We start from the raw sequence: 57,077 nt of genomic DNA, 5'->3' as shown, positions 1-57,077 counted from the left end.
GGTGAGGGCGATCTCGGGCCGCTCGTCCAGGCCCGGCCAGACGCCCATCAGCCGTTCCTCCCCCGAGGAGGGACTGGCGATCCAGCGCTGTCCGCGCAGGTCGGCGACGTCGACGTACTCGCCGCGGGCCAGCGGGTGGGCGGTCGGCACCGCGAGGTACAGGGGGCGTTCGGTCAGGGTCTGAAGGGCGAGCGGGGGCGACTCGGTGTCCGGTGCGCGAAACGGCGGCCCGGAGGCGAGCAGGGCCAGGTCGATGCTGCCGGCGCGCAGGGCCCGGGCCAGTGCGGGGGTGCTGCCCTCACGCCCGACGACGTTCAGGTCGGGGTCGGTGCGGCGCAGCTCGGCCAGGGCGCGGGCAACCAGCACGGCGCCCGCGCTGGGCATCCATCCCAGCCGTACCGTCCCGCCCTGCGCCGGCAGGCCGGACAGCTCACGCGCGGTGGCCTCGATCTCGTCGAGTACGGTCGTGGCGCGGCGCATGACGATGCGCCCGGCGTCGGTGAGCCGGACGCCGTCGCGGCGCCGCTCCAGCAGTTCCGCGCCCGCGGCCCGCTCGATCGCGGCGATCTGCCGGGAGACCGCGGACTGGGTGTACCCGAGCGACGCGGCGGCCGCGGTGAAGGTGCCCTGCTCGGCCACGGCGCGGAAGACCCGCAGCGCGGTGAGCGACACTTCGGTGAAGTCCATGACGTCTACGCATACCACCAGTGCGGAACTCTCGTTGGACTCATGGATGCGGGGTTCCTAGCGTGGAGGCATGAACACTTCGCGCATCGCCCTCGTCACGGGCGCCAACCAAGGGCTCGGCCGGGCCCTCGTCGAGGGGCTCGCGGCCCGCATGGACCAGGACGACCTGGTCCTGCTCACCGGCCGCAACCGGCAGCGGGTGACGGACGCGGCACAGGAGGTCGCGCAGGCGCCCTCGACCCGGGCGCGCGTCGAGGGCGAGGTCCTGGACGTCACGGACGCCGCCGCCGTCTCCCGCCTCGCCGAGGACCTGCGGGCCCGCCACGGCGGGGTCGACATCGTCGTCTCCAACGCGGTCGCCCGCCTGCTGCCCGGCGAGTCGCAGGCTGAGCGGGCCGACGAGTTCATCGACGTGTCCAACTCCGCCACCCACGCGGTCCTGCGCGCCTTCGGCCCCGTTCTGCGCCCCGGCGGCCGGCTGCTCGTCGTGGCCAGCAGCCTGGGCACCCTCGGCCACCTCGCGCCGCGGCTGCACCGCCTCTTCGACGGCGCGTCCCTGGACCAGGTCGAGTACGCCGTCGAGTCCTGGCGCAGCGCCGTCCACCACAGGACGGCCACGGAGGACGGCTGGCCGCTGTGGCTGAACGTGCCCTCGAAGGTGGCCCAGGTCGCCGCCGTGCGCGCGGTCGCCGCCGACCGCCGCGCCCGCGACCTGGCCGACGGCACCCTGGTCGCCGCCGTCTGCCCCGGCATGGTCGACACCCCCACCTCGCGCCCGTGGTTCGGCGACTTCAGCCAGGCCCAGTCGCCCGCGCAGGCCGCCGAAGCAGTGCTCGACCTGATCCTCGCCGACCGCGTCGACCCCGCCCTCTACGGCGAACTGGTCCGCTTCGGCAAGGCGCTGGACTGGCACGCGGGCACGCCGCCGACGGAGCAGGACCGCCTGCTCACCCCCTGACCGCACCGCGGCCATGTCGTGCCGCACAGCTGAGGAGCAGCCCCCGCTGACAGCACCGCCCGCACGAGTGGTGCGGGTGCGTTCCGGCCCGCCGGACCGGATCTCCGCTCACGCGGGTCCGGCGTGGAACGCTCCGCCCGGGCCGAACACCAGCCGGGCGAAGTTGTCGCCGATCCGCCGGTGGGCCTCGGGGGAGGGGTGCACCTCGTCGGGCAGCGGCAACTCCGCGTAGTCCGCCGCTCCGTAGAGCTCGCGACCGTCGAGGTAGTGCAGATGGGGGTCGTCGGCGGCGCGCTGCTCGACGATCCGGGCGAGTTCGTCGCGGATGACGTTGAGCGTGAGCCGCCCGGCGGCGCGTTCGGCCGGGTCGCCGGTGGCCTTGAACCGGAAGACCCCGTCGCCGAAGTCGGGCGCGAGCGGACCGGGGGTGTCCTCCTGCACGGGGCACAGGATGGACGACACCACCAGCAGCGGCGTGCCCGGGTGCCCCTCGCGGATGGTGTCGAGGAACCCGTGCACGGCGGGGCCGAACGCGCGCAGCCGCATCAGGTCGGCGTTCACGATGTTGATGCCGAGCTTGACGCTGATCAGGTCCGCGGGGATGTCCCGCATCGCGCGCGCGGTGAAGGGGTCGAGCAGCGCGCTGCCGCTGAACCCGAGGTTGACCAGGTCGACTTCGCCCCGGGACGCGGCCAGCGCCGGCCAGATCCCCGTCGGATGGGCGGCGTTCGAGCCGTGGCTGATCGAACTGCCGTGGTGCAGCCACACCTTGCGCCCGCTCTCCGGTGCCGGTTCGACCGGCGCGTCGGTGCGCAGCGCGACCAGCTCGGTGCCTTCGGTGTGCGGCAGCCAGATCTCGACGTCCTTGTCGTACGGCGGCAGGTCCGCGAAGTGGGCGGTGCCGGCGGGCCCTTCGCGCACCTCGGCGGCCTGGGTGGCCATGTCGATCATGCGGAGCCGCCCGCCGGGCACGGTGGCCTGGCCGGCGAGGACCCCGTCGACCAGCAGGTCGTACACGCCGTCCGGGGGGAGCGGCGCGCCGACGTACGCCCGCTTGGTGGGCAGCGCGTCCAGTTCGACGGTGGTCGCCCGGGTGCGGAAGACCAGCCGCACCCCGGACGGCTGCGCCTCGGCCATGGCCAGTTGGTCGTCGGGGAACTGGCGGCGCGCGGAGGCGGGCAGCCGGTGCGGGAGCAGGCCGTGCGGCGTGCGCTCCACCTCGACGGCGCCGCGCAGCATGCCGGCGGTGAGGGGGGTGGTGGTCCAGTCGTGCTCGGTGTTCATGGTCCTTGCCTGTCGATCACGGTCCCGGTGGCGGTCCCGGTGGCGGTTGCGGTCGTGGTCCCGGTCCCGGTGGCGGTCGTGGGCACGGGGGCGGCGCTCACGGGGACGACGGTCGCGGGTGGGCGGGGAAGGTCCGGTTGCGCAGCAGGGCGTCGAGGGAGTCCACCATCCAGTCCCAGGATTCCCGGGGATCGACGGCGGTGTGGCTGAAGCCTCCGCTCATCTCCAGGCTGATGTAGCCGTGGAAGACGCTGCCCAGCATCCGGACCGCGTGGGTCTGGTCCGGCTCGGTCAGGTCGTACCCGCGCAGGAGCGCCCGCGTCATCTGGGCGTGCCGGACGCCCGCGCTGGAGGCCGCGGTCTGCGGGTCGAGCCGGAGCCGGGCGGCGTCGTACCGGCCCGGGTGCTCCCGGGCGTAGTCGCGGTACGCGTCGGCGAACGCGGCCAGCGCGTCCTTGCCCGCGCGGCCCGCCAGCGCGGCGGCGACCCGGTCCGCGAGTTCCGCGAGAGCGAGCAGCGCGATCCTGGTCTTGAGGTCCTGCGAACTCTTCACGTGCGAGTACAGGCTCGCGACCTTGACGTCGAACCGCCGGGCGAGTGCCGAGACGGTCACCTGGTCGAAGCCGACCTCGTCGGCCAGCTCCGCACCCGCCCGGGTCAGCCGCTCAGCCGTCAACCCTGCGCGCACCATAAGCTTCCTCCCGTTTTCCGATACCCATCATGCGCATACCTAAGACCTTTAGGCAAGCGCCTGAGTATTGCGGGCGGCGATGGGCAGGCGAGGCGGTCAGTGCGCGGGTGCCCACGGTCGGCGGGCGGGCGCAGGCCCGGGCGGAGGCCCGGGCGGAGGGAGGGGCCGCGGGCCGGGAGCACGAGCAGGGTGTGCGGTGAGCCGGCCCGGGGCGAAGAGCGGGGCGGCGGGCGGCTCGGCGGTTCGCCGGTCCCGGCGGGAGAGCGCGAGGCGCCGGGCGCGCCACCCGTTGAAGGCAGCGGGAGAGCGTGCGGAGCACCCCGCCCCGGTCACGGCACTAGAAGGAGTCGCCGTACCAGTGGAAGGCGCCTGGCGCGGTGACGGTGGCGAGGACCTCGGCCGCGGGGGCGAGCACCGGGCGGGCCATCCCGTAGTGGGTGGCCTCGGGAACGGACTCGGCGAGGAGGTGGGGGAGCGCGCCGACGACGGCGGGCTCGGCGGGCAGCCGTACGGTCGCGGACGTCGCGCCCGCCGCGCGCGCCCGGACCGCGGCGGCCGACAGCAGGGCGCCGGCCGCGTCCTCCTCCCGGCCGGGGGCGAGGGCGATCTCCGCGAGCTCGACCTGATCGGGGGTGGGTCGGCGGAGCACGGCGAAGCCGAGCGGGCGGCCGGACGGCGCGAAGGGAGCGGTGAGGGAGGGGAGTCGGCCGGCCCGGTCGAGTTGGCCGGCCCGGTCGAGTCCACCGGGTCGGCCGGGTCCACCGGGTCCGCCGGGTTCGCCGGGTTCGCCGGGGAAGAGGGGCGCCCCGGGCTCCGGGTTCCTGCCGCTTCCCCCATGTCCGCTGTCCTCCGCAACCAGGATCTGCGCCGGGGCCGCGTACCAGACGGGCACCCGGTGCTCCCAGTCGTCCGCGCCGCGCACCGTGGTCAGCGGGCGGACCGCGTCGAAGCCGTCCCGCAGCGCTCGCAGGGCCGGCAGGTCGGCGCGGGTCGAGGGGCGTACGGCGGCGGCGCCGGGGTGCGGCGCGCGGTCGGTGAGCGGGCCCGACCAGCCGGGGGCGGCGAAGGACCGCCACCCCGCGCCCTCGTAGACCCGCGGGGTGGCGGTGAACAGCAGCGACCAGGCGCACCCGTCGGCCGTCATGGCGGCCACCGCCGCCGCGAGCAGGTGCCGGACGTGGCCCTGGCCGCGCGCGTCGGGGTGGGTGGCGACGCTGCCGAGGCAGCCGACCCGCTGCGGGCGGCCGGTGGCCGAGCGGATCGGCCGCGGCAGGTAGTGGAGCACCGAGACCAGCCGCCCGCCGTCGTCCTCGGCGACGAACGTGCGGCTGTGGCGGCCCGGGTCGCGGCCCCACAGCGCGACGACCGTCGCCGCGTCGGGGAAGGCCGCCGCCCACAGGGCGTGCAGCGCCGGCTCGTCCGCCGGCGCGGCGGTGCGATAGCGCATGGCGACGGCCTTCCCTCTCCTACGGTCACGGTCACGGTCACGGTCGCAGGGCCCCGCGGCCCTGCGGCTCCCTACGGTCTTGCGGTTCCTCTCGGACTCGCGGTCCTTACGGTGAAGCGTGGCGGTGGGCGCACGACGCACGACCGGCTCAGCGAGGCCCAACCGGCCGCGCCCACCGCCACGTTCGCTCGGCCGCAGGCCGCCGCGCACCCAGCACCCGCCGAGCACGCCGCGAACTCAGAGGATGAGGTTGCCGGTTGTCGCGCTGATCCTCTTCCCGTCCGCGGGCAGCCCCTTCCGGGCGACACCGTCCTCGGTGCACGCGGTGTGCAGGAGCGACGACGTGTCGCCGAACGCGTCCTCCGCCAGCGCGAGTTGGCCCCCGGTGAGCCGGGCGCCGACCGCCGTGTAGCGGTTGTGGCCGTCCGCGACGCGCACATGCGCGGTGTCCGCGTCGGCGGCGCTGCTGCGCAGGTCGGCCAGGTCCCAGGTGACGGTGGCACCCGTTCCGGCGTCGCGGGAGAGCAGCGCCTTGGCGGTGTTGGTCCCGGACAGGGCGGTGCCGCCGCCGACGCTGATCCGCTGGTCGCGTACGGCGCTCAGCGCGATGCCGGTGTCGGTGAGGCTGCCGCCGTCCACGGTGACCTCGGACGCCCCGACCGCGAGCGGCGCAGCCTTGGGGCTGCCGACCAGCCGGCAGTCGGTGAAGTGGACCGGGCCGCTGCCGCGCAGCACGTTGCCGTCGAGCCCGGTGAACGTGGTGCGGACGAAGTGCACCGGCGCGGTGACCGGGGTCTGCACGAGCACGGACGCCTTCGGCAGGTCGAAGGTGCAGTCGGTGACGGTGGTCGGCCGGGTGGAGCGCGCCGACTGCTGGGCGACGGCGAAGAAGGAGGCGGTGCAGCCGCGCAGTTGGGCGCCGTCGGCGTTGACCACCAGGGTGCCGGCCGGGTCGAAGGTCGGCCGGGCGATGACCTTGACGTTCTCCAGCGTCAGGTCGGTGATCTTGGTGTTGGCGGTGAACCAGGAGCAGACGTGGTTGCGCACGGTGATCCGCTTGGCGGAATCGCCCCACTGGGCACCGGAGTTGGCGATGTCCATCAGGCCGGAGTTGCCGTCGAAGAGCAGGTCGTGTTCGTACTGCCCGTGGGTGGTGAAGGGGTTGCCGCCCTCGTCGTCGCCGTCGCCGTGGCAGTTGACGACCTGGCAGTAGGCCGACGCCGTCAGGTCGTTGAGGTGGCGGACGTTGCTGCTGGTGCAGTCCGCGACGTGGCCGTACAGGCAGTAGATCTGCTGGGTGAGGTAGCCGGCGCCGCCGTACATCACGGTGGGCGGGTTCTTCAGCCCGCACTGGATCGTGCGGTAACGGGTGCACCAGCGCCGCATGATGACCGGCCAGAACGTGCCGGTGGCCTGGATGCCGGAGACGTCGCAGTCCACCGCGTACTCGTACGCCACCGGGTGCGATCCGGTGTACTCGTCGTCGACCGCGCCGGTGTCCTGGCCGGCGCCGAGGAAGACGAGGTGGTCCACCCGGACGCCGACCACCGGTTCGACCCGGCGCCAGGTCAGCTTGCGGCCGGCCGCCAGCGGCCAGCCGTTGAGGTAGTCGACGCGGATGTGGGTGCCGTCGATGATCTCGGTGACCTCGACCATCTTCTGCAGTTCGCGCTCGTCGCTGCCGCCGCCGGCCACCTCGTTGCTCTGCACCGCCCACCACTGGCCGACCTTGAAGGCGCCGGAGTCCGGCACCGGGAAGGCGTCGGTGAGTTCGATGACCTCGGCGGACAGCGCGTGGCTGACGGTGTCGCCGGTGACGGTGCCCTGGAAGAACAGCACGGCGCCGAAGGGGTTGTCGTGGGTGTTGCGCTCGATGCCGCCGGTGTGGACGGTGTGGCCGCCGAAGTCCAGCGCGAGCCGGGAGCGGTGGTAGGTGTGGCGGCGCTGGAAGAGCAGGTCGGTGTGGGCCTCCACCCGGTGCACCGACGGGTCGTCGACCATGGCGTCGAGCGCGTCGTCGGCCGGGGCGGAGGCGTCGAACAGGCCGAAGCCGCGGAAGTCCAGCACCCCGTCGTGCAGTCGGCGCCAACGGCCGTGCGCGGGGCGGTCGTTCGGGCGCAGCACGGTGCCGCCGTTGGGCGCGCGGGTGCTGCCGGCGTCCCACCGTACGGTCATGCCGCCGCCGTCGCCGGGGGCGCGGTAGCCGGCGACCACCGTCACCGTCCCGTCCCGCAGCGACTTCGACGGGGTGGCGAGCAGGTCGGCGACGGTGGCGGCGGTGGTGGCGGGCCGCCCCGCCGTGCCGCCGCCCTTGGCGCCGCTCTTCCCGTCGTCGCCGGTGCCCTTGGCGCTGCCGGCGGGTGCGGCCGCCTGCGCCGGAACGGTGGTCAGCGCGCCGGCCGCGACGGCGGCCGCACCGATACCGCCGGAACGGAGCAGGTGTCTGCGGGTGGTGGTCATGGAGTGGTGCCGTCCTTCCGCTGGGGGCCGAGCGACGTGCGGTACGGGGGCATGAACGCGGTGCGCGGCATCTGGTCGGCCAGGACCCCGCCGTCCACCACGATCCGGGTGCCGGTCAGGTAGGCGCCGTCGTCGCCGGCGAGCAGCAGCAGCGCGCCGGTGCACTCCTCGGGCCGCGCGTAGCGGCCCAGCGGGATGCGCTGACGGTACGCCGCCTCGAACGCCTCGCGGTCGAACGGGAATTCGCCGTCGATCGGGGTGTCCACCATGCCGGGGGCGAGGCTGTTGACGGTGATGCCGTGCGGGGCCAGCTCGACCGCGAGGGTCTGGGTGAGCAGGTCCACCGCGGCCTTGGAGGCGTTGTAGTGCGCCAGCCCGGCCTCGGCGACCAGCGCGTTCTTGGAGGTGATGTTGACGATCCGGCCGGGCAGGCCGTCGGCGACCATGTGCTCGGCGACGCGCTGGGTCAGGAAGAACACCGCGTCGAGGTTGACCCGCATCACGCGGTACCAGCTGTCCGGGGTGATCTCGTTGAACCGCTCCAGGGCCGCGGTGCCGGCGTTGTTGACCAGGATGCGGATCGGTCCGGCCTGCGCGCGCACCCGGTCGGCGAAGTCGTGCAGCGCCGCGGTGTCGGACAGGTCCTGCTCGACGACGAGCGCGCCGCGCCCCGCCGCGCGGACCAGCGCGGCGGTCTCGGCCAGCCCTTCGGCGCCGGGCAGGTCGGTGAGGACCAGGTCGGCGCCGGCCTCGGCCAGCGCCACCGCGAAGGCCCGGCCCAGGCCGCGGGCGGCCCCGGTGACCAGCGCGGTGCGACCGGTCAGGTCGAAGCGCGCCGCGGCGGGGCCGCCGGCGGAGGTCACGACTGCCCCAGCCCGAGCAGGTCCAGCGACGGGCGGTGGATCAGCGCCTCCACGGCGTCCTGGTCCAGCGGGTCCAGACCCGGGATGCCGGGGATGCGGGCGATCCGGCGCAGCCCTTCCACCGAGTCGTTCACCGTGGTGAAGGGGTAGTCGCTGCCGAACAGCAGCTTGTCCCACACGCCGTAGTCCTGCACCAGGCGCAGGCTGTGCCACAGCTGGAACGGCCGGTAGTGCAGCGCGCTGATGTCGGCGTAGACGTGCCGGTGCTTGCGGATCACCGCGATGCACTCGCCCTCGAAGGGGTGGCTGAGGTGGGCCAGCACCATCCGCAGCTCCGGGTGGCGCATGGCCACCCAGTCCAGGTGCCGCGGCATGGCGTACTCCAGCGGCGCCTGCGAGACGAAGGTGGTGCCGGTGTGCACCAGCAGCGGCAGGCCGTGCCGCTCGGCGTAGGCGTAGAGCGGTTCGTACGCCTCGTCGGCGGGGTCGAACCCGGCGTACATCGGCATCAGTTTGATGCCGCGCAGCCCCAACTCCTCATGTCCGTAGCGCAGTTCGTCCTGCCAGCCGGGCTGGGTCGGGTCGAGCGAGAGGTAGCCGATCAGCCGGTCGGGGTGGTGCGCGACGTAGGCGGCGACGGCCGCGTCCTCCACCCACAGCCCGCTGCGGCGGGCCTTGCCGCCGACCACCACGGTGCGGGTGTTTTCCGGCGCGCTCGCCGCGTAGTCCTCGTACCGGACGGTGAGGTCCACCTCGCCGGCGTGCGCACGGGCGGACTCGGCGCGGAAGGCGTCGTCGAAGTCGTGGCTGTGCCGGAAGAGATGGGAGTGCACGTCGACGATCATGTGCGGTTCCTCTTCTCCCAGCCGTCCGCGAACATGTTCCAGAAGCGGTGGGTGGGCGGGTGCTCCGCGAAGACCTCGTCGACCAGTTCGATGCCGAGCCCGGGTGCGGTCGGCAGCTCGATGTGGCCGTCGGTGATCGGGAGCGCGCCGCGGACCGCCTCGAAGACATACGGTTCGAGCAGCCCGTCGAAGGTCTCCAGGATCTTGAGGTTGCTGATCCCGAGCGTGGCGTGCACCGAAGCGGTGGTGCACAGCGGCGAGTTGGAGTTGTGCGGGGCGACCAGCATGCCGTGCGCGTCGGCCTGCGCGGCGATCTTCCGCAGCTCGGTGAAGCCGCCGGCCATCGACAGGTCGGGCTGCACGATGTCCACGGCGTTGGTCGCGAAGAGCTGCTTGTACTCGTAGCGGTTGTGGAAGTGCTCGCCGCCGGAGATCGGGAAGGCCGCGATCTGCCGCAGCTCGGCGTAGCGCTCGATGTGCGTCCACGGCAGCGGCTCCTCGAACCAGCCGATGTCGTACGGCGCCAGCTCGTGCACCAGCCGCCGTGCGGTGGCCATCGCGAACCGGGCGTGCCCCTCGACGAAAAGGTCCACCTCGGGGCCGACCGCCTCGCGCACCGCGGCGACCAGCGCCAGCGAGCGGCGCAGCTCGCTGCGTTCCAGCTCGTGCAGGCCCGCGCCGAACGGGTCGAACTTCAGCGCGGTGAAGCCCTTGGCGACGGTCTCCTTCGCCTTGGCGGCGAACTCGGCCGGCTCGCGCTCGCCGGTGTACCAGCCGTTGGCGTAGACCCGGACCCGGTCGCGGGTGGCGCCGCCGGTGAGCCGGTAGGCGGGCACGCCCAGCGCCTTGCCCATCAGGTCGTACAGCGCCTGGTCCACGCCGGAGACGACGACGCCGCCGATGTCGCCGCCGCGCAGGAAGTCGCCCTGGTACATGCGCAGCCAGAGCTCTTCGACGTCGAACGGGTCGGCGCCCAGCAGGTGCCGGTGGCCCATCGCCTCGGTGAGCCGGCAGGTCTCGTCCACCCGGTAGGGGTGGGTGATCTCGCCGACGCCGGTCAGGCCCTGGTCGGTGTGAATCCGGACGTAGCCGAAGTCGCGCCAGGCGGTGCCGAGTTGCAGCGTCTCGACCTTGCTGATCCGGCCCGCCGGGCCGGCCGGCCGGGTGGTGTTCACGGTCAGCATCAGCGGGCCCCCGTCGCGGTGCCGGCGCCGCCCATGGTGGAGACGTGCGCGAGGTCGCTGGGGCCGCCCTCGGCCAGGGTGCGGGTGACGGCCGCCTCGGTCGCCTCCAGCAGGCGGTCCACGTCGGCGTCGGTGTGCGCGTAGGACAGGTGGCTGCGCTTGAGGTTCAGCGGCAGCTCGAAGACGCCGTGCTCGATGAGGTGGCGGCGGTAGCCGACGAAGAGCGCGGTGTCGTTGGCGAGCAGGTCGTCGTAGCTGAGCGGCGCCGGGCCGGGCATGAAGTAGCTGACGAAGACCGAGCCGTAGCCGGTCACCACGGCGGGCACGCCGATCCGCTGGTAGAGCGCGGTGAGTTCGGTGCGCACCCGATCGCCGAGCCGGAAGACGTGCTCGTGCACCGGCTGTTCGCGCAGCTTGCCGATGGTGGCCAGGGCGGCGGCGACCGGCAGCGGGTGGCCGTTGTAGGTGCCGGCGAAGAACACCGGGCCGCCGGGACGGCTGCTGAACTGCTCCATCAGGTCGGCGCGCCCGCCGAGCGCGCCGATCGGGGCGCCGTTGGCGATGGCCTTGCCGAGGGTGGTCAGGTCCGGGGTGATGCCGGAGATCGCCTGGTAGCCGCCGAGGGCGTGCCGGAAGCCGGTGATCACCTCGTCGAAGACCAGCACACTGCCGGCCGCGGTGCACTCCTCGCGCAGCGTGCGCAGGAACTCCTCGGTGGGCAGCAGCGCGCCCACGTTGTGCGGGATGGGCTCCACGATCACCGCGGCGATGTCGGTGCCGTGCTCGGCGAACGCCTGGCGGACGGCGGCGACGTCGTTGAAGCGCAACACCAGGGTGGCGTCGAGGACTTCGGGCAGGATGCCGGTGGAGGTCGGGTCGTGCCGGCCGACCCGGTCCGGGGCCGAGATGACGTTGAGGCTGACCGCGTCGTGCCAACCGTGGTAGCAGCCCTGGAACTTCACCACCAGGCGGCGCCCGGTGGCCGCGCGGGCCACCCGCAGCGCGTGGAAGGTCGCCTCGCTGCCGGTGCTGGTGAGCAGCACCTGCTCGATCGACGGGATCAGTTCGGCCAGTTGCTCCGCGAGGACCACCTCGGCCTCGGTGACCGCCACCCCGGTGAGACCGAGCCGGCCGGACGCGTCCGCGACCGCGGCGGCCACGTCCGGGTCGTTGTGGCCGAGCAGCGGCGGCCCGAACGCGGCGTGGTAGTCGGTGAATTCCCTGCCGTCGCTGTCCCAGAACCGGGACCCCGCGGTGCGGGCGATCACCAAGTCGGTGAGGCCGGGAATGCTGCGCTGGCCGCTGTTGACACCGCCCGGTATCACCCGGCGGGCCCGCTCGGCGAGCGTCATGTGGTGCTCCTCGCGTCGATGCTGTGGGTGACGGTCCCGGCCCTGCCCGGCCGGGACCGCAGGACGCCATCCGCCCGGCAAGTCGTCGCAGGATTCGTTCGCTGCACTGAAGGAACGATTTTCAAGAACACTGTTCTGAATATCCGAACAGTGGGCTGATCTTAGATCCGGTTTAACCCTCGGTCAAGGGGGGTCCGGTGGTAACCTGTTTTGCTATGCAGAACAGTGTTGAGCGCGGCGCGGATGACGAGCGGGGCCGCGCGGCGGGGGCCGAGCCGAAATACCTGGTGAAGACCGTGGCGAGGGCCGCGGAGCTGCTGGAGGTGCTCGCCGCCGGAGGACCCGGAGCGGGACTCAGCGTGACCGAGGTCGCCCAGCGCAGCGGTGTCTCGAAGAGCGCCGCCTTCGGCCTGCTGCAGACCCTGCGGCACTACGGCCTGGTGGCCGACGAGGGCGAGGGGATGAACCGCCGCTACCGGCTGGGGATGTCGCTGGCCCGGCTCGGCGACCGGGCGCAGGCGCAGATCTCGCTGCGGGACGTGGCCCGCCCGCTGCTGCGCGAGCTGACCGCCGCCACCGGCATGGCCTCGCGGGTCGCGGTGCCGCAGGAGGGCCAGGCGGTGATCGTCGACCAGGTCGACGCCGGCGGCGGCCTGCGGCTCGACCTGCGGATGGGCGCCCGCGAACTGCCGCACTGCACCGGGATCGGCAAGGCGCTGCTGGCCGCGATGCCCGAGCAGGAGGCCAGGGAACTCGTCGCCCGCACCGGGCTGCCCCGCCGCACCTCGCGCACCATCACCGACGAGGCGACGCTCTTCGCCCACCTGTCCGACGTCCGCGCCACCGGCTACGCGCTGGACGACGAGGAGGACGCCGACGGGATCTTCTGCATCGGCAGCGTGGTCCGCGACCACCGGGACCGATGCGTCGGCGCGATCAGCATCACCGGCCTCAAGCTCGATCTGCCCGGCTGGCGGTTCCGCGAACTCGGCCTCCAGGTAAGGGACTTCGCCGATCGGATCAGTCAGAGCCTGGGGCACGGCAACGCCCCGGCGACGTCCGGCGGCCGCACAACGGCCACCGCGGGGTCTTGACCGATTCACCGGCGGCGGGCTAGCGTCTCGCCCCGTCGGACGGTGCCGCGCAAGCACCCTGCCCCTGGTCTGCGCTTTTCCCGCACCGGTCCGCACCGCCATCCGCACATCCGGCAAGCGTCACGGTTTCGTCCTCACCCCAGGCCCATCGAAGGCTGAGGCACATCGTGAACGTTCCCCCTGGCCCCGTGCCGGGTTCCACCACCGACCAGAGCCCCGAGTCGAGCCCCGAGCAGAGCCGTACCGACACCTCCCGCCGCAGGCTGCTGCGGGCCGGCGGTATCGGCGGGCTGCTGCTCGCGGCCACCACCACGGCGGTTGCCGCCGGCACCGGCACCGCGTCCGCGGCCGGTTCCGGCTCCGGTGCCGCGAAGCCGGCCGGCCACCCGGTCGCGCCGCTCACCGCCGACTCCGTCGCCCGGCTGCTCGCGCTCGACACCAGGTCGCTCGCGAACGGCACGGTCGCGCTGGTCTCCGGCTACCGCGCACCCGGCGACGGCGGCGGCCTGGTCGCCCGCTGGGACGCGACCGCGACCACCGCGCCCAACGGCGGCACCGTGCTGCGCCCGGCCGGCCAGACCGGCAAGGGCCGCTGGCGCATGGTCCACGACGGCCTGCTGGACTTCCGCCAGTTCGGCGTCTTCGACGCCTCCACCCCGGCCGACGCCGCGCTGGACGCCATGGTCGGCGACCCGGCCGTGTACCGGATCGAGGCGCACACCGACCTCAACTTCACCAAGCGCCACACCTTCACCCGCTCCCGGCTCGAACTCGACTTCGGCGGCAACAAGGTCACCACCACCGGGATCGAGAAGAACGCGTACAACAACCCGTTCGGCGCGGTGCTGTACTTCCTCGGCAAGGTGACCAGCACCACCGTCAAGTCCCAGCTGTCCGCCGCGATGCCCGACCTCGCCGACATCTTCGAGGTGCCGTCGAGCAAGTCCTTCACCGTCGGCCAGTGGTGGAGCGTGGAGATCGACGCGGCCGCCGGCACCGGGCTGTACGAGAAGGAGGTGCAGAAGCTCGTCCAGGTCACCGAGATCGTGGACGGCACGCACATCCGCGTCAACTACAAGATCGGCTGGGAGCTGGCCGCCGGGCGCACCTTCACCTGGACCCGGGTCGAGCCGGTCGAGCGCGTCCACGTGCGCAACATGGTCTTCGAGGGCGTGCCGGACGTCGCCGACGACGACACCGAGACCGGCTCGCACCCGCTCGCCTACGAGTACGCCGTCTCCTGCGACGTCTCCGGCATCGACGCCACCGGCACCTTCTGGCCGGTGATCATCCGCCGCTGGTGTACGTACTTCCGCACCTCCGAGTGCCAGTTGAAGAACCCGGCCTCGGTCACCTACGGCGGCGCCGGCTACCTCACCCAGCAGATCTACTGCCTGTACGGCCACGTCGAGGACTGCCACGTCGCCAACGCCCGGCACCTCAACGACTGGACGGCCTCCGCCTACGGCTACGTCACCAACTGCCACGGCGACGGCGACGACCAGGGCCCCTTCGTCACCCACGGCCAGTTCGAGCACGACCTCACCTACACCGGCAACTCCGGGCTGATGACCTTCGCCAACTCCGGTGCGGCCTGGGGCGGCGCGGCCAAGCGGATCACCGTCCGCAAGCACGCCTGCTCGTGGTTCGTGGCCAGGACCAACATCACCGACCTGACGCTGGAGGACATGCTGGTCATCGGCAACGCCCAGCCGAACTCGGGGATGATCTGGGTGAACTCCGACGGCGCCCAGCTGCGCGGCTGCGTCGCCTCGGGCCCGCTGGTGATCTCCCAGTCCTCCGCCAAGTCGAAGCGCCCCACCGTGATCGCCGACTCGGCCTTCACCCAGGGCAAGGCGTCCGAGGTCACCGCGGCCACCGTCAGCTCCGACGTGCACCTGCTGCGGGTCACCCTGAAGGACCTGGACGGCGCGCAGTTCAACGGCACCGGCGACCTCGTCCTCGACCACTGCACGTTCACCGGAACCGGCGCGGACGCCGGCCCCAGCACCGTCGCGCACGCCGACACCGCGGTGCACGGCGGCACCTTCACCGACACCGGCCTGGTGCTGAAGTCCGCGAAGGACCAGCGGCTGTGGATCGACGGCGGCGCCCGCTTCGGCGGCGGCAACAGCTCGGCGGCCTTCCTCGCCCGCAGCGGCGCGGACCGCACCGTCAGCTGGCAGCTCGACGGCGTCGACTCCCGCGCCGCGGACCAGAAGACCGCGCACCTGCTGATCACCGACGGCGTCAACCACTACCGCGCGGGCGGCTCGGCCTTCTCCGGCGGCCGTATCGAACTCGACCCGGCCGCCTTCACCGGGGACAGCCACCTGCTGCACACCGGCTGCACCGAGGACGGCGTGACCCGCACCAAGATGCCCGCCGAGGGCGACCGGGTGCGGCACACCGCCGGGAACCTGCTGATCTGAGAGCGCCGGCCGGGCCCGTCACGAGCCCGGCCGGCCCCGGCCCGACCGCCGCCCAACGCGGCATCCGGGCACCGCCGTTGGCCAACACCGGCACCGCGCAAGCCACTTGTGTTCCGCGGCCCCTTCCCGCCGAACCTTCCCGCCGAACCGTCCCGCCGAACCTTCCCGCCGAACCGTCCCGCCGACCTTCGCGCCCACCGTGAGAGAGAGACCATGGCCACCGACCAGACCAGCACCGCCGGCACCCCGATCGAGGGGCGCCCGGTGCGGATCGCCCTCGTGGGCGCCGGCAACCGCGGGCTGACCTACGCCGCATGGATTCGCGACCACCCCGAGCGCGCCCGGATCGTCGCCGTCGCCGACCCCCGGCCCGAGGCACGCGCGCTGGTGCCGACGGCGACCGGGTACGGCGACTGGCGGGAACTGCTCGCCGCCACCGAGGCGAACGGCGGACCGCTGGCCGACGGCGTGATCGTGGCCACCCAGGACCGCGAGCACGCCGAACCGGTGCTCGCCCTGGCCCGGGCCGGGTACGGCGTGATGACCGAGAAGCCGCTCGCCCCCACGGAGGCCGAGTGCCGCACCATCGTGGAAGGCGTCGAGGCGGCCGGCGTGCCCTTCGCCGTCTGCCACGTGATGCGCTACACCCCCTACACCGACCTGGTGAAGAGCGTGGTGGACAGCGGTGTCCTCGGCACCGTCACCGGACTCGACCACCTGGAACCGGTCGGCTGGTGGCACTACGCGCACAGCTACGTCCGCGGCCCGTGGCGCCGCGAGGACCACTCCTCACCGATGATCCTCGCCAAGTCCAGCCACGACCTGGACTGGATCGCCTACGTCACCGGCCGCCGGATCGAGACCGTGGCGAGCTTCGGCTCGCTCGCCCACTTCCGCCCGGAGAACGCCCCGGCGGGCGCCGCCGCCAACTGCCTGGACTGCCCGGTCGAGCCGAGCTGCCCGTACTCCGCGCCCAAGCTGTACTACCCGGCGCTGCGCACCACCGGCGCCGCCTGGCCGATCGACCACGTGACCGCGCACGCCACCGGCCCGCAGGACGAGGCGGTGCTCACCGAGGCGCTGCGCACCGGCCCGTACGGACGGTGCGTGTACCGCGCGGACAACGACGTGGTCGACAACCAGGTGGTCGCCATGCAGCTGTCCGGCGGCGCCACCGGGGTCTTCACCATGACCGCGTTCACCGAGCAGACCCACCGCCAGACCCGGATCTTCGGCAGCCACGGCTGGCTGCGCGGCGACGGCGAGCGGGTCACGGTGCACGACTTCCGCGACGACACCACCCAGGTGCACGAGGTCGGCGCGAGCGGCTCCAACGCCGCCGACGGCCACGGCGGCGGCGACTCGGTGCTGGTCGAGTCGTTCGTCACCGCGCTCGCCACCGGCGACCGCTCCCACATCCGCTCCGGCCCGGTCGAGTCCCTCGGCAGCCACCTCGCGGCCTTCGCGGCCGAGCGGTCCCGGCACCAGGGCACGGTCGAGACGGTGCCGCCCCGCTGACCGGCCGCACGCCGCACCCCGGCCGCGCCCGCACTCGGCGCCACCAGCAGCACCCGCACCCCGCACCACCAGCAGCACCCCGCACCACCCGCACGCTTCGCCCGCACGGCACCGCGGCCCCACCCGCACCACCCGCACGCTTCGCCCGCACGGCACCGCGGCCCCACCCGCGCCCGTACCACCGACCACCGCCACGCACCACGCTCCGGAAAGCGAGAACCACCGTGAGACGCCGTAACACCGCCGCCCTCGCCGTCGCCGCCGCCCTTGCCGCCACCGCCGTGGCCGGCTGCGGTTCCAGCACCGGTTCCGGGTCCAGCTCGAAGAAGACCATCAACACCTGGGTGTACCCGGTGATCAACGACCCGAAGGCCAACTCCGCCTACTGGGACGGCCTGGTCAAGGGGTTCGAGAAGGAGAACCCCGGGGTGACCGTGAAGGTCTCCACCTACCCGTGGGCCAACCGGGACACCGCGCTGGCCACCGCGCTCGCGGCCGGCAAGGGCCCCGACGTGGCGTACCTGATCCCCGACCAGCTCTCCGCGTACCAGCGCAACCTGATGCCGGCCGACAAGTGGATGCCGGCCGCGGACAAGGCGGCCTACCGCCCGGCCGCGCTGAAGGCGGTCACCGTGGACGGCCAGCCGCTCGCCGCCCCGGTGCTGATGTCCAGCTACCCGCTGCTGTGCGACAAGAAGGTCTTCGACGCGATCGGCGAGACCTCCTACCCGACCACCTGGGACCAGCTCGCCGCGCTCGCGCCCAAGCTGAAGGCCAAGGGCTTCTACGCGACCAGCTACAGCGGCGACACCACCGCCACCCTCAACATGACCTTCTACCCGCTGCTGTGGCAGGCCGGCGGCGACGTCTTCTCCGCCGACGGCAAGAAGGCCACCTTCAACAGCCCGGCCGGCGTCAAGGCGCTCACCTGGCTGAAGACCTTCGTGGACAACGGCTGGACGCCCAAGGACCTGGTCACCACCACCCCGCAGATCGAGCAGACCGACCTCGCCAAGAACAAGGTCGCCTGCACCTGGCAGAACACCGCGGCCGAGGTCGAGCCGTTCTGGGGCAAGGAGAACATCGAGGTCGGCCCGGCGCTGAGCAGCACCAAGTCGGTGGCGTACGGCACCGTCGGCACCCTCGCGGTCTTCAAGGGCGCCAACCAGAAGCTCTCCGGCAAGTGGATCTCGTACGTGTCGCAGCCGAAGAACACCGCGGGCCTGCAGAAGCCGGGTGGGTACTTCTCGCCGCGCACCGACGCGACCGCGCTCTACCCCGGCGACAAGCTGCAGGAGGCGACCGAGAAGGTGCTGAGCAGCACCGACGTCGGCCCGCTCAACAAGTCCGCGCGTGACGTGATGGGCCTGCTCGCCCCGCAGATCCAGGCCGCGCTGCTCGGCAAGACCAGCCCGAAGAAGGCGCTCGACGACGCGGCCCAGGCCGCGGACCAGCTGATCGCCCGCAAGCGCTGACCGCGCGCGGGCGGTCGTCGCCGGCCGGCGCTGACCGCCCGCACGTTCTGATCGACCGTCCCACCAGCCGGCGAGGTCCGGCAGCACCCGTCGCTCCCGAAGGAGGTCCCGTGGCCGCAGTCGCGGAACGTACCACCCGCCCGCAGAAGAACCGACGCGGACCACACGCGCGCCGGGAGGCCCGGATCGGGCTGCTGTTCGTGCTGCCCTGCTTCCTGCTCTTCCTGGTCTTCCGGTTCGGACCGGGCATCGCCGGGCTGGTGCTCGGCTTCACCGACTACACCATCGGCGACAGCACCCACTTCACCGGACTGCAGAACTTCCAGCGGATGATGCACGACCCGCTGTTCTGGTCCTCGCTGCGGGTCACCGTCGTCTACAGCGTGATGGCGGTGCCGTTCACCATCCTCGCCTCGCTGGGGCTGGCGCTGCTCACCCGGCGGGCCTTCCGCGGCTCCCGGCTCTTCCGGTCGATCTTCTTCCTGCCGGTGGTCACCAGCCTGATCCTGGCGTCCACCGTCTTCATCTGGATCTTCTCCACCAAGGGCCCCTGGTCCGACATCATGGGCTGGCTCGGCCTGCCGGACCAGTCCTGGCTCACCGACTCGGCCCTGGTGCTGCCGGCGATCGCCCTGGTCGGCATCTGGTCGCGCTGCGGCTACGGCATGCTCATCCTGCTCGCCCGACTCCAGGACGTCCCAAGGGAGTTGGAGGAGGCCGCGCTGATGGACGGCGCGGGGCCCTTCCAGCGGTTCCGCTACATCGTGGCCCCGCAGCTGAAGCCGGCCTTCTTCTTCCTGGCGGTCATCGAGACCACCAACAGCTTCCAGATCTTCGACGCCATCTACGTGATGACCGGCGGCGGCCCGGCCAACGCCAGCTACAGCCTCGTGTACCAGCTCTACGACGCCGGCTTCAAATACAGCGACCTCGGCTACGCCAGCGCGATCGGCTGCGTGCTGTTCGTGATGACCGTGGTCGTGGCGCTCGTGCAGCGACTGGTGCTCGGAAAGGAGAAGTGACCATGGCGAACACGACCGCCCAGGCCGCCGAGGCGGGCGCGGGCTCCCACCCGGGCCCCGGAGTATTCGACCCGGCCGCCGCCGACGACCGTGCCGCGCGCGGCAGTCGGCCGCGCCGCTCCGGTCGCGCCCGCGAGCCCCGCGAGCGCGACACCATCCCCAGGGCGCTGCGGCCCAGCCCGGGCGGGCAGATCGTCCGCGGTGTGCTGCTCGCGGTGGCGGCCGTGGTGACGGTCTTCCCCTTCTACGCGATGCTCGTGCTGTCGCTGAAGCCCGGCGCCGCGGTCTCGCTCCCGGGCAGCCTCCTGCCCTGGCACCTCAGCGGGTCCTCCTACAGCGCCGTGCTCGACGCCCAGGACGTGCCGCGCTGGCTGCTCAACACCCTGATCTACTCGCTGGTGTCGGTGGTCGGCGTGCTGGTGCTGGCCGCGCTGGCCGGCTACGCCTTCGCGAAGAAGCGGTTCCGCGGCAGGGAGGCGATGTTCTGGTCCTTCCTGTCCATGGTCATGGTCCCGTACCACGTCACCATGATCCCGACCTTCATCATGATGGCGAAGCTCGGCGGCGTGGACACCTACTGGGGCCTGATCATCCCGACCCTCGCCAACGCCCAGGCGGTGTTCCTGATGCGGCAGTTCATCAAGGACCTCCCGGACGAGATGTTCGAGGCGGCCCGGCTGGACGGCTGCAGCGAACTGCGGATCTTCGTCAGCATCGTGCTGCCGCTGCTCAAGCCGATCCTCGCCACCCTCGGCACCTTCGTCTTCCTGTGGCACTGGAACGACTTCCTGTGGCCGCTGATCATGGGCCAGAGCAGCGGCATGCGCACCCTCACCGTCGGCATCGCGTCGCTGCAACAGCAGCAGGTGCCGCTCAGCCAGGTGCTCGCCGGTTCGGTGATCGCCTTCGTCCCCATCTTCGCCGCCTACCTGGCGGGCCAGCGGTACTTCACCGAGGGCGTCACCGGTTCGGCCGTCAAAGGATGACCACGCTCATGCCCCACAGCTCCCCGTCCACGCCCACGCCCGCGGCGCTCGCGTCCGTACGCCCCGGCCTGGCCGACTTCCCCACCGGCGAGCAGCAGCTCGAAGACCTGCTCGCCACCCCTTCGCCCGCCCTGGTGGCCGATGTCGCCCGTCTCGACGGCGACCTGGTCGTGCTCGGCGCGGGCGGCAAGATGGGCCCCAGCCTGTGCCGGCTCGCCCGCCGGGCGCTGGACGCGGCCGGCCGCACCGACGTCGCCGTGCACGCCGTCTCCCGCTGGTCGGACCGGGCGGCGGCCGACGCGCTCGCCGCCGAGGGGGTCCACCCGGTCGCCTTCGACCTGCTCGACGGTGACCCGGCCGGGCTGCCCGACGCGGGCAACGCGGTCTTCATGGTCGGCGCCAAGTTCGGCTCCGCGGGCAACCCCGCCCACGCCTGGGCGGTCAACGCGGCGCTGCCGGACCGGATCGCGCGCCGGTACCGCGACGCGCGGATCTCCGCGTTCTCCACCGGCAACGTCTACCCGCTGGTCGACACCGCCTCGGCCGGCTCCACCGAGACGGACCCGGTCGGCCCGGTCGGCGAGTACGCCATGTCCTGCCTCGGCCGCGAACGGGTCTTCGGCTACCACGCGGCCGAACACGGCACCCGCGTCGCGCTCCTGCGGCTCAACTACGCGATCGACCTGCGCTACGGGGTGCTCGCCGACATCGCCTCGGCCGTGCACGCCGGCGAACCGGTGGACGTCACCACCGGCCACGCCAACGTGGTCTGGCAGGGGTACGCCAACGAAGTGGCCCTGCGCGCGCTGCTGCACGCCGACGCGGAGGCGTTCACCGTCAACCTCACCGGGCCGGAGACCGCCTCGGTGCGGCGGCTCGCCCAGCTGTTCGGCGAGGAGTTCGGCCGGACCGGCGCCACCGCGGGTTCGGTCACGTCCGCCGAACCGTCCCTGGAACAGGCATCCTTGACGACGGGTCAGGAATCCGGCACGGCACTGCTGTCCGACGCGAGCCGCTGCCACGCGCTGTTCGGCTATCCGCCGGTGCCGCTGCGCACGCTGGTCGGCTGGCAGGCCGAGTGGATTCGGCGCGGGCTGCCGCTGTCGGGCCGGCCCACCAAGTTCCACGTCCGCGACGGAAGGTTCTGACCCACCGTGTCCTCCCGCAACCACGAGACCGCCACCGTTCCGGCGGGCCTCTCCCCAGACGGCGCCCCGGGCGAAGCGGCGAGCCCGCTCGACCTGCTCGCCGCCGGGACCGTCATACCGGCCCACCCGCTCGCCCTCGACGCCGAGCGTCGGCTGGACGAGCGGCGCCAGCGCGCGCTGACCCGCTACTACCTGGCGTCGGGCGCCGGCGGGATCGCGGTCGGCGTGCACACCACGCAGTTCGAGATCAGGGACGCCGCCGTCGGGCTGCTCCGCCCGGTGCTCGAACTCGCCGCCGAGACCGCCGACAAGGAGGCCGGCCGGCCCGTGGTCAAGGTCGCCGGCGCCTGCGGCTACACCGCGCAGGCCGTCGCCGAGGCCGAACTCGCCGCCGAACTCGGCTACGACGCGGTGCTGTTGAGCCCCGCGGTGCCCGGCGCCGACGAGACCGGGCTGCTGGACCGGGCCCGCGCGGTCGGCGAGGTGCTGCCCGTCGTCGGCTTCTACCTCCAGGAGGCCGTCGGGGGACGCTACCTGTCCGCCGACTTCTGGCGGGCGTTCGCCGACATCCCGTCGGTGGTGGCGATCAAGGCCGCGCCCTTCGACCGGTACCGGACCGCCGAGGTGATCGCCGCCGTCGCCGCGAGCGACCGCGCCGGCGACGTCGCCCTCTACACCGGGAACGACGACGCGATCCTCACCGACCTGCTCACCCCCTACCGCACCTCCGGCGGCGACCTGCGCTGGTTCGCCGGCGGGCTGCTCGGCCAGTGGGCCGTGTGGACCTCCAGCGCGGTCGGGATGCTGGCGCAGGTACGCGCGGCGCGCGCGGGCGACCAGCAGCTGATGACCGATCTGCTGCGCAGGGCACCGCAGTTGAGCGAGGCCAACGCGGCGGTCTTCGACGTGCGCAACGCGTTCCGCGGCTGCATCCCCGGCGTGCACGAAGTGCTGCGGCGCCAGGGCCTGCTGGCCGGCACCTGGTGCCTCGACCCCGCCGAGCGGCTCTCGCCCCGGCAGGCCGAGGAGATCGCCCGGGTCGCGGCGGCCTATCCGTGGCTGACCGACGACGCGTTCGTGGCGGAGCACCGTGATGACTGGCTCCGCTGACAGCGGGCCGCGTCCCGTCGCCGTGGTGGCGATGCCGCCCGCGCTGCGCGAGCAGCTGTTCACCGCGGACGCCTGGCAGCGGCTGACCCGCCTGGCCGACCCGGTGCTGCTCGACCGGCCCGCCGACCGGACCGCGCTGGCCGCCGCGCTGGCCGACGCCGACATCCTCGTCACCGGCTGGGGAACCGCCCGACTCGATGCCGAACTCCTCTCCGGCGCATCGCGGTTGGCGCTCCTGGCGCACACCGGTGGCGCGGTCAGCCCGTACGCGACCCAGGCCGTCTTCGACCGGGGGGTCCGCGTCACCCAGGCGGGTGCCGCGATGGCCCGCCCGGTCGCCGAGGTGGCCCTCGCCTTCACCCTCGCGCTGCTGCACCGCATCCACCGCTTCGACCACGCGCTGCGCGGCGGAGTGCCCTGGGAGCGGGCCGAGGCGGCGCCCGAGCGCCACCAGATCCTCGGCTGCCCGATCGGCGTGATCGGTGCCTCCCGCACCGGACGCGCCTACATCGCCCTGGTCCGGGCACTGGGCGCCGACGTCACCGTGGCCGACCCCTACCTCGGGCCCGAGGACGCCGACGCGCTCGGCGTCCGGGTCGCCGGACTCGACGAGGTGCTGGCCACCAGCCGGATCACCGCGGTGCACGCGCCCGCGCTCGCCGAGACCCGGCACCTGCTGGGCCCGAGGGAACTGGCCCTGCTCCCGGACGGCGCCGGACTGGTCAACACCGCCAGGTCGTGGCTGGTCGACGAGGCCGCGCTGCTGGCCGAGCTGCGCACCGGCCGGATCGACGCCGCGCTCGACGTCTACGACGCCGAACCGCTGCCCGCCGAGCACCCGTTGCGCGCCCTGCCCAACGTGCTCCTGACGCCTCATCAGGCCGCCGCCACGGTCGAGGGCCGCCAGGCGCTGGGCGACAGCACCGTGGCGGAGATCGAACGCCACCTGGGAGGGCGGGAGTTGCTGCACCAGGTGGGCCGCGACGCCCTGGAGAGGGTCGAGTAGCACGGTCAGCGTCGTGGACGAGGGTCGTTGCCAACTCGGCACGGCCCGCCTGCTCTTGACGAGCCGCGGCGCCCTCGTGGCCCGCAGCCGCACCCGCGCGACCCGAACCCGGAACCCCGAACTCCCGCACCCGCACCCGCACCCGCACCCGCACCGTACACACGAAGAGAGAGAACACCTATGCGCCTGATGCGCCTGGGGCCGCCCGGTGGCGAGCGCCCCGTCCTCGGCACCGCCGACGGCCGGACGTACGACCTGTCCGGCCTCACCGCCGACCTCGACCCCGCCTTCTTCGCGACCGACGGCGTCGCGCGGGCCCGGGAGGAGCTGGCCGCCGGCCGGCTGCCCGAGCTGTCCGCGGCCGACGTCGCCGGGCAGCGCACCGGCGCCCCCGTGGCCCGGCCCGGCGCGGTGCTGTGCATCGGCCAGAACTACGCCGCCCACGCCCGCGAGTCGGGGGCCGAACCGCCCACCGAGCCGATCCTCTTCCACAAGAGCCCCAACACCGTGGTCGGTCCGCAGGACACCGTGCTGATCCCGCGCGGCTCGAAGAAGACCGACTGGGAGGTGGAGCTGACCGTGGTGATCGGCCGCCGCGCCCGCTACCTCGCCGAGGACGACGACCCGCTGGCGTACGTCGCCGGGTACGCGGTCGGCAACGACGTCTCCGAGCGGGCCTTCCAGCTGGAGACCCCCGGCGGCCAGTGGTCCAAGGGCAAGAGCTGCGAGACGTTCAACCCGCTCGGCCCGTGGCTGCTGACCGCCGACGAGGTGCCCGACCCGCAGGCGCTGCGGCTGCGTTCGTGGGTCAACGGCGAGCCCCGGCAGGACTCCTCGACCGCCGACATGATCTTCGGCGTCGCGGAGATCATCCGCCACCTGTCCCAGTATCTCGTCCTGGAGCCCGGCGACCTGCTCAACACCGGTACGCCCGAGGGCGTCGCGCTCTCCGGCCGCTTCCCGTACCTGTCCGCGGGCGACGTGATGGAGATGGAGATCGACGGCCTCGGCCGGCACCGCTCGGTGTGCGCCGATGCGTGAGCACGCGCGGCCGGCCGGGAACGCGCCGGCCTCCGGCGCCGCCGTGAGGTCCGCGGTCGGGGCCGTGCGGTGACGCGGTGCTGACGTACGACGCCCACCCGGTGCTGACCGGCGGCTTCCGGCTCGCCGAGGGCCCGGTCTGGGACGCTCCTCGCGAACGGCTGCTCTGGGTCGACATCGAGGCCGGCCAGGTCCACGAGGGGCGGCTGCGGCCCGACCGGGTGGAGGTCGTCCGGCGGCACCGCCTCCCGGGCCCGGCCGGCGCGGTGGCCTGCGCCGCCGACGGCGGCCTGCTCGTCGCCGGCCGGTACGGCGTGACCGTCCTCCGCCCGGACGGGACCCGCCGGGCCGGGGCCCGCGTGCTGCCGCACGGCACGCCCGGGCGGCTGAACGACGGCGGCTGCGACCCGGCGGGGCGGTTCCTGGTCGGCAGCACCGCGCTCGACGGCCGCCGCGGTCGGGACGTCCTGGTCCGGCTCGCCGGCGACGGGCGGCCCGCCGTCCTCGATACCGACCTGACCTGCTCCAACGGGCTGGCCTGGTCGCCCGACGGACGGCTGATGTACAGCGTGGACACCGGCGCCGGCCTGGTCCGGGTGCGCGGATACGACCCTGCGGACGGCCGGGCCGGCGAGCGCCGCGACTTCCTCGCGGTCGACGGGGGGCTGCCGGACGGCCTGTGCGCGGACCGCGACGGCAATCTGTGGCTGGCGGTGTGGGGCGCGGGCGAGGTGCGCTGCTACTCGCCGGCCGCACGGCACCTGGCCACCGTCCGGGTCCCCGCCGCGTACGCCGCCGGCGTGGCCTTCGCCGGGCCGGACCTCGCCACCTTGCTGATCACCGCGGGCGGCCCCGACGGCGGCCTGTTCGCCGCGCGCCCGGGCGCGCGCGGCGCGGCCCTCCCGGCGTGGAACGGCGTCAGCCGCTGAGCCGGGAGGGCCGCGGAGCCCGGCGTCAGAAGGTGGTGGCCGGGTTGAGCTGGGAGGTGCTGATCCCGGTGCCGGGCACCCCCCACTTGGCGAAGATTTTTGCGTAGTCGCCGTCGGCGATCAGCTTGTTGACCGCGTCGCGCAGCGCCGGGGCCAGCGGCGACTTCTTCGCGGTGACGAAGCCGACCGTGGTGGTGCTGATCTCGCCGAGGAACTTGGTGCCCGGGATGCGGGTCGCGTCGTACTTCAGGCCCAGCGTCGGGCCGAACATGACGTCGACCTTGCCGTTGGACAGCCCGAGGAAGATCGGGGCGGAGTCGGCGAAGTACTGCACCTTGTAGGGCTTCTTGCCGATCTTGGCGCAGTCGCCGGCGCCGTCGGTGAGGATCTGCTGGAACGTCGAGCCGGGGGAGGTGGCGATGGTCAGGCCGCACAGGTCGGTGAGCTTCTTGACGGAGTCGACGGAGACGTTCCGGGAGCCGAGGAACGCCTGCCCGTCGTCGAGGTACGAGGCGAAGTCGACCACCTGCTCGCGGGCCTTGGTGGCGCCGAAGTTGTCCTGGCCGACGTCGTAACGGCCGTTCTGCACACCGGGGATGACGGTGGGGAAGGTGCCGTACTGCACGTCCCACTTGACGCCGAGCACCTTGGCGACGGCGTTGCGCAGGTCCACGTCGAGGCCGACGGGGGTGCCGTTCTGCTCGCCGGCGTGCGGCAGGCCCTGCACGCCGGGCTGCCGGGTGGTGCCCAGCGTGAGGGTGCCGCTGCTGCGGATCTTGGCGGGCAGTTCCGCCTTCAGTTTCGGGTCGGCGGTGATCGCGGACACCACGTCCTGGGTGGGGATGGCGGTCGAACCCGCGCCGCCCGCGTTCGGCTTGGCGGCGGCTCCGGCACCCGTGGCGGCCGGCGCGCCGGAAGAGGAGTCGTCGGAGGAACCGCCGCAGGCGACGAGCAGGGCCAGCCCGGCGCCGGCGGCGACAGTGGCGACGGCGAGTCTCGGGGCGCGGCGGTGGGAACGGCGTTCGGTGGTCACGGGAGTGCCTTTCACAAGGGGGAACTGCGGGGGACCAGGGGGACCAGGGGGAGCCGGAGCGGGAGCGCGCACCCGCGGGCGCCGGCTCAGAGCACCGCGGCCAGGAAGGACCGGGCCCGTTCGTGGCGCGGATCGCTCAGCACGTCCGCGGGGGCACCGGACTCGATGATCCTTCCGCCGTCGAGGAAGACCACCGTGTCGGCGACCTTCCGGGCGAAGCCGATCTCGTGCGTGACGACGATCATCGTCATGCCGCTGAGCGCCAGGTCCTGGATCACCGCGAGGACCTCGCCGACGAGTTCGGGGTCGAGCGCGCTGGTCGGCTCGTCGAAGAGCAGCAGCCGCGGCTCCATGGCCAGCGCGCGGGCGATCGCCACCCGCTGCTGCTGGCCGCCGGACATCTGCCGGGGATACGAGTCCTCCCGGCCGGCCAGGCCGACCCGTTCGAGCAGTTCACGGGCCCGTGCGGCGGCCTGCTTCCTCGGCACGCCGCGCACCGCGACCGGCGCCTCGGTGATGTTGTCGAGCACCGTCAGGTGCGGGAAGAGGTTGAACTGCTGGAAGACCATGCCGACATCGGCCCGCTGCCGGGTGATCGCCCGGGCCCGCAGTTCGTGCAGCCGCCCGCCGTCGTGCCGGTAGCCGACGAGGTCGCCGCCGATCTCCACGAAGCCGGCGTCCGGCTTCTCCAGGTGGTTCACGCAGCGCAGCAGCGTGGACTTGCCGGAGCCGGACGGGCCGAGCAGGACGGTCACCTCGCCCTCGCGCACGTCGAGGTCGACGCCGTCCAGCACGACGTTCGCGCCGTAGCTCTTGCGCAGGCCCCGGACGCGCACCAGGGGCCGCTCGTCGTCGCTCATGACAGCCCCACCGCGGGGGACTTGGCCGGGCCGAACAGCGGGATGTTGGCGCGGGCCACCTGCCAGAAGCCGCGCGGCGGCCTGCCGCCGGACCGGTTGTTGCCGCGGGCGTAGTGGCGCTCGACGTAGAACTGCCCGATCGACAGCAGCGTGGTCAGGATGATGTACCAGATGGTGGCGACCAGCAGCAGCGGCATGATCAGGAAGTTCTGGTTGTAGATCAACTGGCTGGAGTAGAGCAGGTCCTGTACGGCGATGACGCTGACGATCGAGGTCGCCTTGAGCATGCCGATCAGCAGGTTGCCGGAGGCCGGGATGATCGCGGGCATGGCCTGCGGCAGCACGATCCGGCGGAAGATCCGTCCCTCGCCCAGCCCCAACGCCCGTGCGGCCTCGCGCTGTCCGGGGTCGACCGACAGGATGCCGCCCCTGACGATCTCCGCGGAGAGCGCGGCCACGTCGAGGGTGAGCCCGACGTACGCGGCCAGGATGCCGCTGAACAGGTGCGCGGTCTTCACGTCCGCGAACTCCGGTCCGAACGGCACCCCCACCGACAACCGCGGGTACAGCGAGGCCAGTTCGTACCAGAAGAGCAGTTGCACCAGCGGCGGGACCGAGCGCACCAGCCAGACGTAGCCGAAACTCAGGGTGCGCAGCACCGGGTTGCGCGACAGCCGCATCGCGGCGACGCCGACGCCGAGCAGGTAGCCGCTGGCCATCACCGCGCCGGTGAGCCACAAGGTGAGTTCGAGCCCGTGCAGGATCGAGCCGCTCAGGAAGTAGTGGCCGACCACGTGCCATTGGAAGCGGGGGTTGGTCACCAGGGTGTGCACGAGCATCGCGAACAGGACGAGCAGCACGGCCGCGGAGATCCACTGCCCCGGGCGGCGCAGCGGCACCAGCCGTGCGGCGAGCAACTCCCGGTCGTCCGGGCGGGTGTCCAGGGGCCGGGGCCCAAGTGCCCGAGCGGAACTGTCGGTTACGGGCGGGGGATGGTCGGGCGCGGCCGTGGCCGGACCTGAGGTGTCGTGCTGGGGCATCGTCGGTGTTCCCGTCTCGTCGGGGACCGCGGCGACGGCGCGTGCGGACGCGACGGCCCCGCGCGGGGGCCGGTCTGCCGCAGCGGGCCACCGGGAGGGAGGGGAGGAAGTCGGGTGGAGTCGAGGGAAGTCGGGGAAAGTCGGGGAAGGAACTCGGGGAGGGCGCCCGCCGCGAAGGAAGACGGCGCACGCGGTCCGACCGCGCGTCGATCACAGACGCCACGTCATCCGCGGTGCAGTGGAAGGGAGTTCGGGGTGGGGCGGGCAGGGCCGTACGTCGGCCGGGCCGACCCGGATGCGGGGGAGGGGCGCCGTACGCGGACGGACGGCGGTTCCGCGGGTCCCGCGGGTCCACGCTCAGGCGGGCGGCGTTGCCTCGCCCCAGCGATCAGCGGATGTCAGCCGGCAGCGTTCAACCAGCGTTCGGACAGCGGTTTTCCCAGTGCCGGCAGCGGTCAGCGGACCGCGGGCGTTCCCGGACACAGCGCGCTGCAGACCCGGAGCAGATCGACGTGCCGCCGGACCACCCGGGTCTGGGCGAAGCCGCGGGGGCAGAGCGCGAGGTCGCGTCGATGTGCGTCCATGCCCGTCCCCTCGCTCTCGCGGTGCCGCCGGCGTCGGGTGTCCCGGCCGGTCGTGTCGGTCGCATCGGGCCTGTTGACAGCACCCGTGTCCACAGCACGTTAACCGCAGGGCGGCGGTCAGACAATCCCCCTCGGTGCCGCACGCCGTCCGGAGCGACGGAGGTCACTCCCGCCGGGAGGGGATTGTGTTCGACCGCGCGACGGAGTTACCGTGCTTGCAGGTCATGAGCGTCAGCAACCAAGGCCCTGGCCGGCTGACCGGCAACCCTCCTGTCGCGGTGGGGTGCTCCAGGTGACGACCCGGCGGAGCCGAAGACGGCTCGGCAAGCGCGAGCTCGAACAGGCGTGAGCCGATCGAGGTGGGAGGTGGCGAAGTGCGCGGCAGCAGCGAGCAGTTGATGTCCGGCAACGCCCCCGTCACCGCCTCCGGCATCGTCACGTACTCACGGCGCCACATCGACCTGCAACGTGTCGCCGGCGCCCTGTGTCCGGGCGCGTCGACGGTCCGGCCGCCGCGTCAGGCCGGCTGACCCTTCCGCACCCCGCGCTCCGCGCGCACCCCTCCCTTCCGCCGACCCACCCGGGGACCCCGTTCCCGGCGCGGGCCACGTCCGGTACCCGTTCGGCCTGCCCTCGTCGTACGCGGCACGCCGCGCATGCCGTGCCCGCCGCACCCCGCACTCCGCACGCCCCGCACGGTCCCGTCGGCCCCGCGCATCACGTACTCCGTCCAGTGCCGTACGGCGTACACCCCCGTCGTACGCCCACGCCGTACGCCCCGCCCACCTCACGCCCCGACCTCCACGTCCCGGCCACGCGCCCGCGGCCGTCCGAGCAGGAAGCGGTACGTCCATGTCCCGATCCACCACCCCCCTCCACCTGGCCGTCGCCCTCGACGGCGCCGGCTGGCACCCCGCGGCCTGGCGGGAGCCCGAGGCCCGGCCCGCCGACCTGTTCACCGCGTCGTACTGGGCCGACCTGGCCGCCGAGGCCGAACGCGGCCTGCTGGACCTGGTCACCATCGAGGACTCGCTCGGCCTGCAGTCCACCCTGCTCACCGGCCCCGACGAGCGCACCGACCAGGTGCGCGGCCGGCTGGACGCCGTACTGACCGCGGCCCGGATCGCGCCGCTGACCCGGCACATCGGCCTGCTGCCGGTCGCGGTGGTCACCCACACCGAGCCGTTCCACCTGTCGAAGGCCGTCGCCACCCTCGACTACGTCAGCGGCGGCCGGGCCGGGGTGCAGGTGCGGGTCTCCGCCCGGGCGGACGAGGCCGCGCACTTCGGCCGGCGCAGCCTGCCGCGGCTGCCGGTCACCGAACTGGACTCGCCCGCCGGACGCGCGCTGCTGTCGGAACTCTTCGGCGAGGCCGCCGACTACGTCGAGGTGGTGCGCCGGCTGTGGGACAGCTGGGAGGACGACGCGGAGATCCGCGACGTGGCCACCGGCCGCTTCATCGACCGCGACAAGCTGCACTACATCGACTTCGAGGGCCCGCACTTCAGCGTCAAGGGCCCCTCCATCACGCCGCGCCCGCCGCAGGGCCAGCCGGTGGTGGCCGCGCTCGCGCACCGCAGCGAGCCGTTCCGGCTGGTCGCCGGGTCGGCCGACCTCGGCTTCACCACCCCGCACGACACCGGCCAGGCGACGGCGATCGTCACCGAGATCCGCGAGGCGCAGGAGCGGGCCGGCCGGGCCGGCGAGACCGTTCACGTCTTCGCGGACCTGGTGGTCCTGCTCGACGAGGAACCCGGCCGCGCCGCCGAGCGCCGGGCCCGGCTGGACGCCCGGCTGGACGCGCCGTACGCCGGCGACGCCCTGGTCTTCGCCGGCACATCCGCCGAACTCGCCGACCTGCTGGAGGAGTTCGCCCGGTCCGGGCTGACCGGGTTCCGGCTGCGGCCGGCCACCCTGCCGTACGACCTGGCGCGGATCAGCCGCGACCTGGTGCCCGAACTCCAGCGCCGCGGGGCCTTCCGCGAGGCGTACCAGGCCGACACCCTGCGCGGCCTGCTCGGACTGCCGCGCCCGGCCAACCGCTACGCCCCCGCCTGAGCCCCACCCCGCGCGAAGCCCCAGGAGGCAGACCCCGCATGAGCAGCACGCCCAAGCAGATCCATCTCGCCGCACACTTCCCCGGCGTCAACAACACCACCGTGTGGAGCGATCCGGCGGCCGGCAGCCAGATCGACTTCAGCTCCTTCGTCCATCTGGCGCAGACCGCGGAACGCGCCAAGTTCGACTTCCTGTTCCTGGCCGAGGGGCTGCGGCTGCGCGAGCAGGGCGGCCGCATCCACGACCTGGACGTGGTCGGCCGGCCGGACACGTTCACCGTGCTCGCGGCGCTCGCCGGGGTCACCGACCGGCTGGGCCTGGCCGGCACCATCAACTCCACCTTCAACGAACCGTACGAGGTGGCAAGGCAGTTCGCCTCCCTCGACCACCTGTCCGCAGGCCGCGCCGCCTGGAACGTGGTCACCTCGTGGGACGAGTTCACCGGGCAGAACTTCCGCCGCGGCGGCTACCTGGCCCGCGAGGACCGCTACGAGCGCGCCCGCCAGTTCCTCACCGCGGTAAGGGAGTTGCTGGACTCCTGGCAGGGCGACGAGATCGTCGCGGACCAGGCGGACGGTACCTTCCTCCGCGCTCCCGGGCCCGGCCGGTTCGACCACCGCGTCGACCAGTTCGACATCGGCGGCCACTTCAACGTGCCGCGCAGCCCGCAGGGCCACCCGGTCGTCTTCCAGGCCGGCGACTCCGAGCAGGGACGGGAGTTCGCGGCCTCGGCCGCCGACGCCATCTTCACCCGGCACGGCACCCTGGAGGCCGGCAAGGCGTTCTACGCCGACGTCAAGGGACGGCTGGCGAAGTACGGCCGGTCGCCCGAGCAACTGCTGATCCTGCCCGGCGTGACCTTCGTGCTCGGCGACACCGAGGCCGACGCGCGCGAGAAGGCCGACGTGATCCGGCACCAGCAGGTCAGCGGGGCCACGGCGATCACCTTCGTGGAACGCCTGTGGAACCGCGACCTGAGTGCGTACGACCCGGACGGGCCGCTGCCGGAGGTGGAGCCGCGCTACGACGACAGCGCGGAGCCGATCGTGCGCGGCCGGGCCGACGCCAACCGGGACGACCGCCGGGAGACCGTCGCCCGCTGGCGGGCCGTCGCCGAGGAGAAGAAGCTCTCGCTGCGCGAGCTGGTCATCGAGCTGACCGGGCGGCAGTCCTTCATCGGCACCCCGTCCCAAGTGGCCCAGGAACTCGACGCGTTCGTGCAGGCCGACGCGAGCGACGGCTTCATCCTCGCCCCGCACCTGACCCCCGGCGGCATCGACGAGTTCGCCGACACCGTGGTGCCGCTGCTCCAGGAACGCGGCGTCTTCCGCACCGAGTACGAGGGTGAGACGCTCCGCGACCACCTGGGCCTGGCCCACCCGGGCCGGCCGGTCACCGCGGGCCGGACGAAGGCGGCGTCGTGAAGTTCCTCGCCATCACCCTGATCGTGCACGCGCCCCACCCGGTCACCGGCGTGCGCACCTCCACCCGCGACCGGTTCCGCGAGGTCGTGGACAACGCCCTGCTGGCAGAGGAGTTGGGCTTCGACGGGTTCGGCGTCGGGGAACGCCACGAGCGCCCGTTCATCTCCTCCTCGCCGCCGGTGGTGCTCAGCCACCTCGCCGCCCTCACCTCGCGCATCCGGCTGTTCACCGCGGTCACCACGCTCAGCCTGCTCGACCCGGTGCGGGCCTACGAGGACTACGCGACGCTCGACCATCTCTCCGACGGACGGCTAGAGTTGATCGTCGGCAAGGGCAACGGCTCCGCCCAGCGCGAGCTGTTCCACGTCAGCACCGACGACCAGTGGGACCGCAACGCCGAGAGCTACGAACTCTTCCGCACCATCTGGCGGCAGGACCGCACCACCGCCCGCCCGCGGTTCCGGCCCGAGCTGGACGACGCCGAGGTGTGGCCGCGCCCCCTCCAGCAGCCGATCCGGGTCTGGCACGGCAGCGCCACCAGCCGGGAGTCGGTCGACCTGGCCGCCCGCTACGGCGACCCGCTCTTCTCCGCCAACGTCACCAACCCCATCGAGCCCTACGCCGAACTGGTCCGCTACTACCGGGAGCGGTGGCAGCACTACGGCCACGATCCGGCGCTGGCCACCGTCGGCGCGGGCAGCGCCGGCTACTACGCGGCCCGCACCTCGCAACAGGCGATCGCCGCGTACCGCCCGGTCTTCGAGGGCCGGCTCGCCTTCCAGAAGCAGCTCGGCGTGGAACCGGTCTTCCCCACCCTGGAGGACTTCGTCGAACGCAGCTCGGCGCTGATCGGCAGCCCGCAGCAGATCATCGACAAGGTCCACCGCTACCACGAGCAGTTCGGCCACTCCGTGCTCCACCTGCACGCCGACGCCGACGGCCTGACCGACGCCCAGCACCGCGACGCGCTCGCCCTCTTCCAGTCCGACATCGCCCCCACCCTGCGCCGGGACATCCCCGACCCGCCGTGGACCTGGGGCCCGGTCGGCGTCGAGGCCGCCGCCGGCGCTCCGGAAGCCACCTCGGCAGGCGCTCGGGAAGCCACTTCGGCAGCCGGCGCCGCAACCGGTACCGCAGCCTCCTCCGCCGCCACCGCCTGACAAGGAGCACCACCGTGGCACACACCCCGCTCGCGGTCCTGGACCTCGTGCCGATCTCCTCCGGTTCCACCGCCGGCCAGGCGCTGCGCAACAGCATCGACCTGGCCCAGCACGCCGAGCGCCTCGGCTACACCCGCTACTGGTTCGCCGAGCACCACCTCAACCCCGGCGTCGCGGGCACCTCCCCGGCCGTCGTGCTCGCCCTGACCGCCGCCGCCACCAGCACCATCCGGCTCGGCGCCGGCGCGGTGCAGCTCGGCCACCGCACCGCCCTGTCCACGGTCGAGGAGTTCGGGCTGCTGGACGCCCTGCACCCGGGCCGGTTCGACCTGGGCCTGGGCCGCTCCGGCGGGAAGACCCCGCCGGCCGCCGCCCGGCAGCCGGCGCTGACCGCCACCACCCCGGTGGCCGACGGCCGCACCCCGAACGGCCTGCGGATACCCGCCCGGTTCTCCTTCGAGCGGCTGCTCACCTCGCCCCGCTTCGTGCTCCACCAGAAGCTGCTGGCCCAGCCGGGCGCCGAACCGCAGCCGTACGACGAGCAGATCGCCGACATCCTCGCGCTGCTGGCCGGCAGCTACATCGCGGACAACGGGGCCGCCGCGCACATCGTGCCCGGCGAGGGCGCCGACCTCCAGGTGTGGATACTCGGCAGCAGCGCCGGCATCAGCGCCCAGACCGCGGGCGCCCACGGCCTCCGGTTCGCGGCGAACTACCACGTCAGCCCGGCCACCGTACTGGAGGCGACGGAGGGTTACCGGGCGGCGTTCGTGCCGTCGGCGGAGCTGGACCGGCCCTACGTGAGCGTGTCCGCCGACGTCGTGGTGGCCGAGGACGAGGCCACCGCACGGGAGTTGGCCACCGGCTACGGCCCCTGGGTGCACAGCATCCGCACCGGCGCGGGCGCCATCCGGTTCCCCACCCCCGACGAGGCCCGCGCCGGCGCCTGGAGCGAGGAGGACCGGGCACTGGTGGCGGACCGGGTCGAGACGCAGTTCGTCGGCACCCCGCAGCAGGTCGCCGACCAGCTGGAGACGTTGCGCGACGCCACCGGCGCCGACGAGCTGGTGATCACCACCATCACCCACGACCACGCCGACCGGGTGCGTTCCTACCAACTGCTGGCCGAGGAGTGGAAGCGACGATGACGACGACCAGGGCGCAGTGCAGGGACGAGCGGCGCGAGACGCACAGCCCGCGGCAGCCGGTCCGGCCGCCCGCCGCCGCGCACCGGGCCGAGGGCACCGGACGGACGCCGGTGGCCGCCCGGCCTGAGCGCCGACTGCCCTCCGAGGAAGGCGCGTTCGCCTCCACCGAACTCCGGCGGGTGTTCGGCGCGTTCCCGACCGGCGTGACCGCGATCGCGGCCCTGGTGGACGGCGCGCCCGTGGGCCTGGCGGCCAACTCCTTCACGACGGTCTCCCTCGACCCCCCGCTGCTGTCGGTCTGCGTGGCGCACACCTCCACCACCTGGCCGGCGCTGTCCGACCGCACCCGGATCGGCGTCACGGTGCTCGGCGCCGACCAGGAACGCGACTGCGCCCAGCTCGCCGCGCGGGGCACCGACCGGTTCGCCGGCCTCGACTGGCACGCCACCGCCGACGGCGCCGTGCTGCTGGACCGCGGCAGCGCCTGGTTCGACTGCTCCATCGAGCAGCACATCCGGGCCGGCGACCACGACATCGTGCTGCTGCGGGTACACGCGCTGGACGCCGACCACGACGCGCCGCCGCTGGTCTTCCACGCCAGCCGGTTCCGGCGGCTAGAAGAGGCCGCCGGCCGCGCCGAAGCCCCCGCCGGCGCGGAAGCCCCGGCCGGCGCCACGCCCCCGGCCGGCCCCGCCCCGCAGGCCCGCCCGGGCCACCCCGCGCACTCCCTTCCCTCCGACCGTGCCGCCCTCCCCGCCCTCCCCGTCGAAGCCAAGGAGCCGAAATGACCGCACAAGCCGAAGAGACCGACCGCGCGAGCTTCGCCCGGGAGTGGGAGGAGTGGCACGCCGCACACGAGCGGGTGCTCGCCGACCCGCACGGCTTCCTCGCCATCACCAGCCTGCGCTGGCTGGACGCGACCCCCACCCGCTTCCCGGACGCGCCCGGCGCCTGGTCGAGCACCCATGACGGCGTGGTGGTGGAACTGGACGACGGCGAGGAACTGACCCTCGACGGCCAAGTGCTGCGCGGCCGCCACGACTTCGGGGTGATCGCCGAGCGCGGCGGCCTGTTCCCCGCCGCCGGGGACGCGGTGATCGAGGTCGCCAAGCGCGGCGGCCACGACATCCTGCGCCCCCGCCACCCCGACAACGCCCTGCTGACCGCCTTCACCGGCACCCCCGCCTACGCCCCCGACCCGCGCTGGGCCCGCACCGGCCGCTACCTGCCGTTCGACACCCCGCGCCCGACGACCGTCGGCGCCGTCGTCGAGGGCCTCCAGCACGTCTACGACGCCCCGGGCGAGGTCGAGTTCGCACTGGACGGCACCACCCACCGGCTGACCGCCTTCAACGGCCGGACCCCCGGCAGCCTGCTCGTCCTGTTCACCGACGCCACCTCGGGGGTGACCACGTACGCGGCGAACCGCTCGCTGTCGCTGGCCGCGCCCGACGCCGACGGCACCGTGCTGGTCGACTTCAACCGGGCCGCCAACCTGCCCTGCGCCTACACCGACCTGGCCACCTGCCCGCTGCCGCCGGCCGAGAACCGGCTTCCGGTGGCGATCGAGGCCGGCGAGAAGACCCCGACCGGCGCGGCGCCCGGCCACGCCTCGTCCTGACCCGCGGCCGACCCGCCGGCGCCGCGCGGTGCCGGCGGGTCGGCCCCGCGGGCGGGATACCACCGGCCGGCCCGCGCGCGGGGCAGCGTACGCTTCGTGCAGCGCGCCCCTGCCGGGTGCGTGACAGCCGCGGACCAGCGGCCTTTCGACCACCCACCTGGAAAGCCCGCAGATGAGCACGGAGCAGCGCCACCTCCTCGTCATCGGCATCGGAGCCGGCGACCCCGACCACCTGACGCTCGGGGCGGTGCGGGCCATCCGCCGTACCGACGTCTTCTTCCTCATCGGCAAGGGCCCGGCGAAGTCGTCGTTGACGGACTTCCGGCGCAGCGTGATCGACGAGCACACGGACGGGCCGCACCGCGTCGTCGAGCTGGACGACCCGCCGCGCGACCGGTCGGCGGCGGGCCGCGAGGCGTACACCGCCGCGGTCCACGACTGGCGGACCCGGCGCGCCGACGCCTGCGAGCGCCTGATCCGGGACGAGTTGGCGCCCGGCCAGGCCGGCGCGTTCCTGGTCTGGGGCGACCCGGCGCTGTACGACGGCACGCTGAGCATGCTGGACGAGATCGCGGCGCGCGGCACGGTCGGCTTCGACGTCGAGGTGGTGCCCGGGATCAGCAGCGTCTCCGCGCTGGCGGCCCGGCACCGCACCAGCCTCAACCAGGTCGGCCGGCCCGTCCACATCACGCCCGCGCGCCGGCTGGCCGAGCTCTTCCCGACCGGCGAAGGCGACGCGGTCGGCGACGGAGCCGGCGAGGGAACCGCCAGCGGCGGCGGTGACCGCCAGGGCGACGGCGACGTCGTCGTGATGCTCGACGCCCACGAGTCGTTCACCCGGATCGAGGGCGACGACGTGTGGATCTACTGGGGCGCCTACATCGGCACGCCCGACGAGCTCCTGGTCTCCGGGCGGCTCGCCGACGTCGCCGACCGCATCCGGCAGGTCCGTGCGGAGGCCCGCGCCCGGCACGGCTGGATCATGGACACCTACCTGCTGCGCCGCACCGGCCGCACCGAGGACAGCCGCGCCTGACCCACCGGGCCGCGCCTGACCCACCGGCCGCGGCCGAGCGACCGCCGGCCCGCGACCGTGCCCAGCACCGCCGCCCAGGACCGCCACCCGGGTCCCGCCGCGACCCGATATCACCACGTGGACGGTCCGCCGGAGGCCGCCGCCAGGCCGTTAACCTGCACGTATGGCTTACGGGGTGCCCAGCACGCAGGCGGAACACGCACCGTCCATCCGCGATCTCCTCGCGGCGGGCGGCCGTTCCTACTCGTTCGAGTTCATGCCCCCGCGCAGCGCCGCCGCGGAGGCCGGCCTGTGGACGGCGATCCGCCGGCTGGAGGCGCTGGCGCCGACCTTCGTGTCGGTGACCTACGGCGCGGGCGGCTCGACGCGCGGCCGTACCGTCAACATCACCGGGCGGATCGCGCAGGAGACCACGCTCACCCCGGTCGCCCACCTCACCGCCGTCGACCACAGCGTCGCCGAACTGCGCCACGTCCTGGGCCAGTACGCCGACCAGGGCGTCCGCAACGTGCTGGCGCTGCGCGGCGATCCGCCCGGCGCCCCGCTCGGCCCGTGGGTGAAGCACCCGCAGGGCGTGGCGTACGCGGCCGAACTGGTGGAACTGGTCAAGGAGTCCGGCAACTTCTGCGTCGGCGTCGCGGCCTTCCCCGAGCGGCACCCGCGCTCGCCCGACTGGGACAGCGACATCCGCCACTTCGTGGCCAAGTGCCGGGCCGGCGCCGACTACGCGATCACCCAGATGTTCTTCGACGTGGACGCCTACCTGCGCCTGCGCGACCGGGTGGCGGCCGCCGGGTGCGCGACGCCGATCATCCCGGAGATCATGCCGGTCACCACGATCCGCTCGCTGCGCCGCATCCCGAGCCTGAGCACCGCCGCCTTCCCGCCCGGGCTCGCCGAGCGGATGCTCGCGGCCGAGGACGACCCGCGGGCCGTCAGGGCGATCGGCATCGAGCACGCGACCGAGATGTGCCGCCGGCTGATCGCCGAGGATGTCCCGGGCCTGCACTTCATGACGATGAACTTCTCCAAGGCGACCACGGAGATCTACCAGAACCTCGACCTGCGCCCGTAGGGCCGGAGCTCGTAAGGCCGGTACCCGTAAGGCCGGAGTCCGTAAAGGCCGCCGGCGCCCGTAGAGCCCGCGCCCTTCCGGTGGCCGCGCCAGCGACCCCCGCGCCGGGCGGGCCGGGAGGGAACCGCGCGGCTCCCTCCCGGCCCACCGGGGCTCAGGCGGTGGGCAGTTCCGCGCGGACCGTGCGGGCGGCGGCGACCAGGTTCTCCAGCGACGCCTTGGTCTCGGGCCAGCCGCGGGTCTTCAGCCCGCAGTCCGGGTTGACCCACAGGCGTTCCGCGGGGATCGCCTCCAGGCCCTTGCGCAGCAGCGTGGCCGCCTCGTCCGCGCCGGGCACCCGGGGGGAGTGGATGTCGTAGACGCCGGGGCCGGCCTCCCGCGGGTAGCCGTGGCCGGCCAGTTCGTCGGCCACCTGCATGTGGGAGCGGGCGGCCTCCAGGCTGATCACGTCCGCGTCGAGGTCGTCGATGGCCTGCACGATGTCGCCGAACTCGGCGTAGCACATGTGGGTGTGGATCTGGGTGGCCGCGCCCGCCGCGCCGGTGGTCAGCCGGAAGGACTCGGTGGCCCAGGCCAGGTACGCGGGACGGTCGGCGGCCCGCAGCGGCAGGGTCTCGCGCAGCGCGGGCTCGTCGACCTGGATCACCGAAGTGCCGGCCGCCTCCAGGTCGGTGACCTCGTCGCGCAGCGCGAGGGCGACCTGGCGGGCGGTGTCGCCGAGCGGCTGGTCGTCGCGGACGAAGGACCAGGCGAGCATGGTGACCGGCCCGGTGAGCATGCCCTTGACCGGGCGCGAGGTGAGCGACTGGGCGTAGCTCGTCCAGCGCACGGTCATCGGCTCGGGCCGGGAGATGTCGCCGGCCAGGATCGGCGGGCGGACGTAGCGGGTGCCGTAGGACTGCACCCAGCCGTGCTGGGTGGCGAGGTAGCCGGTGAGCTGCTCGGCGAAGTACTGCACCATGTCGTTGCGTTCGGGCTCGCCGTGCACCAGGACGTCGAGGCCGGTCTGCTCCTGGAAGGCGATCACCTCGCCGATCTCGGTCCTGATCCGCTCCTCGTAGCCGGCCCGGTCGATCCGGCCGGCCCGCAGGTCGGCGCGGGCGGCGCGCAGTTCGCCGGTCTGCGGGAACGACCCGATGGTGGTCGTCGGCAGCAGCGGCAGCCCGAGGTGGGCGCGCTGGGCGGCGGCGCGCTGCGGGTACGCCTGGGCGCGGCGGCCGTCGGCGTCGGTGACGGCCGCGACCCTGGCGCGTACCGCCGGGTCGCGGGTGATCGGCGAGGCCGCGCGGGAGGCCAGGTCGGCCCGGTTGGCGGCGATCTGCGCGGCGATGGCGTCGGTGCCCTGCGCCAGGCCCTTGGCGAGCGTGACGATCTCGGCGGTCTTCTGCCGGGCGAAGGCGAGCCAGCGCAGCACCTGCGGGTCGATGTCCAGTTCGGGCGCGGTGTCCAGCGGCACGTGCAGCAGGGAGCAGGAGGCGGCCACGTCGACCTGGCCGGCGAGGCCGAGCAGGGTGGCCAGGGTGGACAGCGACGTCTCGTAGTCGTTGATCCAGATGTTGCGGCCGTTGACGACGCCGGCCACCAGCCGCTTGCCGGGCAGCCCGCCGACGGCGGCGAGGTCGTCGAGGTTGGCGGCGGCCGCGCCGGTGAAGTCGAGGGCCAGGCCGTCGATCGGGGCCTTCACCAGGATCGGCAGCGCCTCGCCGAGCCGGTCGAAGTAGGAGGCGACGAGCAGCTTCGGCCGGTCGGTGAGGGTGCCCAGCGCGCGGTAGGCGCGGGCGGCGGCGTCCAGCTCCGGGGGCGTACGGTCCTGGACCAGGGCGGGCTCGTCGAGCTGCACCCACCGGGCGCCGGCGGCCCGCAGGTCGGCGAGCACCTCGGCGTACACCGGCAGCAGCCGGTCCAGCAGGGTCAGCGGCTCGAAGTCGGCCGGCACCCCGGGGGCGGGCTTGGCGAGCAGCAGGTAGGTGACGGGGCCGACCAGCACCGGCCGCGGGGTGTGCCCGAGCGCGAGGGCCTCCCGCAGCTCGCCGACCTGCTGTGCGGAGTCGGCGGCGAAGACCGTGTCCGGGCCCAACTCGGGGACCAGGTAGTGGTAGTTGGTGTCGAACCACTTCGTCATCTCCAGCGGCGCCACGTCCTGGGTGCCGCGGGCCATCGCGAAGTAGCTGTTGAGCGGGTCGGCACCGACGGCGGCACGGTGCCGCTCGGGGACGGCGCCGACCATGACGCTGGTGTCCAGGACGTGGTCGTAGTACGAGAAGTCGCCGGTGGGCACCTCGTGGACGCCGGCCTCGGCGAGTTGCCGCCAGTTGGAGCGGCGCAGTCCGGCCGCCGTCTCCCGGAGGGCGTCCGCGGTGACACGGCCCTTCCAGTAGCCCTCGACGGCCTTCTTCAGTTCCCGGTGCTGTCCCTGGCGGGGGTAGCCGTACACGGTGGCCCGTGCTGCCGCGGCTGCGGGCTTTGCTGACACGGAAATCTCCTTCGCGAGATGTCTCCCTGGCATCCCGGAGACGGGACGCGGACGCGAAGGCGGCGAACAGGACGGACCGAACACGCCCGGTTCGAGGACGCTCCACCGCCTGACATGTGCGCCGACCCGCCCACGAGGTCACCGGGACATCCGCACGCGATCGGTCGCGTACGGGCAACGGGCAGGTCTTCGGACTCGTGGGCACGCCTGCCGGGGCAGGCACCTACTGGCCGTCGCTTCCCAGGTCCGCGCCGCGGACCCAGTGCTGATGGCGGCGATCGTTCCCACTTACCGCTGCGGGGCAGTCCCGGATTCCCACCGGGTTCCCTCTTACGACGCGCCTGCCTGGCGGGCAGGGCGAACCAGCTGCACCCGCCAGCCTAGATCGCCCGGGTGCCTTTGGCTCGGCACCGCCCACATCCCGGAACGTGTCAGAGGTGATCCGGTTCCCGGCACACCGTCTCCGTCGGCTCCTCGCCGGGTCGGGCTTTCCCCCGGGCGGACGGAAGGCGTCGGGGGCCGCGCTTGCCCACCAGCCAGGAGGCGCCCCTCCCGCACCACCGCCCCCTTCCGGGCGGCGCCGGTACCCGCAGACGGGTGAGTGCCTCGCACGTTCGGCTCAACACGGCGATTTATCCTAGTTGTTGGATATTGTGCGGCGTACGTTCGGCGGTGCCCATGCGTCTCCCCGCACATCTGGAACAGGAGAAGTCCTTTGGCGACATCCGCTGCTCTTCCCACTCTCCGCAGCCGCATCATCGTCGGCGCGAGCGCGCTGACCACCGCTGTGGCGCTCGGCACCACGCTGCTCGGCGCGACGGCCGCCCAGGCCGCCACCCCGGCCCGCCCGTACGGCACCGTCGTCGCCGGTGACGGCGTCGTCCAGCGCCAGTTCCCCAGCACGGACTCGTCCGTGAAGGGCTCGCTCGCCTACCACCAGCAGGTCGGCCTGCGCTGCAAGGTCCACGCCCAGAACATCGCGGGCAACGACATCTGGTACCTGCTGCGCGACAACTCCAACTGGGTCTCCGCCAAGTACGTGGACAACACCGGCACCGTCTCTCTGTGCAAGGACGTCCTGCGCAGCAGCACCGCCGTGATGAACGCGGTGCCGAAGGGCGCCAAGGGCTGACCGTCCCACGGTGTACGGGCATCCCGGAGCCGCGGCAGGTCCCGCGCGCGGCTCCGGGCCGCCACGTCGGATTCCCCGAGTCCCCGCGTACCCGAGCCCGCTGCCGGGAGCCCTGGCGGGGGCCGGTCAGTCGGAGTTCAGCCACACCAGCATCGCGGGGCCGTCCGGTGTGATCACCGGTACCCATGCCTCGTCGGCCGCACCGAACCGGCTGTCGTCCAGCCGCAGGGGGTACGGCTCCTCGCTGGTCCCGTCGGACACCCAGTAGCGGAGAGTCCCGATGATGCCGCGAAGCCGCTCCCGCCTGGCGTCCGGCCAGGTGCTGTGCCGGGTGCCCGCACCGCGGAAGTCCCGCTCGAACAGCTCGCGCAGCGCGTCCAGCCCGTCCGGCTCGAAGAGCGGCACCAGGAAACCCTCGACCTGCCCCTGCCGGCAGGCGGTCCCGCCGTACTGCTGCTGGTAGACCACTCCCGTCGCCGCCTCGACGACCGCGTACAGCCATCCGCCGGCGCTGCCGTCGGGGTCGAGGAAGACGAAGCGCCGGGAGCCCATGACGGCAGTCTCCCGGGCCGCCGCCCGCGCGCTCAACGGCGTTTCCCGCGAGGCGAGTCGGCACGCCCGCCGGGCGGGGTGCGTCAGAGCGTCCGGCCGGCGGGTCCGGCGAGTCCGGACAGGATCGGCAGCGTCAGCGCGAGCCACGCGGTGCCCAGCAGCCAGCCGCCCAGCTCGTCGGTGGGCCACTGCACGCCGAGGTAGATCCGGGTGGCGCTGATGGCGGCCGCCCACAGCAGGCAGGCCAGCACGTCGAACCGGACCGCCCCGCGGGGCGCGTCGCTGCGCAGGACCGCCCAGGCGAGAAGTCCCGCGGTGAGCACGGACGTCGTGGCGTACCCGGAGGGGAAGGCCCAGTCGGTGCTGAGCACCGCCCAGTCGGTCACCGGCGGTCGGGGCCGGGCCAGCGCGAAGACGACCGCGAGGCGGACCGCCTGCCCGGTCAGCAGGATGACGACCGCGCCGAGGGCCGCCGACACCTCCCGCCGCGAAGCCGTCCGGTGCGCGCACCCGGTCCAACCGGCCAGCATCACCGCGATGTACGGCAGCGGGCCGGCCCCGGTCGAGTCCAGCAGGTGGGCGACCGCGGTGAGATCGGCCGACCGATGGGCCACCGCCCAGTGGTGCAGGACCCGGTCGGGTCCGATCGGTGCGCCGTCGCGCGCGCTCAGCGCCCACAGCAGCAGCCCGAACAGGGCCGCGAACAGCGCGAACAGGGCGAGCGCCGGCCCGGCCCGGCGGACCCGGCCGGGCCGCGGCCCGGAACCGGTCCGGCCGCACGGCGAGCCGCCGCGGTGCGGGGCGCATCCGCACAGGGCGACCGCGACCCGCGTACGGCGTGGCCACAGGCCGCGCCGGTGCCGGGGCGAGGCCCCGCTGACGGTGGACGCTGGGATCATCGCGCTGCCGCTCCGCATCCGTTGCCGGGTCGGGCCGCTCCGGCGGACCCGAATGTCTACAGCACTGTAGACGTTCGGCGCGGCGGTGGACAGCGAGGGGCGCGCGTCAGGCGCCGAGAAGTCCGCGTCCGAGCCAGTCCTTCGCGTCGCGTACGCCCGGCAGCGCGAAGAAGTACCCGCCGCCGACCGGCGAGATGTAGTCGACCAGCGGCTCGTCGACGAGCCTGGTCTGGGTGGCCTCGAACTGCCGGACCACGTCCTGCTGGTAGCAGCAGAAGACCAGGCCCATGTCGAGATCGCCCACCGCGTCGATGCCGCGGTCGTAGTTGAAGCCGCGGCGCAGGATGCGGGAGTCGTCGCTGCGCGCGGTGCGCGGATTGGCCAGCCGGATGTGCGCGTCGAGCGGGATCGCGTTGCCGTGCGGGTCCTTGGCGTACTGCGGCGTGTCGCCTTCCTGGGCGCCGTCGAGCGGGGCTCCGGTGTCCTTGCGGCGGCCGAACATCTTCTCCTGCTCGGTGAGGGAGACCCGGTCCCAGAACTCGACCAGCATCCGGATGATCCGGATCACCTGGTAGCTGCCGCCGCGGGCCCAGGCGGGTTCGCCGAGCGCGTCGGTGACCCAGACGAGCCGGTCCATCTCGCGCCCGGACGCCACGTCGGGATTGGCGATGCCGTCCTTGAAGCCGAGCAGGTTGCGCGGGGTCCCGGTCGGCCGGGGCGCGCTGTGGAAACCGTCGACACGCCACTTGACCTGCATGGCGCCCCGCGTGTGCCGGGCGATGTCCCGCAGGGCGTGCAGCACGGTGTCGGTGCTGCCGGCGCAGATCTGCAGGCTCAGGTCGCCGTGGCTCTCCGCCGCCTGGAGGTTGTCGTTGGGGAAGGTGCGCATGGGCGCGAGCCGGCGCGGCTTCGCGGCGGACAGGCCGTAGCGGTCGTCGAACAGGGACGACCCGACGCCCACGGTCACCGTCAGCGCGTCCGCGGGGACCGTGGGGCCGAGGATGCCGTTGTCGGAGGGCGGGGCGCCGACGCCGAGGTCGGCCGGGGCGCCGCCGGCGGTCAGGAAACGGGCGCGGTCGGTGATCGTGCGGAGCAGGCCGGCGAGTTCGGCCCTGGTGTCGGCGATGACGTCGAACGACACGAAGGCCGCGGCGGCCGGCGTCGGCGTGGTGATGCCGGCCTGGTGGGCACCGTGGAAGGCGACCGGTGCCGCCCGGCCGGGCTCGGCCGCGTGCGCGCTGTCGCCACCGAGCGCCGTGGTGACGGCGGCGCCGCCGCCGGCCAGGGCGGTGGCCCCGGCCCCGACACCGAGCGCCGTCCTCACGAACGACCGGCGGCCGGCGTCCCTCGGGCAGCCCCCCTGGGAGGGCTCGGGGTGAGCGGAGTCGGGCATGGACGGCGTCCCTTCCGGACCTCCCGAGCGGCGCTGCCGGTCGAGCGGTCCACGGATGTGGTCATACGGGGGTGGTCGGTCGTACGGATGCGGTGGTACGGGTACGGACGCGGTCGTGCCGACGGCGGCGCGCGGGTCGGCGGGACGCCGAAGGGGCCCCGGATCAGCCGGACTTGCGGACTTCGAGCAGATCGGGGATCGGGGCGAGGTCTTCCAGGAGCTGTCCGGTGGCTCCGTTGATCCGCGCCCGGGCGGTCGGGTCGAGCGACTCCACCGGAGTCCATCCGCCGCTGTTTCCGGAACCGCCCTTGCCCGAGGCGCTCTTGCCCGAGGCGCCCTGGTGGGCCGCGTCCAGCAGCGCCTGCAGGCGCGCGACATCGGCGTCCACGGTCGCCGGCAGCCGCGGATCGCGCGCGGAGATCAGCGGACGCAGCACGCGCAGCAACTCCTTCGTGCCCGCGAGGTCGGCGTCCGCGGTGGCCAGGTTGGTGCCGCTGCCCTGGTCCGTGGCACCGGTCAGCTCGAACTGGAGGGTGTTCTCCAGGATCTCGTGGCAGCGCAGCGGCAGGTCCGACGGGTCGAAGTCCTGTCCGGGGAAGGCCGTACGCAGCTCGCGGACGTCGCTGCCGAGCCGTTGCACGTACGGCATCAGGCCGGCCGCCGACTCGCCGTGCCACAGGCCGTACTCGATCCGGTGGAAACCGGTGAAGCGCGGGTCCCCGATCCCGCCCGACAGCCCGTCGGGACGGCCGTCGATCTGCCCGTCGAAGTCGGCGAACGTGCCGTACGCGGCGCCGAGGGACGCGTAGGTGCGGTGGGCGGTGAGCCAGTCCGCGCGTGCCGCGGCGAGCCGCCCGCCCCGGACGTCGGCCGTGAGCGTGTCCGTCTGGCGGACGAGGGTGGTGAGACCGGCGGCCACGTACGCCTTGTAGGCCGCGAGGGGCGGTCGCAGGTCGGACTCGGCGAGCGGGAGCACGGCCCGGGAGGTACCGCTGCCGCTGACCCGTACCGAGGCCGAGGTGACGGCCTTGCCGCCGGTCGGCACGCAGCGCCAGGCGTAGGTGCCGGCGCCGACGGTGGCGACCAGGTCCCGGGTGGTGCCGGGGGCCAGCCCCTCGATCTCGCCATAGACCGCGTTGGTGGCCGGGTCGACGAGGTAGACCTCGGACGTCCTGCCGCCGGTGTTGTGCATCTGGAACGTCCGGCGGCCGGTCCCGGGCGCGGTGAAGCCCTTGCCGCAGTCCGACTCGGAGACGGCGACGGTCTGGGCGCCGGCGGGCTTGCCGTCGCTGAGGGCGACGACCAGGCCGGCGACCAGCGTGGGCACGGCGATCACCGTGACGGGAACGGCCCAGGCGGGGCGCCGCCGCGTTCGGCCCGTGGCGGCGGGGGAGGGGCCGGCGGCCGGTGCGCCCGCCTCCTCCGGCGCGTTCGCGCCCTTCGGCTGCGGCGAGCCGCCGGTGGAGGGCGCGGCGGTGGAGGGCGCGGCGGTGGACCCGGCGGCGGCGTGCGGCCGTTCGGCCGGTGCGCGGGGCGCCCTGACACCCCGGACGAAGAGCGTCATCACCACCGCCAAGTACACGACGTAGGCGGCGACTTGGAGCCACGTCATGGTGGGGGTCAGATTCAGCACGCCCTGGACGAGGGTGGCGTACCAGGAACCGGCGTCGACGTGGCCGCTCAGGTCGACGGCGTACGCGGTGCGGCCCGGCAGCACCCGGCCCTCCTGGAGGTCGCGGAGGCCGTAGCCGAGCACCCCGGCGGCGATCACGATCAGGACGGCGCCGGTCGCGGTGAAGAAGCGGGTGAGGTTGATCTTCAGCACCCGGCGGTACAGGCCCCAGCACAGGCCGGCGGCGATGACCAGACCGATGCCGGCGCCCAGCATCGGCCCGGTGGACTCACCCGCGGCGCGCGCCGTCGTCCACAGGAAGAGCGCGGTCTCCAGGCCCTCGCGGCCCACCGCGAGGAAGGAGGTGACCACCAGCATGCCCGAGCCCATGGCGAGCGCGGCGGTGACCTTCTCCCTGATCTCCCCGGACAGATGCCGTGCGGAGCGGCGCATCCAGAAGACCATCGCCGTGACGAACGCGACGGCCAGGACGCTCAGCGTGCCGCCGAACGCCTCCTGCGCGGTGGCCGACAGGCCGGCGGCGGTGAAGGTGAGGACCGCGCCGAAACTCATCGCCAGGGCGACCGCGGCCAGCACTCCCGTCCACACCTGCGGCAGCCGCGCTCGCGCGTCGGCGCGCACCAGGGTGGCGATCAGGATCGAGACGATCAGGCCCGCCTCCAGTCCCTCACGCAGCCCGATCAGAAAGCTCGGGAACGCGTCGTCCCACATGTGTCTCGCTCCTCGTAGCGGACCGGCGGGTCCGACCGTTCTTAGCGAAGGCATACCTTAGTCAGAACGAGGCTCTTACGTCTACACGCCTGTAGTCGGGTGGGCTCCGCGGTGCCCCGGAGCCGGGTGGTCCGGGTGGTCCGGGCGGTCCGGGTGGTCCGGGTGAGCCCGGTCGGCTGGGTCGATCCGGTGGACCCGGGGCCCGGACCGGACCGGTCCGACCTCCGATTCCGCGTCGCGTTCACGGGCGCCACTCCGGGGATTCCGCGGCGCGGCGCGCATGGCGTGACCACGCGCTTTCGCTGCGTGATCGATCTTGCGAGCAGAGCGGCTTCGAGTGTTATTCAATGGGTGTGCGGTAGGGGATCTCGGGGCTTCTTCGCACGTGGAAACTCGGGTATGCCTCCGGTCATGCGCCGGGGGCTGGCGAGCGAGCTGAGAGAGCCGTATGGACTCGACACCATCCCCCTCGTCTTCGTTGCCGTCCGATCAGGTCAGCCGCGCCCTGGGGAACTACGGCCCGCAGGGCGGCCGGACGGCGGTCGGTCCTGCCGCTTCGCAGAGCGCGGGAGGGCCCGACGGTGCCGAGCCCGCCACCGAGAGCCAGGAGCAGATCCTCGGCTCCGTCGACGTCGACCGGGACCTGAACATCACCCGCTGCAACCTGGAGGCCCCCGCGTTCGAGGGGCTGACGGTGGCTGCCGGACGGCCCTTCTCCGACCTGCTGCCCCCCGGGGACATCCCGACGGTCACCCGGCGGCTGCGGCAGGTGATGGAGACCCGGGAGCCGCACGTCGCCCGGGTCCAGCGGCTGCGCAGGGACGACGGCACGGAGCTGGTGGTCTCCATGAGCATCCTGCCCGCCGCGGCGCCCCAGGAGGGGCTGACCGTCTCCCTGATCGCCATGGCCAAGCGGCTGCACCTGTACGCCTCGGAGACCGCCATCGGGACCTCGCTGGACATCGGCGAGACCGCGCAGTCCCTGGCCCAGTCCCTGCTGGCCTGGGCGGACGTCGCCGCGGTCGACCTCGACTACGCCGTGTGGACCGGCGAGGCCGTCACCGAGCAGCCGCTGGGGCGTATCCGGCTGCGGCGGGCGGCCCTGGTGCCGGACCGGGCGTGGCCGGACGGCTATCTGACGCCCGGCGACAACCTCCCCGGCGAGGCCAGCCGCCTGCTGGCCATCGCGGTCCGACGCCAGGACGTCGCGCGGCCGATCGTCATCCCCGACCGCGAGGTGATCGAGCGGGCGCTCCGCGATCCGCGGCTGGTGCGCGCCCTGGTGCCCGGCGACCGGCCCGCCAGCCTGGTGTGCATACCCCTGGTCCTGGAGGGCCAGGGCGGCAAGCCGCCCATCGTGCTGGGCGTGGCGGAGATATGGCGGCGGCCGGACCGGCCGTTCCGGGAGAGCGAACTGCTCGACCTGCAGGAACTGGCGGCCAGGACCGCCCACCACGTCGACCTGGCCCGCCAGCACCAGCGCGAGCACGCCCAGGTGCTGGCCCTTCAGCGCCGGCTGCTGCCGCGCGCCGGGAGCGACACCATCGAGGTCGCCAGCGTCTACCAGCCCACCACCCCGGACAGCGCGGGCGTCGGCGGCGACTGGGTGAACAGCTTTCCGCTGCCGGGCGGCCGTACCGCGCTGGTGGTCGGCGACGTCGTGGGGCACGGCCTGGCGGCCGCGGCGGCGATGGGACAGCTGAGCATGGAGGCCCGGGCGCTGCTGTCGGCGGGGCTGGCGCCGGACGAGGTGCTGGAGCACCTGGACGAGACGGTCACGCTCCTGGACGACGCGGAGGCGGGCCTGGCGGCCGGCTACAGCGCCCTCGGCTCGACCTGCTGCATCGCCGTGTACGACCCGGTCGGCCACCAGGTGGTGATGTCCAGCGCGGGCCACCTCCCGCCGGTGCTCGTGCTGCCCGACGGGACCCCGGAGATCCTCGCGGTGCCGCCCCACCCCGGCCTGGGCACCGAGTTCGCCCTGCGCGAGCCGTTCGTCACGCACACGTTCGCCGCGCCCCCCGGATCACTGATCGCCCTCTACACCGACGGGCTGGTGGAGGACCCGGCGGTGTCGATCGACGAGGGCATCGACCGGCTGGCGGAGACGGTCAGCAGGGTGCACCCGTGGGACGACCTCCAGCAGGCCACGCGGCGGCTGGTGACCGAGCTCACCACGCGCAGCCGGCTGCGCGACGACATGACGCTGCTGATCGCCCGGATGACCGGCCGTCGCAAGCGGGACATCGCGACCTGGCGGCTGCCGGCCCGCGCCGACGCCGCGGCCCAGGCCCGCGCCCTGGCCACCACGCGGCTGCGGCAGTGGCAGGCCAAGGACGAGACCCGGGACAACGCGCTGCTGCTGATCAGCGAGTTGGTGACCAACGCCGGCCGCTTCGCCACCGGGCCCATCACCGTACGGCTGATCAAGGACGGTCACGGCCTGCTGTGCGAGGTGGGCGACACCGGCAACGGCCGGCCGCGGCTGGGCCGCACCGGGCTGCTCGACGACAGCGGCCGCGGCCTGTACGTCGTGCACAAGGTCACCACGCACTGGGGGGTGCGGTGGACCGACACCGGCAAGGTCGTCTGGGCCGAACTCGCCTGGTAGCGGGGGCGGTTGGGGCGAGGGCCGGGCGGGGTGCGGGTGGCGCCGGACGCGCGGCTCGGTACGGGGAGCGCGGGCTCGCCACGGGACAGGTGGCTCGGCAGCCGACCCGCGCCGCTCGGTGCCGGACCCGCGCGGAAGGCGTCCGCGCGTTACTGTCGATCGGCAGCGGACCCGCGCGGAGGGCGTCCGCGCGCTACAGCCACTCGCCTTCCACGGCCGTGGCGGTGAGCCCCGGCGCCGCCGCGTACAGCACCGTACGGCTGCCCGGCTTCTGGCCGGCGTCGTGCGCGCGCCGAAGGATGTCGAACACGGCCGCGCCCCCGCGGTTGCCGGTGGTGTAGCTGTCCCGGCTGTAGGTCAGCATCCCCTCCGGCCACTCCTCGGGCATCGTCTGCTCCATGTACTCCAGCACCCGGGTCCCGCCGGGGTGCGCGAGCAGCAGGTCGGGGTGCCAGGGGGTGGCGTCGTTCTGGTGGCGGCGACCCAGCCACTCCCACATCGCGGTGACGGTGCTCTGCACCGCGCGCGGCCCGCGCCGGTCCATCACGAAGTGCGTGCCGTCGCTGCGCGTGTCCAGCCGGTGCAGGTCCTGGGTGCCGGGCAGCGTGTGGTGCCAGGCGGCGTCGAGCCGCAGTACGGACTGCGGCCGCTGCCGGCCGGTCACCACCACGGCGACGGCGGTGTCCGCGAACAGCAGGCGGACGATCAGGGATTCCAGCGTGTCGTCCGCGGGCTGGTAGGTGGTGCTCAGCGCCTCCGAGATCACGACCAGCACCACGCGTTCGGGGTCGGCGGCGACCAGGTCGGCGGCCAGCGCGAGCGAGCGGGTGCCGGCGATGCACGCCCACTGCGCGGCCGGCAGCAGCAGCACGTCGTCGCGCAGCGGCAGCCGGTTGGCCAGCGTGACGTCCAGGCCCGGGAGCGCCGGGGTGGTGGAGTTGCTGGTGATCAGGCAGTCGACGTCGGAGGCGTCGAGGCCGGCGCTCTGCAGGGCCCCGCGCGCGGCCCGCTCACCGTACGCCTGCACGGCCTCCCAGGCGGGCGCGGTGCGCTCCTGCACGGTCTGCGGTGCGGGTATCGCTTCGAGCGCGGCGATCGCCCGGTCCACGTCCTGCTCGGCGAACCCGTCGCGGGCCAGCGCCTCCCGGGCCGGGGCGACGCCCGGCGTCCGCAGGCCGCCCTCGGCGCTGTGCGCGACCGCGGCGCTCAGCGGCAGCATCCACCCGCGGGAGGCGATCCCCGTGGAGTCCGCGATGCCCTCGATCCGCGACAGCCACGGTGCGTGGGGGTGCCGGTCGCGAACTTCGGCCAGGATCTGGCCGGTCTGCACGGCGTGCTCGCCGTGTATCACCGCGGGCGGGCAGAGGTAAGCGGCCACAATACGCACCTTTCTACGCAGGACGATGAAATGCCGCGAAGCGTATGAAATCGGTCACTTCGCCAGTGATGATCAAGTAACTCCCATTGCGCACCACTTCGGAAGTTATAACCCGATTTCGAAGGGATGGGCCCGGGAGAACGCCTTTCTGTGGCCGATGCCACTGCAATCACCGCGCCACGCCGAGCCCCGTGTGAGCCGGGGCACACCACGGGCGGTTCGCCCGCCCGACGGCCCGCGCGCGGTTTCCCGATGCCCCGCCCTTGGTTGACGTTTCCGTCGGCAGGCTGCCGCCGTCGTGCCGGCATCGACGCATGCGGCGTGAGGGCGAGACGGTGGGACGAAGGGTGCGACGCCGGTGCCTTCGTCTGCGGATGGCGCAGGCGGACCTCGCCGCCGCCGTGCGGCGTACCCAAGAGCGGGTCTCCAAGGTCGGGAACGAGCGCGTGGAGCGTGATCGGGCAGGCGCGATCGATGAGTTGGCCGCGGCCCTGCACTGCCATCCGAAGGACTTGACGGCACGGCCTCACGCGACCAGGGGAGCCGAAAGCGGTTGGCGTACCTCTGTCGCGTCGATCCTGCGAGAGCTTCGACGGTGCGACCTGGCACCGGTGTTCGACGGCACCCCGCGCCGCTCGCCGGCGGGCGCGAGCGCGAGGAGGCGTTCGCCATCGACACGATCTCCTGCAAGACCGCCCACGACGCCGCCCACCCTCTCGGCCATCCCGAGCCGATCGCCATGGCCTGTGGGCGCGCCGCGTGCTCTGCGGCCGCGTCCGGTGACGCCATGATGCCTGCGGTGGCCAACAGCCTCCGGGCTTGGGACATGTGGGCCACCGCTGATTGGTCCGACGCGAACGCCTTCCTCGACATGTCGCTTTCGTCCATCCGGAGCGAGCGCGGCATCGGAGACCAACTCGCCCTGCGTACACGGGGTTCCCTGCGACGTCGCGCGGCAGTGAGTTCGGCAGTGGGTTCGGCGCGCGCCGGGAACGCCGAGGAAGCGCGGCACCGTATCGGCCTTGCCCGCGAGACGAGCGAACGTATGGATGCCCATGCCGACCGCCCGTGCACCACCCTCGAGGTGGAGGCGGGGTTCCGCTGGTGGCGGGAGCGGGGGCGACCCGGTTTCCATCGGTTCGGCCGCACCGTTTCGGCTGACCGTCAAGTCCCTTGGCCGGACGACCCGTCCCACGTGTTGGCGGGTGACGACGGAGCGCGTCGGTCGGCAGCCTCCGGGGCGGACCGATGCGGCCGGTCATCCCCGGCCCGACCCGGGCGACGAGTCGCCGTGCCGTCGGTCACACCACCGTCGTAAAACGACGAAGACCCCTGATGAACAGGGGTCTTCGTCGGTGATGGTGTCCGAGGGGGGACTTGAACCCCCACGCCCGATAAAGGGCACTAGCACCTCAAGCTAGCGCGTCTGCCATTCCGCCACCCGGACGGGGTGTGTCACCGCGGCGACGGGGCCGGGGCGACGAGGTAAACCATAGCAAAGATCCAGACCGGGAAATCACGGCCGGAGGCCGGGGCCGGGAGGGCGCGTTGACGGGGCGGCGAGGGGGGCGGCGAGGGTGCGGCGCAGGGGCGGTGAGGGTGCGCGGGAGGGGGAGCGGGAGGAGCGGGGGAAGGGGAGGGGAAGGAGCCGAGGCAGGCGGGGGTGGGAAGACGCCGGGCGGCGAGGGAGGATGGGAGACGCATCGGTCGCGGTCGCCGCGGCGGGGAACGAGCGAGGAGACAGCGTGAGTGAGTCGGGGCCCGCAAGGGCGGACAGCGGGAGGATCGCGGGCGAGGACGAGGTCGTCGACCTGTGTGCCGAGCTGATCCGGATCGACACGAGCAACTACGGCGACCACTCGGGCCCGGGGGAGCGCGCCGCCGCCGAGTACGTGGCGGAGAAGCTGGCCGACGTGGGTCTCGCGCCGGAGATCTTCGAGTCGCACCCGGGCCGGGCGTCCACCGTGGTGCGGATCGAGGGCGAGGACCGCAGCCGGCCCGGGCTGCTGATCCACGGCCACACGGACGTGGTCCCGGCGAACGCCGACGACTGGAGCCAGCACCCCTTCGGCGGCGAGGTGGTCGACGGCTGCGTGTGGGGCCGCGGCGCGGTCGACATGAAGGACATGGACGCAATGACCCTCGCGGTCATCCGCGACCGGGTGCGCAGCGGGCGCAAGCCCCCGCGGGACATCGTGCTGGCGTTCCTCGCCGACGAGGAGGCCGGCGGCACCTACGGCGCCCGGCACCTGGTGGACAACCACCCCGGGCTCTTCGAGGGCGTCACCGAGGCGATCGGCGAGGTCGGCGGCTTCTCGTTCACCGTCAACGAGAACCTGCGGCTGTACCTGGTGGAGACCGCCGAGAAGGGCATGCACTGGATGCGGCTCACCGTGGACGGCACCGCCGGCCACGGCTCGATGACCAACAAGGACAACGCCATCACCGAGCTGTGCGAGGCGGTCGGGCGGCTGGGCCGGCACCAGTTCCCGGTCCGGCTGACCAAGTCGGTGCGCGGTTTCCTCGACGAGCTGTCCGACGCGTTCGGGGTCGAACTCGACCCTGAGGACATGGACGAGACCCTCGCCCGGCTCGGCGGCATCGCCCGGATGATCGGCACCACCCTGCGCAACACCGCCGCCCCGACCATGCTCGGCGCCGGCTACAAGGTGAACGTCATCCCCGGCCAGGCCACCGCCCACGTGGACGGGCGCTTCCTGCCCGGGTACGAGGAGGAGTTCCTCGCAGACCTCGACCGGGTGCTCGGCCCCCGGGTGAAGCGCGAGACGCTCCACACCGACAAGGCGCTGGAGACCGACTTCGACGGCTCGCTGGTCGACGCGATGCGGGCCGCGCTGAAGGCGGAGGACCCGATCTCCCACACCGTGCCGTACATGCTCTCCGGCGGCACCGACGCCAAGTCCTTCTCCGACCTGGGCATCCGCTGCTTCGGCTTCGCCCCGTTGCAACTGCCGCCCGAGCTGGACTTCGCCGGGATGTTCCACGGCGTGGACGAGCGGGTCCCGACCGAGGGCCTGAAGTTCGGGGTGCGGGTGCTGGACCACTTCATCGACAACTGCTGAGCGACAGCGGGAGATCGAGCAGCGCGCGGGCGGGTGGCGGGCGGCGGCCGGTGGACACGGCCCCGCCCGCCGCCCGCCCGCGGCCGTACGGCGGCGGCCACCACGCCCACCTCACCCACGGCCGTACGGCGGTCGAACGCTCGCTCGTCTGTGCCCGTACCCCCGGCCCGGATCGCCAGTACGAGTGAATGACCGGGTTCGTTCGTAGCCCTGTTTCCTCCGCGTCGTTACGACGGGTGTGGTCCGCGGCTCTGGGGCCACGTTGGTCCCATCCAGGAGGAAGCAAATGCTCAAGAAGGTCGTCGCCACTGCGGCTGCCACCGGTGGTCTGGTGCTCGCGGGCGCGGGTCTGGCGGTCGCCGACGCCGGCGCGCAGGGTGCCGCCGTGCAGTCCCCGGGCGTGCTGTCGGGCAACGTCGTCCAGATCCCGGTGCACGTGCCGGTCAACCTGTGCGGCAACACGGTCAACGTGGTCGGGCTGCTCAACCCCGCCTTCGGGAACACCTGCGTCAACAGCTAGCAGGACCTTCCGCGGCCGCCACCCGGCCGCGGTTCGGGAACCCTCCCACGCCCGACGGCGTGGGGGAGGCCGGCCCCGGACGCCGCTCACGGCGCTCCGGGGCCGCTCGCCATTTCCGGGGGGTGCGGGGCATGGATGTTCCCTACCGCTCGGTGAAGAGTCGCAAGAAGGTAGGAACGAATCCATGCGTCAGGTCACCAAGAAGGGCCTGCTCACCGCGGTCGCCACGGGCGGGGTGCTCGCCGCGGCCGGCGGGCTCGCCCACGCGGACGCGGGTGCGGGCGGTGCGGCGGTCGGCTCGCCCGGCGTGCTGTCGGGCAACACCGTCCAGGCCCCGGTGCAGGTGCCGGTGAACGTCTGCGGCAACACGGTCGACGTGCTGGCCCTGCTGAACCCGGCGTTCGGCAACGAGTGCGGGAACAGCGACACGGGTACGGGCACGCCGGGCACGCCGGGCACCCCGGGTACGCCCGGCCACCCCGGTACGCCGAGCCACCCGGGGAAGCCCGGCCACCCCGGCCACCCCGGTCACCCGGGTACGCCGAGTCACCCGGGTACGCCGAGCCACCCGGGGAAGCCGGGCAACCCCGGTACCCCCGGGAATCCCGGCACCTCGACGAACCCGGGCACCCCGGGCGGAGCCACCCCCGTGTCGCAGACCGCCACCCCCGCCGGCGCGGCCACCCCCACCCTCGCCCAGACCGGCGCGGACGACATGGGAATGATCGCGGGCGCGGCCGGCGCGCTGCTCCTCGGCGGCGCCCTGCTCTTCCGCCGCGGACGCGCCGCGCGCTGAGCGGGGGACGGCAAGCCCAGCCCCTGTCAGCAGAGCCCGGACCTCGCGGTCCGTGGGTGGTCCCTCGCCCCGTTCTCCCCCCAGGGCCTGACGGCCCTGGGAAGCACCCCCACGCGCCCCTTGATCAGCGCGGGCAGTGCGGGCAGCGCGGGCGCCCCCGGGGCAAGCACGCGGCGGGCCGCGGTTGCACAGGGGCGCGGGGGGAGAACCAAGCGAGCAACCGTCCACAGACCGCGAGGTCCGGCGATCCACGGGGCGTGGCTACCCGGGCGGTCCCGTCACCTGACACCCCGGACTTCTCACCACGTGGCCCGCACCTGGCGGATGATCCGGCGGCGCAACCGCACTCTTCGGCTGCCGTCCGGGTACAACCGCACCCGGTCCAGCTCCCAGTGCCTGTACTCGGCTTCGTCGGTCAGCAGACGTGCCGCGTCCTTGCGCGAGGTACCGCGCGGCACGTACATCTCTCTGAATTCGTATTCCGGCATCGCAATCTATTGTGCGGGCAACGCCCCTGTGCGGATAGCGTCTGCTCCATGTCTGATGACGTGCAGCCCACCGTTGCCGAGGTCCGTGCCGCGGTAGAAGCGCTCAAAGCCGCGCTCGACCGCCACCTCGACGCGATCGAGAACCGTGCCGGGGACGACGACCCGTCCGTCTACGCGGCGTTCGAAGCTCTGGCCTCGGCCGCCGAGTCGTACGACGAGCTGCTGTACGACAGGTACGACGAGGTGACCCCGTTCGAGGTGCCCGCGGGCGACGGGGCGCCGGAGTACCGCGGCCCCGAGGACCCGGAGGCGATCAGCGTCCTGATCCGGCGCGACTACACCGTGGTCGAGCCGGAGCGGCTGCTCGCCCAGGCCCGGCGGGCCGCGGAGGGCGACGCGGAGGCCGGTGAGTCGGTCAACGCGGCCGTCGCGGCGGTCTTCGGCGAGTACGAACCCGACGAGATCGCCCAGCGGCACAAGGAGTTCGGGCTGGAGGAGGGCGACTCGACGCTGTGGGTGTGCGCCGCCGAGCCCACCGAGCCGGGGGAGTGGCTGGACGCGCCGTTCGACCAGGCCGACCCGCAGCTCGCGCTGTGCCGCTTCGACATGAGCCTGGTCTTCGAGGACGAGCTGGGCGGCGCGCTCGACCCGGAGTGAGCCGGGCGGGGGGGGGCGCCCCCCCCCCCCCCCCCCCGCGCGCGCCCCCCCCCCCCCCCCCCCCCAAAAACCCCCCCCCCCCCCCCCCCCCCCCCCCCCAAACCGGGCCCCCCCCCCCCCCCCCCCCCCCCCCCCCGGGGCCGGGCCCCCCCCCGGGAACCCCCCCAACGGGCCGGGCCC

Annotated in this window: 49 protein-coding genes, 1 tRNA gene and 2 riboswitches (1 of these 52 running past the window's edge); of the genes, 29 read left to right on the top strand and 21 right to left on the bottom strand. The window is 73.5% G+C overall.

What is annotated here, in order from left to right; all coding sequences use genetic code 11:
* Positions 1-687, bottom strand: the 5' portion of a protein-coding gene (locus ACIPAE_RS37830) for a LysR family transcriptional regulator (protein ID WP_402451752.1). 246 nt of this gene lie to the left of the window's left edge; the window shows 687 of its 933 coding nt (coding positions 1-687); it begins with the start codon at positions 685-687; the stop codon falls past the left edge of the window.
* A gap of 70 nt (positions 688-757) precedes the next feature.
* Between ACIPAE_RS37830 and ACIPAE_RS37825 the strand changes: the two genes are divergently transcribed.
* Positions 758-1,645, top strand: coding sequence for an SDR family NAD(P)-dependent oxidoreductase (locus tag ACIPAE_RS37825; RefSeq protein ID WP_402451749.1), 888 nt, complete (start codon positions 758-760; stop codon positions 1,643-1,645).
* Positions 1,646-1,753: 108 nt separating this feature from the next.
* Here ACIPAE_RS37825 and ACIPAE_RS37820 read toward each other — a convergent pair whose 3' ends face one another.
* The 8 genes from ACIPAE_RS37820 to ACIPAE_RS37785 all read right to left on the bottom strand — a co-directional run bounded on the left by ACIPAE_RS37820 (position 1,754) and on the right by ACIPAE_RS37785 (position 11,771).
* Positions 1,754-2,929, bottom strand: coding sequence for a GDSL-type esterase/lipase family protein (locus ACIPAE_RS37820; RefSeq protein ID WP_402451746.1), 1,176 nt, complete (start codon positions 2,927-2,929; stop codon positions 1,754-1,756).
* A gap of 97 nt (positions 2,930-3,026) precedes the next feature.
* Complete coding sequence (locus tag ACIPAE_RS37815; RefSeq protein WP_329371134.1) at positions 3,027-3,620, bottom strand: TetR/AcrR family transcriptional regulator; 594 nt, start codon at positions 3,618-3,620, stop codon at positions 3,027-3,029.
* Between the two features lie 337 nt (positions 3,621-3,957).
* Positions 3,958-5,067, bottom strand: a complete 1,110-nt coding sequence (locus tag ACIPAE_RS37810) for a GNAT family N-acetyltransferase (protein WP_402451743.1) — start codon at positions 5,065-5,067, stop codon at positions 3,958-3,960.
* Between the two features lie 237 nt (positions 5,068-5,304).
* Entirely contained in the window at positions 5,305-7,527 is a 2,223-nt protein-coding gene (locus tag ACIPAE_RS37805; protein WP_402451740.1) for a peptidase C14, read from the bottom strand.
* Positions 7,524-8,390, bottom strand: coding sequence for an SDR family oxidoreductase (locus tag ACIPAE_RS37800; protein ID WP_329371141.1), 867 nt, complete (start codon positions 8,388-8,390; stop codon positions 7,524-7,526). The genes ACIPAE_RS37805 and ACIPAE_RS37800 overlap by 4 nt, the downstream gene beginning before the upstream one ends.
* Positions 8,387-9,235, bottom strand: coding sequence for an amidohydrolase family protein (locus tag ACIPAE_RS37795; RefSeq protein WP_329371143.1), 849 nt, complete (start codon positions 9,233-9,235; stop codon positions 8,387-8,389). Before ACIPAE_RS37795 ends, ACIPAE_RS37800 begins: the two co-directional genes overlap by 4 nt.
* Positions 9,232-10,419 (bottom strand): mandelate racemase/muconate lactonizing enzyme family protein, encoded by a 1,188-nt coding sequence (locus ACIPAE_RS37790; RefSeq protein WP_329371144.1) that lies wholly within the window; start codon positions 10,417-10,419, stop codon positions 9,232-9,234. Before ACIPAE_RS37790 ends, ACIPAE_RS37795 begins: the two co-directional genes overlap by 4 nt.
* Positions 10,419-11,771 (bottom strand): aspartate aminotransferase family protein, encoded by a 1,353-nt coding sequence (locus ACIPAE_RS37785; protein WP_329371146.1) that lies wholly within the window; start codon positions 11,769-11,771, stop codon positions 10,419-10,421. Before ACIPAE_RS37785 ends, ACIPAE_RS37790 begins: the two co-directional genes overlap by 1 nt.
* 215 nt (positions 11,772-11,986) lie before the next feature.
* Between ACIPAE_RS37785 and ACIPAE_RS37780 the strand changes: the two genes are divergently transcribed.
* The 11 genes from ACIPAE_RS37780 (at position 11,987) to ACIPAE_RS37730 (ending at position 25,532) form a co-directional block, all read left to right on the top strand.
* Entirely contained in the window at positions 11,987-12,865 is an 879-nt protein-coding gene (locus tag ACIPAE_RS37780) for an IclR family transcriptional regulator (RefSeq protein ID WP_402451736.1), read from the top strand.
* 599 nt (positions 12,866-13,464) lie between these two features.
* Positions 13,465-15,297: a peptidase C14 gene (locus ACIPAE_RS37775; RefSeq protein WP_328473891.1), complete on the top strand. Its 1,833-nt coding sequence runs from the start codon at positions 13,465-13,467 to the stop codon at positions 15,295-15,297.
* A 213-nt stretch (positions 15,298-15,510) separates the two neighbouring features.
* Positions 15,511-16,815, top strand: a complete 1,305-nt coding sequence (locus tag ACIPAE_RS37770; protein WP_402451734.1) for a Gfo/Idh/MocA family protein — start codon at positions 15,511-15,513, stop codon at positions 16,813-16,815.
* Between the two features lie 224 nt (positions 16,816-17,039).
* Positions 17,040-18,290 carry an ABC transporter substrate-binding protein gene (locus ACIPAE_RS37765; RefSeq protein ID WP_402451732.1) on the top strand — a complete coding sequence of 417 codons (1,251 nt, stop codon included), beginning with the start codon at positions 17,040-17,042 and terminating at the stop codon, positions 18,288-18,290.
* Positions 18,291-18,400: 110 nt separating this feature from the next.
* The gene (locus ACIPAE_RS37760; RefSeq protein WP_328462061.1) at positions 18,401-19,312 is read left to right on the top strand and encodes a sugar ABC transporter permease; all 912 of its coding nucleotides are present in this window, start codon (positions 18,401-18,403) and stop codon (positions 19,310-19,312) included.
* A 2-nt stretch (positions 19,313-19,314) separates the two neighbouring features.
* Entirely contained in the window at positions 19,315-20,298 is a 984-nt protein-coding gene (locus ACIPAE_RS37755; RefSeq protein ID WP_402451730.1) for a carbohydrate ABC transporter permease, read from the top strand.
* 8 nt (positions 20,299-20,306) lie between these two features.
* Entirely contained in the window at positions 20,307-21,446 is a 1,140-nt protein-coding gene (locus ACIPAE_RS37750) for an NAD-dependent epimerase/dehydratase family protein (RefSeq protein ID WP_402451727.1), read from the top strand.
* Positions 21,447-21,539: 93 nt separating this feature from the next.
* On the top strand, positions 21,540-22,556 hold the full coding sequence (locus tag ACIPAE_RS37745; RefSeq protein WP_329374413.1) for a dihydrodipicolinate synthase family protein: 1,017 nt from the start codon (positions 21,540-21,542) through the stop codon (positions 22,554-22,556).
* On the top strand, positions 22,540-23,562 hold the full coding sequence (locus ACIPAE_RS37740) for a hydroxyacid dehydrogenase (RefSeq protein WP_402451724.1): 1,023 nt from the start codon (positions 22,540-22,542) through the stop codon (positions 23,560-23,562). Before ACIPAE_RS37745 ends, ACIPAE_RS37740 begins: the two co-directional genes overlap by 17 nt.
* A 180-nt stretch (positions 23,563-23,742) precedes the next feature.
* A complete protein-coding gene (locus ACIPAE_RS37735; protein ID WP_402451721.1) occupies positions 23,743-24,603 on the top strand; it encodes a fumarylacetoacetate hydrolase family protein in 861 nt (286 codons plus the stop codon).
* A gap of 77 nt (positions 24,604-24,680) precedes the next feature.
* Entirely contained in the window at positions 24,681-25,532 is an 852-nt protein-coding gene (locus ACIPAE_RS37730; RefSeq protein WP_402451720.1) for an SMP-30/gluconolactonase/LRE family protein, read from the top strand.
* 25 nt (positions 25,533-25,557) lie between these two features.
* Here ACIPAE_RS37730 and ACIPAE_RS37725 read toward each other — a convergent pair whose 3' ends face one another.
* The 4 genes from ACIPAE_RS37725 to ACIPAE_RS37710 form a co-directional block, all read right to left on the bottom strand.
* Entirely contained in the window at positions 25,558-26,565 is a 1,008-nt protein-coding gene (locus tag ACIPAE_RS37725; protein ID WP_329371165.1) for a transporter substrate-binding domain-containing protein, read from the bottom strand.
* A gap of 86 nt (positions 26,566-26,651) precedes the next feature.
* The gene (locus tag ACIPAE_RS37720) at positions 26,652-27,425 is read right to left on the bottom strand and encodes an amino acid ABC transporter ATP-binding protein (protein ID WP_402451716.1); all 774 of its coding nucleotides are present in this window, start codon (positions 27,423-27,425) and stop codon (positions 26,652-26,654) included.
* A complete protein-coding gene (locus tag ACIPAE_RS37715; RefSeq protein WP_402451714.1) occupies positions 27,422-28,465 on the bottom strand; it encodes an amino acid ABC transporter permease in 1,044 nt (347 codons plus the stop codon). The genes ACIPAE_RS37720 and ACIPAE_RS37715 overlap by 4 nt, the downstream gene beginning before the upstream one ends.
* Before the next feature lie 455 nt (positions 28,466-28,920).
* Entirely contained in the window at positions 28,921-29,049 is a 129-nt protein-coding gene (locus ACIPAE_RS37710) for a hypothetical protein (RefSeq protein WP_366413658.1), read from the bottom strand.
* Positions 29,050-29,269: 220 nt separating this feature from the next.
* A riboswitch (SAM riboswitch) is annotated at positions 29,270-29,385 on the top strand.
* Between the two features lie 38 nt (positions 29,386-29,423).
* On the opposite strand from ACIPAE_RS37710, the gene ACIPAE_RS37705 reads away from it, so the two are divergent.
* The 9 genes from ACIPAE_RS37705 (at position 29,424) to metF (ending at position 38,571) form a co-directional block, all read left to right on the top strand.
* Positions 29,424-29,579, top strand: a complete 156-nt coding sequence (locus tag ACIPAE_RS37705; RefSeq protein ID WP_328462045.1) for a putative leader peptide — start codon at positions 29,424-29,426, stop codon at positions 29,577-29,579.
* 322 nt (positions 29,580-29,901) lie between these two features.
* On the top strand, positions 29,902-31,107 hold the full coding sequence (locus ACIPAE_RS37700) for an LLM class flavin-dependent oxidoreductase (protein ID WP_402451711.1): 1,206 nt from the start codon (positions 29,902-29,904) through the stop codon (positions 31,105-31,107).
* A gap of 38 nt (positions 31,108-31,145) precedes the next feature.
* Positions 31,146-32,531, top strand: coding sequence for an NtaA/DmoA family FMN-dependent monooxygenase (locus ACIPAE_RS37695; protein WP_329371174.1), 1,386 nt, complete (start codon positions 31,146-31,148; stop codon positions 32,529-32,531).
* Positions 32,528-33,691, top strand: a complete 1,164-nt coding sequence (locus ACIPAE_RS37690; RefSeq protein ID WP_366413660.1) for an LLM class flavin-dependent oxidoreductase — start codon at positions 32,528-32,530, stop codon at positions 33,689-33,691. The genes ACIPAE_RS37695 and ACIPAE_RS37690 overlap by 4 nt, the downstream gene beginning before the upstream one ends.
* 14 nt (positions 33,692-33,705) lie before the next feature.
* A complete protein-coding gene (locus ACIPAE_RS37685) occupies positions 33,706-34,839 on the top strand; it encodes an LLM class flavin-dependent oxidoreductase (protein WP_402451708.1) in 1,134 nt (377 codons plus the stop codon).
* Positions 34,836-35,627, top strand: a complete 792-nt coding sequence (locus ACIPAE_RS37680; protein WP_402451707.1) for a flavin reductase family protein — start codon at positions 34,836-34,838, stop codon at positions 35,625-35,627. Before ACIPAE_RS37685 ends, ACIPAE_RS37680 begins: the two co-directional genes overlap by 4 nt.
* Positions 35,624-36,460, top strand: coding sequence for a DUF1684 domain-containing protein (locus ACIPAE_RS37675; RefSeq protein WP_402451705.1), 837 nt, complete (start codon positions 35,624-35,626; stop codon positions 36,458-36,460). The genes ACIPAE_RS37680 and ACIPAE_RS37675 overlap by 4 nt, the downstream gene beginning before the upstream one ends.
* Positions 36,461-36,632: 172 nt before the next feature.
* Positions 36,633-37,496, top strand: coding sequence for a precorrin-6A synthase (deacetylating) (cobF, locus tag ACIPAE_RS37670; RefSeq protein WP_329371184.1), 864 nt, complete (start codon positions 36,633-36,635; stop codon positions 37,494-37,496).
* A gap of 163 nt (positions 37,497-37,659) precedes the next feature.
* Positions 37,660-38,571, top strand: coding sequence for a methylenetetrahydrofolate reductase [NAD(P)H] (metF, locus tag ACIPAE_RS37665; protein WP_329371186.1), 912 nt, complete (start codon positions 37,660-37,662; stop codon positions 38,569-38,571).
* Positions 38,572-38,725: 154 nt separating this feature from the next.
* Here the strand turns inward: metF and metE are convergent, their stop codons facing one another.
* On the bottom strand, positions 38,726-41,044 hold the full coding sequence (gene metE, locus ACIPAE_RS37660) for a 5-methyltetrahydropteroyltriglutamate--homocysteine S-methyltransferase (protein ID WP_402451701.1): 2,319 nt from the start codon (positions 41,042-41,044) through the stop codon (positions 38,726-38,728).
* A gap of 162 nt (positions 41,045-41,206) precedes the next feature.
* A riboswitch (cobalamin riboswitch) is annotated at positions 41,207-41,408 on the bottom strand.
* Positions 41,409-41,759: 351 nt separating this feature from the next.
* Between metE and ACIPAE_RS37655 the strand changes: the two genes are divergently transcribed.
* Positions 41,760-42,176 carry an SH3 domain-containing protein gene (locus tag ACIPAE_RS37655; RefSeq protein ID WP_329371190.1) on the top strand — a complete coding sequence of 139 codons (417 nt, stop codon included), beginning with the start codon at positions 41,760-41,762 and terminating at the stop codon, positions 42,174-42,176.
* A 126-nt stretch (positions 42,177-42,302) separates the two neighbouring features.
* Here ACIPAE_RS37655 and ACIPAE_RS37650 read toward each other — a convergent pair whose 3' ends face one another.
* The 4 genes from ACIPAE_RS37650 to efeU form a co-directional block, all read right to left on the bottom strand.
* The gene (locus tag ACIPAE_RS37650; RefSeq protein ID WP_329371192.1) at positions 42,303-42,728 is read right to left on the bottom strand and encodes a DUF6210 family protein; all 426 of its coding nucleotides are present in this window, start codon (positions 42,726-42,728) and stop codon (positions 42,303-42,305) included.
* Between the two features lie 83 nt (positions 42,729-42,811).
* Positions 42,812-43,627: a phosphatase PAP2 family protein gene (locus ACIPAE_RS37645; RefSeq protein ID WP_402451697.1), complete on the bottom strand. Its 816-nt coding sequence runs from the start codon at positions 43,625-43,627 to the stop codon at positions 42,812-42,814.
* Between the two features lie 106 nt (positions 43,628-43,733).
* Positions 43,734-45,020: an iron uptake transporter deferrochelatase/peroxidase subunit gene (gene efeB / locus ACIPAE_RS37640; protein ID WP_402451695.1), complete on the bottom strand. Its 1,287-nt coding sequence runs from the start codon at positions 45,018-45,020 to the stop codon at positions 43,734-43,736.
* A 163-nt stretch (positions 45,021-45,183) separates the two neighbouring features.
* Complete coding sequence (efeU, locus tag ACIPAE_RS37635) at positions 45,184-47,364, bottom strand: iron uptake transporter permease EfeU (RefSeq protein WP_402451692.1); 2,181 nt, start codon at positions 47,362-47,364, stop codon at positions 45,184-45,186.
* A gap of 448 nt (positions 47,365-47,812) precedes the next feature.
* Between efeU and ACIPAE_RS37630 the strand changes: the two genes are divergently transcribed.
* Positions 47,813-49,975 (top strand): SpoIIE family protein phosphatase, encoded by a 2,163-nt coding sequence (locus ACIPAE_RS37630; RefSeq protein WP_329371200.1) that lies wholly within the window; start codon positions 47,813-47,815, stop codon positions 49,973-49,975.
* Positions 49,976-50,168: 193 nt separating this feature from the next.
* Here the strand turns inward: ACIPAE_RS37630 and ACIPAE_RS37625 are convergent, their stop codons facing one another.
* A complete protein-coding gene (locus ACIPAE_RS37625) occupies positions 50,169-51,353 on the bottom strand; it encodes a type III polyketide synthase (protein ID WP_402451690.1) in 1,185 nt (394 codons plus the stop codon).
* Positions 51,354-51,667: 314 nt separating this feature from the next.
* Here ACIPAE_RS37625 and ACIPAE_RS37620 point away from each other — a divergent pair, with 314 nt between their 5' ends.
* The gene (locus ACIPAE_RS37620; protein WP_402451688.1) at positions 51,668-52,144 is read left to right on the top strand and encodes a helix-turn-helix domain-containing protein; all 477 of its coding nucleotides are present in this window, start codon (positions 51,668-51,670) and stop codon (positions 52,142-52,144) included.
* Between the two features lie 568 nt (positions 52,145-52,712).
* On the opposite strand, the gene ACIPAE_RS37615 is transcribed toward ACIPAE_RS37620, so the two are convergent.
* A tRNA-Leu gene (locus ACIPAE_RS37615) sits at positions 52,713-52,800 on the bottom strand.
* Between the two features lie 298 nt (positions 52,801-53,098).
* Here ACIPAE_RS37615 and ACIPAE_RS37610 point away from each other — a divergent pair.
* From ACIPAE_RS37610 to ACIPAE_RS37595, 4 genes are all read left to right on the top strand, one after another.
* The gene (locus tag ACIPAE_RS37610; protein ID WP_329371206.1) at positions 53,099-54,436 is read left to right on the top strand and encodes a M20/M25/M40 family metallo-hydrolase; all 1,338 of its coding nucleotides are present in this window, start codon (positions 53,099-53,101) and stop codon (positions 54,434-54,436) included.
* A gap of 50 nt (positions 54,437-54,486) precedes the next feature.
* Entirely contained in the window at positions 54,487-54,624 is a 138-nt protein-coding gene (locus ACIPAE_RS37605) for a hypothetical protein (RefSeq protein WP_402451685.1), read from the top strand.
* Between the two features lie 98 nt (positions 54,625-54,722).
* On the top strand, positions 54,723-54,956 hold the full coding sequence (chpH, locus tag ACIPAE_RS37600; protein ID WP_329371208.1) for a chaplin ChpH: 234 nt from the start codon (positions 54,723-54,725) through the stop codon (positions 54,954-54,956).
* Between the two features lie 184 nt (positions 54,957-55,140).
* Positions 55,141-55,752, top strand: a complete 612-nt coding sequence (locus ACIPAE_RS37595) for a chaplin (protein ID WP_402451681.1) — start codon at positions 55,141-55,143, stop codon at positions 55,750-55,752.
* A 299-nt stretch (positions 55,753-56,051) separates the two neighbouring features.
* Here ACIPAE_RS37595 and ACIPAE_RS37590 read toward each other — a convergent pair whose 3' ends face one another.
* Entirely contained in the window at positions 56,052-56,240 is a 189-nt protein-coding gene (locus ACIPAE_RS37590) for a DUF5703 family protein (protein ID WP_328462000.1), read from the bottom strand.
* A gap of 48 nt (positions 56,241-56,288) precedes the next feature.
* Between ACIPAE_RS37590 and ACIPAE_RS37585 the strand changes: the two genes are divergently transcribed.
* The gene (locus tag ACIPAE_RS37585; protein ID WP_329371213.1) at positions 56,289-56,897 is read left to right on the top strand and encodes a hypothetical protein; all 609 of its coding nucleotides are present in this window, start codon (positions 56,289-56,291) and stop codon (positions 56,895-56,897) included.
* The last annotated feature ends 180 nt before the right edge of the window (positions 56,898-57,077 follow it).

The organism is Streptomyces sp. NPDC087270 (assembly GCF_044744625.1).
In the GTDB taxonomy this organism is placed as follows: domain Bacteria; phylum Actinomycetota; class Actinomycetes; order Streptomycetales; family Streptomycetaceae; genus Actinacidiphila.
Note: the sequence above shows the minus strand (reverse complement) of the source record. Positions and strands in the feature narration are given on the sequence as shown.

Coding starts and splice junctions, on each gene's coding strand:
- ACIPAE_RS37825 (WP_402451749.1), top strand. CDS start 758: ATGAACACTTCGCGCATCGCCCTCGTCACGGGCGCCAACCAAGGGCTC.
- ACIPAE_RS37820 (WP_402451746.1), bottom strand. CDS start 2,929: ATGAACACCGAGCACGACTGGACCACCACCCCCCTCACCGCCGGCATG.
- ACIPAE_RS37815 (WP_329371134.1), bottom strand. CDS start 3,620: ATGGTGCGCGCAGGGTTGACGGCTGAGCGGCTGACCCGGGCGGGTGCG.
- ACIPAE_RS37810 (WP_402451743.1), bottom strand. CDS start 5,067: ATGCGCTATCGCACCGCCGCGCCGGCGGACGAGCCGGCGCTGCACGCC.
- ACIPAE_RS37805 (WP_402451740.1), bottom strand. CDS start 7,527: ATGACCACCACCCGCAGACACCTGCTCCGTTCCGGCGGTATCGGTGCG.
- ACIPAE_RS37795 (WP_329371143.1), bottom strand. CDS start 9,235: ATGATCGTCGACGTGCACTCCCATCTCTTCCGGCACAGCCACGACTTC.
- ACIPAE_RS37790 (WP_329371144.1), bottom strand. CDS start 10,419: ATGCTGACCGTGAACACCACCCGGCCGGCCGGCCCGGCGGGCCGGATC.
- ACIPAE_RS37785 (WP_329371146.1), bottom strand. CDS start 11,771: ATGACGCTCGCCGAGCGGGCCCGCCGGGTGATACCGGGCGGTGTCAAC.
- ACIPAE_RS37780 (WP_402451736.1), top strand. CDS start 11,987: ATGCAGAACAGTGTTGAGCGCGGCGCGGATGACGAGCGGGGCCGCGCG.
- ACIPAE_RS37775 (WP_328473891.1), top strand. CDS start 13,465: ATGGTCCACGACGGCCTGCTGGACTTCCGCCAGTTCGGCGTCTTCGAC.
- ACIPAE_RS37770 (WP_402451734.1), top strand. CDS start 15,511: ATGGCCACCGACCAGACCAGCACCGCCGGCACCCCGATCGAGGGGCGC.
- ACIPAE_RS37755 (WP_402451730.1), top strand. CDS start 19,315: ATGGCGAACACGACCGCCCAGGCCGCCGAGGCGGGCGCGGGCTCCCAC.
- ACIPAE_RS37750 (WP_402451727.1), top strand. CDS start 20,307: ATGCCCCACAGCTCCCCGTCCACGCCCACGCCCGCGGCGCTCGCGTCC.
- ACIPAE_RS37740 (WP_402451724.1), top strand. CDS start 22,540: ATGACTGGCTCCGCTGACAGCGGGCCGCGTCCCGTCGCCGTGGTGGCG.
- ACIPAE_RS37735 (WP_402451721.1), top strand. CDS start 23,743: ATGCGCCTGATGCGCCTGGGGCCGCCCGGTGGCGAGCGCCCCGTCCTC.
- ACIPAE_RS37720 (WP_402451716.1), bottom strand. CDS start 27,425: ATGAGCGACGACGAGCGGCCCCTGGTGCGCGTCCGGGGCCTGCGCAAG.
- ACIPAE_RS37715 (WP_402451714.1), bottom strand. CDS start 28,465: ATGCCCCAGCACGACACCTCAGGTCCGGCCACGGCCGCGCCCGACCAT.
- ACIPAE_RS37710 (WP_366413658.1), bottom strand. CDS start 29,049: ATGGACGCACATCGACGCGACCTCGCGCTCTGCCCCCGCGGCTTCGCC.
- ACIPAE_RS37700 (WP_402451711.1), top strand. CDS start 29,902: ATGTCCCGATCCACCACCCCCCTCCACCTGGCCGTCGCCCTCGACGGC.
- ACIPAE_RS37695 (WP_329371174.1), top strand. CDS start 31,146: ATGAGCAGCACGCCCAAGCAGATCCATCTCGCCGCACACTTCCCCGGC.
- ACIPAE_RS37680 (WP_402451707.1), top strand. CDS start 34,836: ATGACGACGACCAGGGCGCAGTGCAGGGACGAGCGGCGCGAGACGCAC.
- ACIPAE_RS37675 (WP_402451705.1), top strand. CDS start 35,624: ATGACCGCACAAGCCGAAGAGACCGACCGCGCGAGCTTCGCCCGGGAG.
- cobF (WP_329371184.1), top strand. CDS start 36,633: ATGAGCACGGAGCAGCGCCACCTCCTCGTCATCGGCATCGGAGCCGGC.
- metF (WP_329371186.1), top strand. CDS start 37,660: ATGGCTTACGGGGTGCCCAGCACGCAGGCGGAACACGCACCGTCCATC.
- ACIPAE_RS37650 (WP_329371192.1), bottom strand. CDS start 42,728: ATGGGCTCCCGGCGCTTCGTCTTCCTCGACCCCGACGGCAGCGCCGGC.
- ACIPAE_RS37645 (WP_402451697.1), bottom strand. CDS start 43,627: ATGATCCCAGCGTCCACCGTCAGCGGGGCCTCGCCCCGGCACCGGCGC.
- efeB (WP_402451695.1), bottom strand. CDS start 45,020: ATGCCCGACTCCGCTCACCCCGAGCCCTCCCAGGGGGGCTGCCCGAGG.
- efeU (WP_402451692.1), bottom strand. CDS start 47,364: ATGTGGGACGACGCGTTCCCGAGCTTTCTGATCGGGCTGCGTGAGGGA.
- ACIPAE_RS37630 (WP_329371200.1), top strand. CDS start 47,813: ATGGACTCGACACCATCCCCCTCGTCTTCGTTGCCGTCCGATCAGGTC.
- ACIPAE_RS37620 (WP_402451688.1), top strand. CDS start 51,668: ATGCGGCGTGAGGGCGAGACGGTGGGACGAAGGGTGCGACGCCGGTGC.
- chpH (WP_329371208.1), top strand. CDS start 54,723: ATGCTCAAGAAGGTCGTCGCCACTGCGGCTGCCACCGGTGGTCTGGTG.
- ACIPAE_RS37595 (WP_402451681.1), top strand. CDS start 55,141: ATGCGTCAGGTCACCAAGAAGGGCCTGCTCACCGCGGTCGCCACGGGC.
- ACIPAE_RS37590 (WP_328462000.1), bottom strand. CDS start 56,240: ATGCCGGAATACGAATTCAGAGAGATGTACGTGCCGCGCGGTACCTCG.
- ACIPAE_RS37585 (WP_329371213.1), top strand. CDS start 56,289: ATGTCTGATGACGTGCAGCCCACCGTTGCCGAGGTCCGTGCCGCGGTA.